This window comes from Ruegeria sp. BE10 (genome assembly GCF_056538905.1).
Map to the genome: position 1 here is coordinate 793,290 of NZ_JBQFTX010000001.1, position 55,473 is coordinate 848,762.

Consider the following 55,473-nt stretch of genomic DNA (forward strand, 5'->3'; position numbering starts at 1 on the left):
TGACAGCGCCGCCGGACGGTGATCAGCGCGAGGCGCAACACCGACGCGGTCCAGCAAAGACTTCGCCCGCGCTTGTGCCGCCGCCTCGGACACCCCGTTGGCCAATTGCGGCAAGGTGATATTCTCCAGCGCCGTGAATTCGGGCAGCAGATGGTGGAACTGATAGACGAACCCCACGTCCTGACGCCGCAATGCGGTGCGTGTCCGGTCGCCCTTACCCTTGACATTCTGACCCGCAATCTCGACCGAGCCGTCATCCGGCTGGTCCAGCAAACCGGCAATGTGCAAAAGGGTCGACTTGCCCGCACCGGATGGTGCAACCAGCGCCACCGCTTCGCCCGCGTGCAGTTCCAGATCGGCCCCACGCAGCACCTGAACCTCGCCCGGTGTGCCCTTCAGATAGGTCTTGGTCAGACCGCTCAATCGCAATGTCACATCATTCATAGCGCAGCGCCTCAACCGGATTCAGCCGCGCCGCGCGGCGGGCGGGGAAATAGGTGACGAAAAAGGACAGGCCCAGCGACAAGCCGATTGCCTTCAACACGTCCGACAGGTGCAGCTCGGCGGGCAGGGCATAGATGCCGCGAATGGAAGGGTCCCAGACACCGCCACCCATGACGTAGTTCACGAACGAAAAAATCGGGTCGATATAAATCGCGAACAAGCAACCCAGAACAACACCCATCACGGTGCCTATGATGCCGGTGAATGCACCGCAGATGAAGAACACCCTCAGTACGGATCCCTCGCTCAGACCGATGGTGCGCAGGATGCCGATATCGCGCCCCTTGTTCTTCACCAGCATGATTAACCCCGAGACGATATTCATCGCCGCAATCAACACGAGGATCGACAGGATGATAAACATCACGTTGTCCTCGACCTCTAACGCGCGCAGGAACCCGCCCGAGGCGTCCTGCCAGGTCCAGATCTGACTTCGTTCGCCGGCGGCCTCAAGAATAGGGATCAGGATCGGTGTCAGTTCTTCGGGGCGGTCAACCATCACCTCGATCTCATCCGCAACGCCCTCGCGGTTGAAAAAGCCCTGCGCCTGTTCGAACGGCATATAAACGCGGGTGCGGTCGATATCATAGCGCCCGGCCGAGAAGACATAGACCACCCGATAGGCATTCACACGAGGTGAGGTACCAAAGGCCGTCTTCACCCCGTTAGGGGACGTCAGTTTGACCGTATCCCCCACAGTTGCCCCAATACTGCGCGCCACGCCCGAACCGATGGCGATAACGTCCTCTCCATTCTGGAATTCGGAAAGATCCCCCACCGCCTGTTCGCTTTCGGCGACGCCAGGCAGGTCCAACAGGTCGTCAGGCTGAATGCCAAAGACCTCAACCCCGCTGCTGCGCTCGCGATTGGTAATCAGCACCTGCCCTTTGACCAAGGGCGCGGCGCGTTCAACGCCGGGCACCTGCGCAACGCGCTCAGCCACTCCGTCATAATCCGCGATGGTGCGGTCCAGGTTACCCTGCGCATCGAAATTACCCGCCGAGTAGACAGTGACATGCGCATTGGCCCCCAGAATGGTACCCACGAACTCGGATCGGAAGCCGGACCGAACGGCCAGCGTCGCGATCAGGGCAAACACCGCCAGTGTAATTCCGATCAGTGAAATCCAGGTCATCACGCTGACACCGCCCTCGGCACGGCGTGCGCGCAGGTATCGCCAGGCGATCTTCCATTCGAATGGGGCAAAGGGCGGGGGCGTCTTGGCCATGTCTGCTCCGGGGCTTTTTGGTTTGCGCGACCCTTTCGGCATTTGCCGGGATGGTCAAGGTGGTTATGCGCGTCCCGCCCGGCGATAGGCAATCCTGCGACTTTTATTGGCATGGCCCAATACGAATCACCCTAGGTGTCGGGAAGTTCGCTCTGGCGAAAGGAGAGAGAAAAGATCCAGATTACACCCTTGGTTGTGACCCCCTTCACAGACAACCCCCAATTGTTTCAGCTATGAAGTCAATAGGACCGTTGCGTGAGTTACTGAACTCAAAATGCAACATTGATTAAGCAATATTCTTTCGCCTTTTGCTTATTTTTTAAAACTTTGTCACCCTAGATGTAAGGGGGATATCATTTTAAGAGCGGGGGTCGCTCATGTTTGTAAAGAGTAATAAGGAATTGTTGGACCCGATTTTGGTCCGAAACGCATCTTCAGAACTGGATTGTGAAACAGCCGCATTGTTGCGCGCAGTCATTCGCCCTGTTTTCGACACAGCGGCAAGCTGGGCAAGTTTGACCGATATCCTGAAAGACAAAGGATACCGATTGGCATTCCGTCAGGGGCGGCTGTGCATTACGGATCGCACAACCGATCAACGGGTTTGTGGGATACGCTTTCTAGGGTTCGAATACAAAGATCTGGTCAGACGTCTGGGCCGTCCGATTGTCGTAGCACGCGGCAACAGTGCGGATGGTGAAATTCTGACGGAACGACCGGAACCGCAGTGAACCTAGAAAGACCGCCAGAACTGAGCCTTGCGGCGTAACGTCTTTGTCAGGCTGTAAAGCGCGGCACGCGCGATAGCGGGCTGCGATAGCGAATTCAGCAAAATGGCGCCTGAAACCCGAACCGGCAAATGGCCTTGCTTGTACCACCCAAAGCGCTGCGCGTCCGAGTACCCGGACAGATCGCAGAACTGACTGTAGTTTTTCAGCCAACATGCGGCCATTTCGGCCCCGGCAGCGTCTGTGTCTGCTGATACTCCACCGATCCGAAACAGTGATATTGGGGCCTGCAACCGCTGGCCGTAATGGCCAGACAGGATCATTCGCAAAACCATGTCATAGTCCGCGGCGATACGGAATTGCAGGTCGTGACCGCCCAATTCCTGAAACAACGCACGTTTCAGGACCATCGCATTGTGACCGAATGGTAAGCGCTGCAAGATGGATTTCGGGGTTAGCCGACGGGCATGACGGCGGTTGCCCTCATCATCGAAAAAGACGGTTTCACCATACACAAAATCGGGCTTATCGGGCTCGATAGCTTTTTGCACCCTCAACAGGCTGTCAGGGTCTGCAATCAGATCGTCCGAGTTGAGAAACAAGACATACTCGCCGCGACACCGATCAACCGCCTGGTTCATCGCGTCATACAGGCTTTTGTCTGCCTCACAGAAATACCGCACAGGAATGGGGTCGCCCGACTCCGAGAATTTCTGAATCGTGTCTTTCAGCAGGTCCTGCGTTCCGTCATCGGATTGGCCGTCCCAGATCACATGCTCGATGTCACGGAGCTTTTGCGACTGCACGCTGTCCAGGGCGGCGAGGACTTGCACCTCGCGCCCTGCTTCGATCAGGTTCCGCGTAACGGTGACGACCGAGATCAGCGGCCGATGATCCTGTTCAGGCGATTTGCTCATAGATTTCGGCAACTTTCGTGACGGCAGCTTCGGGGCTCAACTCCTCGCTTTCACCGGTACGGCGGCAGGTCAGCTCAACGACGCCGTTTTTCAGACCCCGCGGCCCGACGGTGATACGCCACGGCAAGCCGATCAGGTCCATGGTGGCAAACTTGCCCCCTGCCCGTTCGTTGCGGTCATCATACAGCGGCTCAAGACCCAGAGCGGTCAGCGCGCCATAGAGTTTGTCGCAGGCGGCGTCAGCCTCATCATCACCCTGCTTGAGGTTTACGATACCGCAATGGAACGGTGTTACGCCCTCGGGCCAGATGATGCCCTTATCGTCATGGCTGGCTTCGATGATCGCACCGATCAGACGACTGACACCGATGCCATGGCTGCCCATATGGACCGGCGTTGGTTTGCCATCGGGGCCCTGAACGGTAGCGCCCATCGCCTCGGAATACTTGGTACCGAAATAGAAAATCTGCCCCACTTCGATCCCGCGCGCCACACGGCGGCGATCTTCGGGCACCTGATTGAACAGCGCCTCGTCATGGGTTTCATCGGTACGGGCGTATTTCGAGGTGAACTCTTCCAGAATGGCCTGACACTGCTCTCGGCTGTCATAGTCGATCTGACGATCACCAAACGTCAGGTCGGTGACGGCGCTGTCATAGAACACTTCGGATTCACCCGTATCGGCCAGTACGAGGAATTCATGGGTGTTGTCGCCGCCGATCGGGCCGCTATCAGCACGCATCGGAATAGCCTGCAGGCCCATGCGCTCATAGGTGCGCAGGTAGGTAACCAGATGACGGTTATAGGCGTGCAGCGCGTCCTCTTTGGTCAGGTCGAAATTATACCCGTCCTTCATGTAGAACTCGCGCCCCCGCATCACGCCAAAGCGCGGGCGGATCTCGTCACGGAACTTCCACTGGATTTGGTACAACGTCAGCGGCAGGTCCTTGTAGCTGCTGACGTGGCCGCGGAAGATATCGGTGACCAGCTCTTCGGCCGTGGGCGTGAACAGCATATCCCGGTCATGCCGGTCCTTCATACGCAGCATTTCCTGACCGTAGTCATCATAGCGCCCGGATTCACGCCATAGGTCTGCCGATTGGATAATCGGCATCTGGATCGCGATATGACCTGCGCGCGCCTGCTCTTCATGGATGATATTTTCCAACTTACGCAGAACTTTGAAACCCAGCGGCAGCCAGGAATAAATCCCGGCCGATGCTTGCTTGATCATCCCGGCGCGCAGCATCAGCCGGTGGCTGACGATCTGGGCCTCGGACGGGTTTTCCTTGAGAACGGGCAGAAAGTAACGGCTGAGGCGCATTGTATGACCTTCACGGGTGAGAATTCGACTTCAAAGGTCCTTATTCCAAAGCCCCGCCGGGGGCAATCGGCCATTGGTTATTTTGCGACCTCGGGACGGTCGGAATTTTGATTGACCCGCCAGCCAAGGTTTTCAATGGTGGCTAAAATGCAAACCCATGAGGCGCCGATGCAAACCATTCAGGAACCCGCCCGTCAAATTCCCGTCGTTCACAAAACCGACGTTCTAGTTGTGGGCTCCGGCCCCGCGGGGCTGGCCGCTGCCTTGGCGGCAGCGCGCGCAGGGGCCGAAGTGTCTCTGGTCGACCGCTTTGGCTGCATGGGTGGCAATATCACCGCCGTGGGTGTCGAAGGATTTGCTTGGTACCGCCATGAGAAAACCGTCGAAGCAGGCGGCATTGGTCTGGAATTTGAAACCCGCGCCCGGGACATGGGGGCAGCGGTGCCAGAAAGCCAGTCGCTCAGCTATGAGTTGGACAGCGAAGGGTTCAAACTGGTTGCTGACAAGCTGGTCGAAGAGGCCGGGGTGCATCCAATGTTGCACCGTCAATTCGTTGCTCCAATCATGGATGGTGACCGGATCACCGGCGTCATCACCGAATCCAAAGCTGGGCGTGAGGCGATTTTGGCCAAGGTAGTGATCGACGCCACCGGGGACGCGGATGTAGCCCATCGCGCAGGCGCGCCCACCTACAAGACCGCGCGCGAGGATATGATGGCCGCTTCGGTCATGTTCCATCTGGCAGGCGTCGACAAGCGCGCCTTTATGGAGGGCGTCAAGGCCGACCCGCAGACCTATAAGGACTGGGGCGGCGGTGGCGAGTGGAACATTGAAACCAGTGGCAAAGAGGACGACATGTTCTCACCCTTCGTCAAGAAACCGTTCCAGCAAGCCATCGAACAGGGTCTGATCCCACCGCATCTGAACACCATCGCCGGCACTTGGGGCGCGGTCCACGATACGGGTGAGCTGACTTATATGAACCTGATCCATATGGACGGGATAGACGGCACCGATCCCGATAGCCTGACCCGTGGCGAGATCGAGGGCCGTCGACAGTCAATGCTAGCCATCGAGGCGCTGCGCCGTTTCATGCCCGGCTGCGAAAACGCGCGTCTGCGGAATTTCGGCATGACCATCGGCATTCGCGACACCCGCAAGATCGATGCGATCTACAATATGACCGAGGACGACGCCCGGCATCAGGGTCGGTTCGAGGATACGATCGGCATCTATCCTGAATTCATCGACGGCTATGGCATCCTGATCCTGCCGACCACGGGCCGGTATATGCATGTGCCCTACCGTTCGATGCTGCCGAAAGGCGTTAAGGGTCTGCTGGTTGCAGGCCGGTCGCACGGGGCGGACAAGGTGGCCCATGCCGCCACCCGCAATATGTCCTGCTGTGCGGTCATGGGTCAGGGTGCCGGGATTGCAGCCGCCCTGTCTCTGAAGAGCAATCAGGACTTGCATGGGCTGAACCTAGCCCCGGTTCATGCTGAACTTGACCGCCAAGGCGTCAGGGTTCACTGATGGGTGGCATTCCCACTATAGACATCGCCCCGCTGTTTAATGCGTCCCATGCGGATTATGAGCAGACCGTTCAGCAGGTCATCAGCGCCTGCACTGACATCGGTTTTTTGTCGATCACCGGAACCGACATACCCACTGACACGGTTCAAAACATGCGCGCCTGTGTGCAGGCCATCTTTGACGTTGAAGAAGGTGCCAAGTGGGATCAGGCCATCACCCGCGACAATTATCGCGGGTTCATCCCGCTGGGGTTCTTCACCCCAAATGACGGGTCTGGCAAGGCGGACAAATACGAAGGCTACAAGTTGCACCATGAGGTCGCCAGCGATGCGCCGATCCGCAACGATTGTGCCTTGTACGGCCCGAATGTCTGGCCGTCGCAGGTGCCAGACGCTCGCGGAATTATCCTTGACTACTGGTCCCAACTCGACCGCGTTGCAGATGCCTTGCTGAGTGCGTTGGAAACAGGATTGGGCCTGCCCGCGCGCCAATTGCGGGACGCCTTCCGCGATCCCATGACCAACATGACTCTGCTGCATTATCCGCCTCAAGCCCCCGATGAGGGCGGCTATGGCATTCATCCCCACAAGGACACCGATGCCCTGACCATCATCGCCCCTGATCCCGTCGGCGGCCTTGAAGTGCAAACCCGCAATGGCGGCTGGATCAGCCCTGACTGCCCGCCGGGCGGGTTTGTCGTCAATATCGGGGATATGCTGGAGCTGTGGTCCGGCGGGCGGCTGAAATCTACGCCGCATCGGGTGGTGAATCGCTCGGGACAGGAACGCTACTCGTTTCCTTATTTTGCCGTGCCCCGCCATGACGTGGTGGTTACACCTCTGGTCGACCCCCTGCCCGGCTTTGATCGGCCCGCGGTACATTGCGGCCATTGGTCTGCGGAAATCTGGCGTACCAACTGGCCGGACGAGGCCGCCCATGACGCCACGCCTGAACTGGGCACGCTCAGCGATTAGCGCCCGGGAAATGTACGGGCGATGAAGCGCTTGCATCATGGGGCTGCATGCGCCAAGAACACTAGCAAGAGCCGAAAACAAGGGGACAGCCATGGCTTTGCCGGTGAAGGATCAGCTCAGGTACTGGGGCATAGCCGCTGTAGTTTTTGTGCTTCTATTGTGGGCACTTGGCGACGTTCTTTTGCCCTTTGTGATTGGCGGAGCAATCGCTTACTTCCTTGATCCAATTGCAGACCGGTTGGAAAACTTGGGGTTGTCGCGAATGGCCGCGACAGGGATTATCACCATTGTCGGCGTTCTGGGATTTGTGCTGATGGTGCTGATGGTGGTGCCCGCGCTGATCACCCAGTTGATCGATCTGGTCGAAGTTATGCCCAGTCTGCTTAAAGAACTGCGCGGCTTCATCGAAAAACAATTCCCATCCCTGCTGGATACCGAATCCAGCTCTCACCAATTCCTTGTGTCGCTGGGCGAGACGTTGCAATCCAAAACTGGAGACGTTCTGCAATCCGTCGCCGCTTCGCTGGGATCAGCCATCAACGTGGTGGTTCTGCTTGTCATCGTGCCGGTGGTCGCCGTGTATCTGTTGTTAGATTGGGATCGTATGATAGCCCGCATAGGAGAACTGCTACCTCGTGACCACGCCCCAACGATCAAGCGGCTGGCGGGTGAGATTGACGATGTTCTTGCCTCATTCGTCCGCGGTATGGGAACCGTCTGTCTGATCCTGGGCACCTATTACGCCGTTGCGCTGATGATCGTTGGTCTGCAATTCGGCCTGATCGTGGGCTTCATCGCAGGGCTCGTGACATTCATCCCCTATCTGGGTGCCCTGATTGGCGGCACGTTGGCTATCGGCCTTGCGCTGTTTCAGTTCTGGGGCGATTGGCTTCATATCGGCCTGGTGGCAGGCATCTTCGCGCTGGGACAGGTGACCGAGGGCAATTTCCTGACGCCCAAGCTGGTTGGCAGCTCGGTCGGGTTGCACCCTGTCTGGCTGCTGCTGGCCCTGTCCGTCTTTGGCGCGCTGTTCGGCTTTGTGGGTATGCTGGTTGCTGTTCCGGTTGCCGCAGCGCTGGGCGTGGTCGCCCGGTTCCTGACCTCAATCTATCTGGACAGCCGCCTGTATACCGGCCTCGACGGGTTGAAGCAGGAAGACGAATAAATGGCCCAACAACTCAGCTTTGATCTACCGGCCAAAACCGCATTAGGCCGCGAGGATTTTTTTGTCTCGCCCGCCAATGCGCTGGCCGTTGCGATGATCTCGGCGACGTCGTGGCCCGGTAACAAGCTGGTCCTCAGCGGCCCTGCCGGGTCTGGCAAAACGCATCTGGCCCATGTCTGGGCTGCCGAAACCGGCGGGCGGATCATTCAGGCCCGCGATGTGCGGTACGAAGACGTGCCCGCCTTGGCCAGCACTCCGATAGCGGTCGAAGATATTCCGATGGTCGCAGGCGACCTCGATCAGCAGAAAACCCTGTTTCACCTGCACAACTTGGTGCTGGCAGAAGGCCATGCGTTGTTGATGACCGGGCGGTTAGCGCCAAAGCTGTGGGAACTGCCACTGCCCGATCTGCAAAGCCGGATCGAAGGGGCGCATCACGTGGCGCTGGACCCACCGGACGATGCCCTTTTGGGGGCCGTTCTGGCCAAGCTGTTTGTCGACCGCCAACTGAATCCCGGACCAGACGTGATTGCCTATCTCGTCAAGCACATGGATCGGCGGTTCGAGACCGCAGCCGAGGTCGTAGCCCGGTTGGATCGTCTGGCCTTGTCGGAAAAGCGGGAAATCACCCGTGCTCTTGCGATCCGGGTGCTAAACGCGGACATGACAGATGTCGCATCCGACAATTGACCCGCACACTGCGATTTCGCATTCTGCCACCCGAATATCTGGAAAAGACATGGATCAGATCGCAGAAGCCAAAATCCCGGACTGGGGATCGTTCGGCAAACCCTTGTTCGACAACCCCGAGGCCCGCGCCCTGTCGCGGGTGGGCGTGGTCGATGTTGGATCGAACTCGGTCCGGATGGTAATCTTTGACGGGGCCGCGCGATCCCCGGCTTATTTCTACAATGAAAAGATAATGTGCGAGCTGGGTGCGGGCCTGTCGGAATCCGGGTTTCTTAACCCGCGCGGACGCAAGCGTGCGCTGTCCGCTTTGCGCCGGTTTCAGCAATTGGCCAATGATCTGGACCTACCGGGCCTGCATGTTGTCGCCACTGCGGCGGTGCGCGAAGCCAAGGATGGACCGGATTTTTGCAATCAGGTTCATTCGGAAACCGGTCTGACCGTTCAGGTCATAGACGGCGGTGAAGAGGCGCGCTTGTCCGCGCAGGGTGTGTTGCTGGGCTGGCCCGGGGCTTATGGCCTGATCTGCGACATTGGCGGTTCATCCATGGAACTGGCCGAGATTGGCGACGGTCAGGTCGGGCGCCGTCTGACCTCGGCCCTGGGGCCATTGAAACTACGCGATATCAAGGGCGGGCGGCGCGCGCGCAAGGCCCATATCAAGGCCACCATGGAAGAACTGCGGGATCAGCTGGGACCGCAGCGGGATCGCCTGTTTCTGGTGGGCGGCAGCTGGCGTGCTTTTGCACGTCTGGACATGCTGCGCCGTGGCTATCCCCTGAACGTGCTGCATGAATACCGGATGACCACAAAACAAGTCCGTGAGACCATAAAGTTCATCGAAAAAGGTGATCCGGATCAGCTGCGCAGTCAGGCGGGCGTGTCTAGTTCCCGCATGGCGCTAATCCCCTATGCGATGGACGTTCTGGCGCGGCTGATCCGCACCTTCAAACCCAAGGACATCGCGATCTCAAGCTATGGCATCCGCGAGGGGCTGCTGTACGAGCAAATGCCGCAGATCCTGCGCGACCGTGACCCGTTGATCGAAGCCAGCTACTTCTCCGAAGCCAAAGATGCCCGTCTGCCCGGATTTGGCAAACACCTGTTTGATTTTGTCATGCCGTTGTTCAAATCCGCTCCAGAGGCACGCGTACGCCTGATCAAGGCTGCCTGCCTGCTGCACGACGTCAGCTGGCGCGCCCATCCCGATTACCGGGCCGAGATTTGTTTCGACAATGTTACCCGCGCCAATCTGGGCGGTTTGAAACATTCTGAACGGGTTTTTATCGGCCTCGCCCTGCAACACCGTTATCGCAACAAACGCGAGGGCAACCGGTTCGAGCCGCTTTACAAACTGCTGGACGAGAAAGATCAGAAACAGGCTGAAATTCTGGGCAAGGCCATGCGCTTTGGCGCCATGCTGTGGATGCACCACGATGTCAAAATGGGCACGCTGCGTTTCTATCCCAAAAAGCGTCAGCTTGAACTGCGGCTGCCCAAAGCCGGAGAACCATTGTTCAGTGAGGTGGCCGAAGCGCGCCTGAATTCCTTGGCGAATGCCCTAAAGTCAGAGGTTCACGTCACTATCCGAGGTTAGATTTCCGTCGCTCCGTCGGCTTCTTCTTCGATTTGCTCGGGCTCTTCTGGTTGATCCTCAGGCTTTTTGCGGATGATGATATCCCCATTGGGCAATATCTCAGGCGCTTCATAGGCGCTCCAGTCCTCGATCTCACCCGCCAGTTCGGCCAGGGCTGGGCCCATCTCTTCAAAGAATGACTGCATTGCCGGGCCAAATTGGCTGACCAGCCCCTGCAAGTCTTCCAGCGCGGGTTCCATTTCCTTGCGCAAACCTTCAAAGAACAGCTCGGCCCCCTGCTCCATCAAGGATTTGCCGGTATCTTCCTCGGCATGTGCGGGCAAGGCCAGCGCGACCGATAACGCGCAGATCGCAATGAGATGTTTCATGTCAAAGAATATAAGCAGAGCCTTCCGTCGATAAAAGGTCACAACGCGATATCCAGAGTAACGGGGAAGTGGTCGGACGCGGTCAACAAGGCCTGATGCAAGTCCTCTGACGCACGAAGGCCTGCGTCTTTGAAAGGGTGCCAGATACGCCACGCCGGACGTTTGGCGCGCAGGTTTTCACTGACCATGATGTAGTCCAGCAGCGCCTCAAGATACTGCCCACCCTCGCGGGCAAACCGGGCGGTTGACGGCTCTGCGTCCGTCCCCGCAGCATGCGGGTCAAACAATCCGGCCTGCAGCAGAATTTCGACCGAGGATCGGCCAAACAGGTGTTCAAACTCATCCAGCCCCGGCCCATCGTTCAAATCGCCCAGCAGGATGACCTGTTCCTCGGCCTCGACATGCGCTTTGACACGCCGAGACAGCCACACGGCCTGCGCCAGTTGCTTGCGGCGATTCGCGATCGAGATGCGGATCGCCTCATCCCGCGATCCCGCCCCGTGCGGGGCCTTGGATTTCAGATGCGCCCCGATCAGGCGAAGCTGCGCGCCGGATCGGATCTGCACCGCCAGTTCCATCGGGGGTTTGGAAAAACGCACAAGATCCTCGGTCGCATCGATATCGAGGTCGATATGGAACACGTCGTCGAACCTGGGGGCCGCATCGTTGCCCGCAACCGGGTCGTGCCGCGCTTGCAGCACATTCGGATCGTAAAGCAGCGCCAGCTCTTGATGGGTATCGTTGGGAAACCCCATCACCGCGTGTGAGGTGCGCAGATCAAACGCCTCGGCAAAATTCTGCAAAGCACGGATGGTGTCCTGCGATTTCCCGGAATTGGGGGCTTCGACAATCAAAACTGCATCCGCGTCAATTGCCGTCAGAACCTTGGCGATGGCCTCGACCTGCTGCGCTTTGGTGACGTTGTGACGACCGGACCAGCGATCATTGACGACCAAATTATCATTGCGGTCAAACAGGTTGGCGAACCATTCTATATTGTAGGTCGCCAACCGCATTCGCCTACGCCTGTGCGCCGTTGATCTCGTCCCAGGCGCGGTTGATGTCGATCATCTTTTTCTCGGCCAGACGGATGGCTTCCTCGGGCACGCCGCGGGCCATCATCGCGTCGGGATGGGTATCACGAACAAGTTGCCGCCAAATCTTGCGGATTTCAGGCAGCGGCATGTCGTGCGGCACTCCCAACACGGTATAAGGGTCATTGGGTGCGTCAGGCACAAAGCGGGCACGCAAGGCCAGGAACTGCGCGTCGGTCTGACCAAAAATGCGGCTGACCTGTTCCAGAAATTCGTTCTCGTTTGGGTGATAGAACCCGTCGGCCATGGCGATGTGAAACAGCCCCTCCATCAGGTCGCACAGTGTGGTGCCGTCATCGGCAAACATGCGGGCAATCTTGCGGGCATAGTCCTGATAACCGGCAACGTCCGTCCGGGCCATGTCGAAAACACGTGCGGCACCGGCCTCATCATCGCGGGCAATCTGGAAGACATCGCGAAAGGCGGTGACCTCATCCCGCGTCACCTGCCCGTCAGCCTTTGCCATCTTCGCACCCAGCGCGATCACGGCAATTGCAAACGCAACCGAGCGTTCCGGCGGCGTGCGCAGTTTTTCAAATACGTCCGTAAGGCTTTCACCCTGGGCAAGCGCACTTAGCGCATCGGATATGCGGGTCCAGATCGACATGGGCGCACCCTAGCGTCCGAAATCGCGACTGTCAGGTACGACAGGTGGGTCAGAGGAAATAATTTTCTGCATCAGCACAAGATCCAACCGTTTGCCCCATTTGAATCCAACCTCTGGCATGTGCCCGACTTGCTTAAACCCCAGCGCCGCGTGGAATGCGACCGCCCCAGGATTCGCCGAGGAGATCCCGGCCACCAGCACATGCACACCTTCCACCCGGGCGGCGGTCTCAAGCGCCGCCATCAATGCCCTCCCACCCCCCTGCCCCCGAACATCAGGTGCCAATTGGATCGTAAGCTCGCGGCACTGCGCGTAACCTGGCCCGGAGCGGTATGGGCCGTAGGTGGCAAAACCCACAACTTGCTTGCCTTTTCCCGCAACCCAATAGCCGTCCCCACGAGAAACAATATCCTTAGCGATGCTTTCGACGCTGCGCTCATCCGTGGTGAAGGTCACAAGCGTATCGCGGATGATCGTGTTGGTAATTTCCGCGATTGAGGCGGCGTCCGCGACCTTTGCGCGCCGTATTTTCATTCCAGCACGCGGGGGCCATACGGGGTTTCGAACTCGGCCCGCAAGGCGGCCGGACCGGTATCGAATACCACGGTTTCCAGATTACCCAGCAACCGCGCCAGATCCAAAGCGTCAGGATGAAAGACCACTAAACGTCTCAGGCGGCATCCACTGTCTTGCAACATACGCGCCGGGTGTAAATCGCCGTGCCATTGAATGAGCGCAGGAAACAGATTGTCGAATGGCAGCCGCCCGTTGGGCGGGACCGCCATTTGCCACCTCAGCGCGCCTCGGGTCAGGTCAATTGGTTGGCCTACGCCATCTGGGAATATGGACAGTGCGGCCTGGATATCTGAGACCCGGCATATCCAGTTTGTTAGGCGCGGCTGGCCAGAAAGTCGATCCAGATCGAACCACCGTGTGCGCTTTAGTTTTGGTGCCTGCGGGTCAATTGCGATGGCCTCGAGATAGAGCTCTTCCCGCAAACCCAGTAACCGGTTGTGCGTGCCGAAAGCATCATGTTTACCGCCCGCCTGCAGTGGCACTCCCAATGCCTGTTCGATATGGGCCGAGGCTTCTTCCAATGTCTCGCCCGCAACGGCCAAATGATCCAGTAACACGTACGCTGCCTCCAACAAAAAAAGACCAGATCCCGATGGATCTGGTCGCATGTTTTCGCCAACGGCGTTGAATCACAAGATTTTTCGGCGAAAAATCTTGGCGGGCCTCAGCTTTTTGCTTCTCGGATCAGACGCAGGATATCCTGCGCGGCCTCGGGGATATTGGTTCCCGGACCAAAGATCGCCTTCACGCCATGGTCATAAAGGAACTGATAATCCTGCTGCGGGATCACGCCGCCGCAGATCACAATGATGTCCTCTGCCCCGGCTTTCTTGAGTTCCTCAACGAGTTGCGGCGCCAGTGTCTTGTGCCCCGCGGCTTGCGAGGAAATGCCAACCACATGCACATCGTTATCAACTGCGTCTTGCGCAGCTTCTGCAGGTGTTTGGAACAACGGGCCAACGTCCACGTCAAACCCGATATCGGCAAAGGCTGTGGCGATGACTTTGGCACCCCTGTCATGCCCGTCCTGCCCCATCTTGACCACCAGCAAACGGGGGCGACGGCCTTCGGCTTCGGCGAACTCCTCAATGGATTTCTGGATCGCAGCAAAGCCCTCATCACCTTCGTAAGCCGCGCCATAGACACCGGCCAAAGTCTTCACCTCGGCGCGGTGGCGGCCGAATTCTTTCTCCATTGCCATGCTGATCTCTCCTACGGATGCGCGGGCGCGAGCGGCCTCGACCGCAGCAGCCAGCAGGTTGCCGCCCTCGCGGGCGGTCTTGGTCAGTGCGTCCAGCGCTTGTTGGCACGCAGCTTCGTCGCGAGTGGCGCGAATGCGTTCCAGACGTGCCACCTGAGCCTCACGCACGGCGACATTGTCGACGTCCAGGATGTCGATCGGGTCTTCCTGTTCCTTGCGGTATTTGTTGACCCCGACGATAACCTCGTCACCCCGGTCGATCATCGCCTGACGACGGGCGGCGCTTTCTTCGATCCGCAGTTTCGGCATGCCCGAGGCCACGGCCTTGGTCATACCGCCCATTTCCTCGACTTCTTCCATCAATGCCCAGGCCTTTTCGACCAGTTCATTGGTCAGGCTTTCGATGTAGTAGGACCCGGCAAGCGGATCGACCACATCGGTCACGCCGGTTTCTTCCTGCAGTACCAACTGAGTATTCCGCGCGATACGTGCCGAGAAATCGGTGGGCAGCGCAATCGCCTCGTCCAGCGCGTTGGTATGCAGCGATTGGGTACCGCCCAGAACCGCACTCATCGCCTCATAGGCGGTGCGGATCACGTTGTTGTAAGGGTCCTGCTCTTGAAGCGACACACCAGAAGTCTGGCAGTGGGTGCGCAGCATCTTCGACCGCTCGGATTTTGCTCCGAACTCGGTCATAACCCGGTGCCACAAGGTGCGTGCGGCACGCAGTTTGGCAATCTCCATGAAGAAGTTCATGCCTATGGCAAAGAAAAATGACAGGCGTCCTGCGAATTTGTCCACGTCCATCCCGGCCTGCGTTGCGGCGCGTACGTATTCACGCCCGTCCGCCAAAGTATAGGCCAGCTCCTGCACCAAGTTCGCTCCGGCTTCCTGCATGTGATAGCCGGAGATCGAAATCGAATTGAATTTGGGCATCTCATTCGACGTGAATTCAATAATATCCGAGATGATCTTCATCGAAGGATCGGGCGGATAAATATATGTGTTGCGCACCATGAACTCTTTCAGAATGTCGTTCTGAATGGTGCCCGACAGGACGGATTTGTCGTGCCCCTGCTCTTCGCCCGCCACGATAAAACTGGCAAGGATGGGGATCACCGCACCGTTCATCGTCATCGATACCGAGACCTTGTCCAACGGGATGCCATCGAACAGGATTTTCATATCTTCAACGCTGTCGATGGCCACACCAGCCTTGCCGACATCGCCAACCACGCGCGGGTGGTCACTGTCATAGCCCCGGTGCGTCGCCAGATCGAAAGCAACCGAGACGCCTTGTTGGCCCGCAGCCAGATTGCGGCGGTAAAAAGCGTTCGATTCCTCGGCCGTCGAGAACCCGGCGTACTGGCGAATTGTCCACGGCCGCCCCGCATACATCGTCGCCTTCACCCCGCGCGTAAACGGACCGAAACCGGGCAACGATCCCATATGCGGAAGATTGGCAGTGTCCTCCTGCGTATAGAGCGGTTTGACGTCGATGCCTTCCAACGTCTCTTTCGTCAGATCCTCCAACGGACGCCCGCGCAGCTCTTTTTCGGCTAGCGCGTGCCAGTCTTTCGTATCGGTCATAGCGATATCCTTTTTTTAATTCGGGTCGCGCTGGGGCCTGGCCTGCGCGTTGTGGTGTTCGGACGGGTTGGTTCAGACAGCGCTTTACGCAAAATTTTGAACCTTTGATGCAATTCGCCGGTCGCATTCACCGACGCAGGGGCTATATTCAATTCAACAGGAGGCCCCATGATACGAACGCTTGCCCTTGTTTTCTCGGCACTATTCCCGCTGGCCGCCTTGGCTGCCGACGGGTCCGCACCGGTGGAAGACGAATTTGTTCGCCCTACTGGTGACAGTGATCTCAGTGAGTTTCTTTGGGTCAAACGGCCCATCGTCGTTTTTGCCGACACGCCAGCCGACCCGCGGTTCCAGCAACAGATCGATATGCTGATCGAAGGCGAGGCAGCGATGCGCGACCGTGATGTGGTCGTGCTGACCGACACCGACCCTTCGGCGCGGTCTCCGATCCGGTCGCAGTTGCGGCCTCGCGGGTTCCAAATGGTATTCGTCGACAAGGACGGCGTGGTCAAACTGCGCAAACCGTCCCCATGGAGCGTGCGTGAAATCGGCCGGTCCATCGACAAAACCCCCTTGCGCGAACGCGAGATTCGCGAGCGGCGCCAGGGCGGCTGAACGCATTCGCCACGCCCAAAGCACCCGGCGCAAAACGCCGGGACCATTTGGATATATGACGAACGCGCGGACATGATCACTCGAACTCGATGATCACGTCGTCCACGGCCAGACTGTCGCCGGGGCCTGCGTTGATCTTGGCTACCACGCCTTTCTTCTCGGCGCGCAGGATGTTTTCCATCTTCATCGCCTCGACCGTACAAAGCGCCTGACCTTCCTGAACCTCCTGACCTATTTCGACGTCGATCTTCACGATCAGGCCGGGCATCGGGCACAGCAACATTTTCGAGGTATCAGGTGGCAACTTCTCGGGCATCAGCTTGGCCAGTTCTGCCTGACGCGGTGTACGGACATGAACTTTCAGGTCAGCCCCTCGATTGCGAATACGGAAGCCGCCAGAGATTTTGCCGACCTTCAGAACAAGCGGAGCGCCGTCTACATCTAGCAACGCAAGCTGTTCGCCCGGTGTCCAATCTGATGCAACACGCATCACTGCACCGTCAGTGAACGTAACCGTTGACCCGTCATGATCCGCCTCGATGGCAAGTTCGAAATCCTGACCTTGCAGGGTGACGGTCCAATCGGTTCCGACCTTACGCTCGTGATTATCCATGCGGCCCGAAACACGGGTGCGGCGAATCTCAGCAACACGATGCATCGCCGCGCATGAGGCCGCGATGCGACGCAAGTCGGCCTCGGGCAAGATTACACCTTCAAACCCGTCGGGATATTCTTCGGCGATGAAGGCCGTTGTCATATCGCCGCTGACGAATTTCGGGTGATCCATCACTGCGGACAGGAACGGCAGGTTGTGACCGATGCCTTCGACCTCGAAACTGTCCAGCGCTACACGCATCGCCTCAATCGCGGCTTCACGGGTCGGGGCCCAGGTACACAGCTTGGCGATCATGGGGTCGTAATACATGCTGATCTCGCCGCCCTCATAGACACCGGTATCATTGCGCACGGCGGCCTCACCATTGGGCGCATCACCCTGCCACTTGCCGTTGTCCAGCATCGGGCCAGCTGCGGTTTCCTGCGGCGGGCGATAGCGGGTCAAACGGCCAATCGACGGCAGGAAGTTGCGATACGGGTCTTCAGCATACAGACGGTTTTCGATGGCCCAGCCGGTCAGGGTCACGTCGTCCTGCGTGATGGACAGAGGCTCACCCGCAGCAACGCGGATCATCTGTTCGACCAGGTCGACGCCGGTGATCAACTCGGTCACTGGGTGTTCCACCTGCAGGCGTGTGTTCATTTCAAGGAAGTAGAAGTTCTTGTCGCCATCCACGATGAATTCCACCGTACCCGCGCTGGCGTAGTTCACAGCCTTGGCCAGAGCGACAGCTTGTTCGCCCATCGCCTTGCGGGTTTCGGGGTCAAGGAAGGGCGACGGGGCTTCTTCCACGACTTTCTGGTTGCGGCGCTGGATCGAGCATTCGCGTTCTCCCAGATAAATCCCGTTGCCGTGGCTGTCGCACAGTACCTGAATCTCGATATGGCGCGGCTGGGTCACGAATTTCTCGATGAAAATCCGGTCATCGCCAAACGAATTCGCGGCCTCGTTCTTGGAGGACTGGAACCCTTCGCGCGCTTCTTCGTCGCTCCACGCGATCCGCATGCCTTTACCGCCGCCACCGGCGCTGGCCTTGATCATGACCGGATAACCGATTTCGTTCGAAATCTTCACCGCCTCATCGGCGTCTTCGATCAGGCCCATATAACCGGGAACAGTCGAAACACCCGCATCCTGCGCGATTTTCTTCGAGGTGATCTTGTCACCCATGCTTTCAATCGCACCAACCGGGGGACCCACAAAAGCCACGCCTTCGGCATCCAATGCCTCGGCGAATTTGGCGTTTTCAGACAGAAAACCGTAACCCGGATGCACCGCCTGCGCCCCGCTCTGGCGGATGGCATCCATCACCTTGTCGATCACAATATAGGACTGGTTCGCGGGCGGCGGGCCGATGTGTACGGCCTCATCCGCCATCGATACATGCAACGCTTGTCTGTCCGCGTCCGAGTATATGGCAACTGTGCCGATACCCATCTTGCGTGCAGTCTTGATGACCCGGCAGGCGATCTCACCCCGGTTGGCGATCAGGATCTTGTTGAACATGGAACGTCCTTTGTCTTGATGTTCTGGAAACGCAAAACGCCGCCGCAGGGCGTAAACCCTGCGACGGCGTGATGCGCAATGGCAACCGGAGCGGCGGGCGCCCCGAATTCTTGGTTAGTAACAGTTCTTCTGTGTTTTGCAGTACAGCAAGTTGCCCGCAGCCCCGACTGCTGCGCCGACAAACGGATCCGCTCCGATGACCGCCGAACCCAGTGCCCCTGCGCCGCCGCCAAGCAACGCCTGTTCACCGAATGAGTCGCCGCAGGCAGCAAGGCCCGCGCAGGTCGCAACGGCCAGGAAGAATTTTGAGATTCGCATGTGTTCTGCCCCTTTAGATTTCTTGATGCATTGGGGCGCAGATGCCGGAACCAAGCGCTGTTATTCAATAACAAGCGCTGGAAATGGATGTTTTGCGCAGATTTATGCCGCATTACGCCTGCATTGTGCGCAAAGAAAAACGCGGGCAGGATTTTGTGGGTTTCACAAACCTGCCCGCGGAAGGAAGGGGTACGGAATAGTAGGTGCTTGTGCGGCGCAGGCAAAGTAGAGCCGCACGGCCCGATCACATTGCACGGCACAAATGAGGCCGCAAACAAAGTATTGTTTCCACCCAAATTTCCGGCCAGAATTCGCCCATAAGGCGAATTCCCGCGCAAAATCGTGCCGACACCGGGTCGTCCCGACTGGAAAACGCCATCCTCTGAATCAGTCACACTTCCGTTACAATTCGCGCTTCCGAGGCAGTTTTCTGCATGTGCAACATCACGTCTCAGTTCGCTGAACCCATTTGAAAAAGTCTTTGCGAACGTATGGTTGACAGATCTGTTCACTTTGCTGTGAAAAATATCGACTCTTTGCACAATTTTGCTTGAGGAAAACGGCGCTTTCTTTGCCGTTCTCGTGATTTCCCCCACTGACGTTTGCGTGAAACTTTGCGTGGGCACACTCGCACACAAGGAATCAACTGCATGATTACAAATAGAAAAAAGGCACTCTTGCTTGCTGCCTCTGCGCTTAGCGTCACGGGCACACTCGCGCTCGCTCAAGATGCCGGAACCCAGGCTGAACTGGATGCGCTGCGCGCCCGCGTCGAGGCGCTGGAGACCGCAAATACGGGCTCTGGGGGCGGAGACGGAGACCTGAAGATCGGAAACACCACCTTGGATCTCTATGGCTACGTCAAGGCCGACTTTTTCTACGATACGGATTTTGAACTTGGCGACTTGGCCGATACGTCGCGGATTGGTGAGCCCCAATTTGCCACGGATGGAACCTTTGGCGCCACGGTTCGCCAATCTCGGGTCGGATTGCGCACGACGACGCCAAGTGCGTTGGGCGATATCGGTGGTCAACTGGAACTGGATCTTTTCTCCGGCGGTACGGACGGTCCGGCCGAATTGCGTCTGAGACACGCCAACATCACAATCGGTGACCACTGGTTGATCGGTCAGTACTGGACCAACTTCCAGCCGCTGGATACCTATCCGACCTCTGTGGAATTCAACGGCCCCGTTGGTATCCCCTTCGCGCGTGTCCCTCAGGTGCGCTTTACGAATAAGATTGGCGGCAACGCAACCTTTGCCCTTTCGGTTGAAGAAAATGTCGGCGCTTCGAATTCCGATGATCCGGTTCTGACAGCGTCGGCGGAATATAATGACGGGAAATACATCGCCCGAGCCTCGGCCTTGTACGGCAGGGCACAATCCGGTGATGTCGAAGTTGATCAAACCGGCTTTACTCTGTCGGCTGGTATCCGTCCCTGGGAAGGTGGCCTGTTTCAGGTCAACTACGTCGACGGCGAAGCGCTTGGCCCATATCTGATCGGCTTCGGAGACGCCATCGTCGGTGGCGAGGCCAACGACGTTGACGGCTTTACCGTCGAACTCCGGCAGCAAATTAGCGAAAAGTGGAATGTCGGCATTGCCTATGGCGAAGAAGATTACGACCTGCCCACCTCGACCGGAACTCTGGCTTTTACCGAGCTTGAGACAATCCACGTCAATGCCTTCTACAAGGCAACCGACGACCTGACGTTCAGCGCCGAATATTTCTTTGGCGAACGCAACGACGCGTCTACAGGCCGGACATTTGACTCGGACCGTGTACAATTCGCGGCCCAGCTGAATTTCTAGGCACACAAATCCACCCTGCCCGATCCTGGGCAGGGTTTTTTCCGAAGTTTCCCCCGAATGGATATGCGCGACAGCGGGTTGCACGGATCAGCGTATCCCGTCGAAGATATCGGGGAACGACATGCGCGCCGCGTCCACATCAATCACCAGTAGCGCATCATAGCTGGCCGGATCGAACGGATCTTCGGCCGCGATCACCTCACGCTCGAACAACCAGCTTAGGCGACCGGCGTCCAGGTTGCCACGCTCGAACGGCTGGTCTCCGAAATTCTGCCACAGCGCTTCCATAAACGCCGCATCCGCGCGGCGATCGGCGGGTTTGCGGTCACGGAACCGCTCGCGCCGGGCAATCGGGGTTACGCCCTTGGGATTGGCGCGGCGAATGGTGAACTGAAAATCAGTTCCGGCCAGACGTCCGGGGAATCCGCGGTGCTTCAGCATGCCAGCACCTCGTTGTTCGATGTATTCCGGGAAACAAACTTGCACCCGAGTGCAGACGGGATCATTTCGCGCACCTCCAAAGTCGCTTTGGTGTCTAGGAACGCTCGGACGTGGTGAAAACGGGGTTTCATGGTCAGAGCCCCTCCCAGATACATTGGGATTGCTCCAGCCGGTAGGCTTCAAAGTACTGAGTTGCGTCGGGTGACGATCGCCCGAATTCAAGGGGTCGATCAGACAAGGAGATTACGACCCGCGCCGGATCAAGCTCGTATTTCGCGACATAGGCCACCGCAAGGGTTTGGCACAGATGTTCCATGTCCACCGAGGCCACATCATACCCGATCCGTCCAACGTCCGATCCGATCTTGGGCGCGATAAAACGGAACCTGACCCACAGCTCGCCCGGGTTGTTGTCCAGCAGCACATCACTCAGATGCACGGGCTGACCAGAGGGGACAGGCAACAGGTTTTCGGATTGAGCGATTGCAGGGGAGGTCCATGCCAGAAACGCCAGTACAAAAGCGCGATCCCAGACCCACAAGTGGGCTCCTCTCTCCGGGATCGCGCGCGCATGGCTTTCGGCCCGCGCGTGTTTGTATCTGGTAAGACGTCTCATCTAGCAGCTTTGGCCTCAAAGTCAAACGTACCGACAGTTACCCTTGCCATGACCCGCCCAAGGAGCATTCTGCAAAGGGCAGGTCATTCAGCGCAGTCCGTTACAGCGGAATGTTGTCGTGCTTTTTCCACGGGTTTTTCAGCTGCTTGTTGCGCAGGCTGGCAAATGCGCGCGACACTCGGCGGCGGGTGGATTGCGGCATGATCACCTCGTCGATGAAACCGCGCTCAGCCGCAACAAAGGGGTTGGCAAAGCGATCTTCGTAGTCCTGCGTGTGCTGCGCGATCTTCTCGGCATCGCCCAGATCGGCACGGTGGATGATCTCAGTCGCGCCCTTTGCACCCATCACCGCGATTTCAGCTGTGGGCCAAGCATAGTTGAAATCGCCGCGCAGGTGCTTGGAGGCCATAACGTCATAGGCGCCACCATAGGCTTTGCGAGTTATCACGGTGACCTTTGGAACCGTCGCCTCACCATAGGCAAACAACAGCTTGGCGCCGTGCTTGATCACCCCGCCATATTCCTGCGACGTCCCCGGCAGAAATCCGGGCACGTCCACCAGCGTCAGGATCGGGATTTCAAAACAGTCGCAGAACCGCACGAACCGCGCCGCCTTGCGCGAGCTGTCAATGTCCAGACACCCGGCCAGAACCATCGGCTGGTTCGCCACGACACCCACAGTCTGTCCTTCCAACCGGATGAAACCAGTGATGATGTTCTTGGCGTAATCTTCCTGAATTTCGTAGAAATCGCCCTCATCCGCCACCTTGGTAATCAGCTCTTTCATGTCGTAGGGCGTGTTGGGATTGTCCGGGATCAAAGTATCCAGCGAGGTTTCAATCCGTTCGGGGCTGTCAAAGAACGGACGAACGGGCGGTTTCTCTTGGTTGTTCAGCGGCAGGAAATCGACCAGACGGCGCACCTCGGCCAGTGCTTCGACGTCGTTTTCAAACGCGCCATCAGCGACCGAGGACTTCTTGGTGTGGGTCGACGCACCACCCAGTTCCTCTGCCGTGACAACTTCGTTTGTCACGGTTTTCACCACATCGGGGCCGGTCACAAACATGTACGACGTGTCTTTGACCATAAAGATAAAGTCGGTCATCGCCGGGCTGTAAACCGCACCGCCCGCACATGGCCCCATGATCACGCTGATCTGAGGAACGACGCCCGAAGCCATGATGTTGCGCTGAAACACTTCGGCATAACCGGCCAGCGAAGCCACGCCTTCTTGGATTCGCGCACCCCCCGAGTCGTTGATTCCAATTACAGGCGCGCCGTTTTGGATCGCCATATCCATGATCTTGCAAATCTTCTGCGCATGGGTTTCCGACAGCGAACCACCAAACACGGTGAAGTCCTGACTAAACACATAGACCATGCGGCCATTGACTGTGCCCCAGCCTGTGACCACACCATCACCCGCAGGCTTTTGATTTTCCATCCCAAAGTCAGTGCAACGATGGTTGACGAACATATCAAACTCTTCGAAACTGCCCTCATCCAACAACAGTTCGATCCGCTCGCGTGCTGTCAACTTACCGCGGCCGTGCTGCGCGTCGATACGCTTTTGCCCACCCCCAAGACGGGCGTCGTTGCGGCGGTCTTCAAGCTCAGTCAGGATGTCTTTCATGGCGCTAATTCCCTGTGAAATTTAGGCGGACACTATACGCACGGATGCCGTTGCCAAAGTACATTTCGGCAAATTTGCAAACCTTTGGCAACAAAGTTATGGAAAACTGTAAAATTGCTAAGTTTCATACTGAAACACCGTCTTGGATAGCATTCCCTGAAACGGTCATTATACCTGTGAACCATGCAGTTTAGTTCGCCTATGGCGCGTCGGTCGCCACCCACCATTTTCACGCTGGTTTTGCTGTCGGGGCTGTCCGCCCTTAGCCTGAACCTGTTCTTGCCCAGCCTCCCAAATATGGCGCTGCATTTTCAGACCGACTACAAGGTCATGCAACTTTCCATCGCGCTGTACCTGCTGGTCAATGCGGTGCTGCAGGTACTGATCGGCCCGATTGCGGATAAAGCGGGGCGTCGCCCGGTTTTACTGTGGGGATTGGCGCTGTTTCTGATCGCCACGCTGGGCTGTATCTATGCGCCGACGGCCGAGGTTTTTCTAGCCTTTCGAATGTGCCAGGCCATCGTGGTGGTCGGCATGGTGCTGAGCCGAGCAGCCGTCCGGGATCTTTATGATCAGGATCAGGCGGCCTCGATGATCGGCTATGTGACGATGGGCATGGCCATCGTACCGATGATCGGCCCTGCCATCGGCGGCCTGCTTGAGGAAAGCTTTGGGTGGAAAGCTAATTTCTGGCTGCCTTTCGGCCTGGGCGCTTTGACGCTGGCCTTGACCTTTGTCGACTTTGGGGAAACCTCCGCCAAAAGCGGTAAAACGCTGGTGCAGCAATTCCGAGAATATCCAGAGCTGCTGCGCTCACCTCGGTTCTGGGGCTATTCCTTGTCCTCTGCCCTGTCTTCGGGCGCGTTTTTTGCCTATCTGGGCGGCGCGCCCTTCATCGGTACGGAATTGTTCGGCCTCAGTGCCGCGCAGGTCGGCATCTATTTCGGCGCTCCTGCTGTCGGGTATTTTGTCGGCAATTTTCTCAGCGGTCGATACTCGGTCAGATTTGGCGTGAACCGGATGGTATACTGGGGATGTTGGCTGAACGCGATGGGTGTTGCCTTGTCGGCCATCCTGTTTCTGGCAGGTTTTGGCACCGCGCTCAGCTTCTTTGGCCTCATGACCTTTGTGGGCCTTGGCAACGGCATGACGATCCCCAACGCCACCTCGGGCGCCCTGTCGGTTCGTCCGCATCTGGCCGCCACCGCCTCGGGCCTCAGCGGCGCGATCATGCTGGGCGGTGGTGCGGGCCTCAGCGCCCTGGCCGGGACGTTGCTGACCCATGAAACCGGCGCCATGCCCCTGCTTTGGCTGATGCTGGCAACATCGGCGCTGGCGATCTGCGCGATTGCGTCCGTTATCCGACGCGAGAGGCAACTGGGCTTGTAACACAGCTTGCACCGCATGGTTTGCAAAGTTAGCTTGCCACAACGGAAAAGTTGCAAAGAAACGCCATGGCCACTCAAAAGCTATATGCCGGTGCGAAACTGCGCGAAATGCGCACACGCCTGACCCTGACGCAAAAGGAATTCGCCACCAAATTGGGCGTCTCATTGCCCTACTTAAACCAGATGGAGAACAATAACCGGCCGATCTCGACCACAGTTGTTCTGGCTCTGGCACAGGAATTCGGTATGGATGTGACCGAGCTGAGCACCGGCGACAGCGAGCGTCTGGTCTCGGACATGCGCGAGGCTTTGGCCGACCCGGTTTTCGATGACGCCACACCACCACTGGCCGATCTGCGCCTGACGGCCTCGAACGCCCCTGCGCTGGCGCGCGCGTTCATCGCACTGCACCGCACCTATCGCCAAACCCATGAACGGCTCGCTTCGCTGGACGAAGCCTTGGGTCGCGAGGACGCGCAGATTCAGGCCAGCCCCTGGGAAGAGGTGCGTGACTTTTTCCATTATTGCGACAACTACATCGACGCGGTCGACCGCGCGGCCGAACATTTTTCGACCCGCGCTGGTAAAGCCGATGGCATAAGGGCGGAAGCGATCAACAGTCTTAATGAGCGCGACATTCGGGTGCAATTTGTCGATATACCCGAAACACGGAAATACGACGCTGACAGCAAGACACTGCAACTCTCGTCCCGTATCGCGCCGCAAACACAAGTGTTTCAACTGCTGCTGCAGTTGGCGCTTATCAGCCAGGACAAACTGCTCGAAGCCACCCTGGACTTCGCCAAGTTCCAAAGCGAAGAAGCCCGCGCCATCGCCAAGATCGGTTTGGCCAACTATTTCGCCGGGGCGTCGTTGATGCCTTACGACGCCTTTCTGACCGCAGCGCAGGATTATCGCCACGATCTGGAACTGCTCAGCAACCGGTTCGGCGCGTCAATCGAACAAGTGGCACACCGGCTTTCCACACTGCAACGCCCCGGTGCCAAAGGCATCCCGTTCTTCTTTGTCCGCGTTGATCAGGCTGGTACGATTACCAAACGCCATTCGGCCACTCGACTGCAATTTGCACGTTTCGGCGGTGCCTGCCCCCTGTGGAATGTCCACCGTGCCTTTGAAACGCCCGGCCATTTCCTGCGGCAACTGGCGGAAACACCCGACGGCGTGCGCTATATCTCTCTGGCTCGGGATGTTTCGAAATCGGGCGGTTCCTATGGCGCGCCGGTGCGTCGCTATGCCATCGCGCTTGGTTGCGAAATCCGCCACGCCGAAGCGCTGGTCTATGCCGACAATCTCGACATCAATAACGCCAGCGCCTATGAGCCCATCGGCATCTCGTGCCGTATTTGCGAACGGCAAACCTGCCACCAACGCTCGGTCCCGCCGCTGGAACGCCGCCTGTCGATCGACGCCCACACCCGTGGAACCCTGCCATATAAGGTCACCTGATCTTCACCTGGCCTGAAAATACTTCGGGGGAGTCGCGGCCTGCGGCGACGGGGGCGTCGCCCCCGCCTTAAGGTTTAGGCTTTCGACAAGATCGCCCAGATCTCATCCTTGAGCGCCGCGCGCTTCTTACGCATTTCACTCTCGGTCAGATCTTCGACTGGTTCGATGTTGGTCTCGGCCCGATGCACGATGCGGTTGATCTCGTGATACTCATCCGCCAGCCGGGCAAAATGTGCATCCGATTGCTTGAGCTGGCTCATCAGCTCGACCTTGTCCGGAAACTCTTCGGCCAGTTCATGCGGGGTGTGGGACATTCCTGTTCGCTCCTCAAAATATGTCGTTGCGATTCAGGTCTATACGTCTTTTCCACACCCTGCTTTGACGCGGATCAAATCACCGCTGCGCTGTTGCCCATGCCGGATGAATCCACGGACGGTCATTGGCTTTCGGCAGAGCTTCTTTACCCAACAGATGATCCGACATTTTCTCACCCACCATAATCGACGGCGCGTTGAGGTTGCCGTTGGTGATCTGCGGAAAGATCGAGCTGTCGGCGACGCGCAGGCCGTCCACACCAATCACACGACCCTCAGGATCGACCACCGCATTCTTGTCATCGGCCCGACCCATGCGACAGGTGCCGCAGGGGTGATAGGCGCTTTCGGCATGTTCGGCGATGAAGCCATTCAGCTCTTCGTCTGTCTGCACGTCGGCACCCGGCTGGATTTCCTTGCCCGCATAGGGTTTGAACGCATCTTGCCCGAAAATCTCGCGGGTCAGGCGGATACATTTGCGGAAGTCCTCCCAATCCGTTTCGTGGCTCATGTAGTTGAACCGGATCACCGGCGCGTCCTCGGGCTTGTTCGAACGCAGCGTGACAGCCCCACGCGAAGGCGAACGCATCGGCCCTACATGCGCCTGAAAGCCATGCCCCTCGGCCGCCGCCTGCCCGTCATACCGGACAGCAATCGGCAGGAAGTGATACTGGATGTCCGGGTATTCGACACCGGGGTTCGACCGGATGAAGGCCGCGCTTTCGAACTGGTTCGATGCGCCAAGGCCGGTTTTGGTAAACAGCCACTGCGCCCCGATCAAGCCCTTGCTGATCAGGTTCCAGTGCTTATACAGCGTGATCGGCTGCAGCGAAGCCTGTTGGATATAAAGCTCCAGATGGTCCTGCAAATTCGCCCCCACACCGGGGCGATCAGCGACAACTTCGATCCCATGTTCGGCCAGATGTGCCGCCGGACCAATGCCCGACAACATCAACAGCTTGGGCGAGTTGATCGAGGATGCGGCCAACACCACCTCGCGCCGCGCACGGATAATTTCCTTTTTACCGTCACGCACCAGCTCAACACCCGTCGCACGGCCGTTCTCCATCACCACGCGCGCGGCCAGCCCGCGCACGATATCGCAGTTTTCACGATTGAGCGAAGGCTTCAGGTAAGCATTCGCAGCCGACCAGCGCCGCCCTTTCCAGACGGTCTGCTCCATCGGGCCAAAGCCTTCCTGTTTTTCGCCGTTATAATCTCCAGTAACTTCATAGCCAGCTTGCTGACCAGCATCGACAAAAGCCTGAAACAGCGGATTTTCACGGGGACCGCGCGAAACATGCAGCGGCCCATCAGTGCCGCGCCATTCAGGATCACCACCATGGCCACCATCATGCCAGGTCTCCATACGCTTGTAGTAGGGCAGCACATCCGAATAGGACCAGCCATCAGCCCCCATCTCGGCCCAGGTGTCAAAGTCACGCGCATGACCTCGCACATAAACCATGCCGTTGATCGAGGATGACCCACCGATCACCTTGCCACGCGGACAGGCCAGACGGCGGTTATTCAGGTGCGGCTCGGGTTCGGAATGATAGCCCCAGTCATAGCGCGACATATTCATCGGATAGCTCAGCGCCGCGGGCATCTGGATGAACGGACCGGCATCGGTACCGCCATGTTCGATCACCAGAACCGAGGCCCCAGCCTCGCTCAGGCGATAAGCCATCGCGCATCCTGCGGATCCTGCGCCAACGATGACGAAATCTGCTTCCATTATTTGGTCTCCATGCCCCGCCGAACCAAGTTGCGAATTTTCGGCGAGGTATCTTCGATTAGGTTGATAAGTCTATTCGCCACGCGGAAAACGCGCGTTTTCCTCAACGACGTTCAGATCCATGTGATTGCGCATGTAGCGTTCCGATGCCCTCTGCAGAGGCTGGTAGTCCCAAGGGTAATAGCCACCCTGCCGCAGCGCCTCGTACACCACCCAGCGGCGGGCCTGGCTGGCGCGGACATCCGCGTCGAACTGATCCAGATCCCAACGGGCGTCGGACTTGGCGCGCAGCGTTTCCAGCGTTCCAGCATGCGACGGGTCTTCGGCCAGATTGACCTGCTCTTGCGGGTCGGTCTCAAGATCGAACAACTGATCCGGGTCCAGCGCGCAGCGGTTGTATTTCCACTTGCCATAGCGCAGCGAAACCAGCGGGGCATAAGATGCCTCGGCCGCGTATTCCATTGCTACGGGCGCGGTGCGCTCAACGCCCTTGGCCAGCGGCACGAGGTCTTCCCCATCGGTCCAAGGTTCGATCTCGGCCATATCGACACCTGCCAACGCACCCAATGTCGGCGCCACGTCGATTGTCGAAACTGGCGTGTCGATCCGGCCGGCAGGCAAGTCAGGGGCCGAAATCATCAGCGGAACACGGGACGAGCCCTCGAAGAAGGTCATCTTGAACCACAATCCACGCTCACCCAGCATATCGCCGTGATCCGAGACAAAGAGGATGATCGCCTCTTGCCGTGTACTTTCCAGCACTTCAAGAATCTCGCCTATCTTGTCGTCCAGATACGAAATATTGGCAAAATAGGCGCGGCGGGATTTGCGGATATCTTCTTCGGTGATGTCGAAGCTGCGCCAGTCATTGGCGTCAAAAATCCGTTTGGAGTGCGGGTCTTGGTTGTCATAGCCAAGGTCCGCGACCTCGGGCAGCAGATGTTCGCAATCCTCGTACAGGTCCCAATACTTGCGGCGCGCCACATAGGGATCATGCGGATGGGTAAAGCTGACGGTTACGCACCAGGGGCGGTCATCCTTACCGCGCGCCAGATCATACAGCTTGGTTTTGGCGTTATAGGCGACCTCGTCGTCGTATTCCATCTGGTTGGAAATTTCGGCCACGCCTGCGCCCGTCACCGAGCCCATGTTGTGATACCACCAATCAATCCGTTCACCCGGTTTGCGGTAGTCGGGCGTCCAGCCGAAATCGGCCGGATAGATATCGGTGGTCAGGCGATCCTCGAACCCGTGCAACTGATCGGGGCCGACGAAATGCATCTTGCCGGACAGGCAAGTGTAATACCCCGCACGGCGCAGATGGTGCGCATAGGTGGGGATGTCGCTGCGGAACTCAGCGGCGTTGTCGTAGACGCCGGTCCGCGACGGCAACTGGCCGGACATAAAGCTGGCCCGCCCCGGCGCGCATAGCGGTGAGGCCGTATATGCATTGGCAAACCGTGTCGACCTTTCCGCCAATTTCTTCAGATTGGGTGCATGCAGCCAGTCTGCGGGACCATCTGGAAAGAGTGTCCCGTTGAGCTGATCCACCATCAGGATCAGAATGTTCGGTTTTGTCATTTTTCAGCCTCGAGCAGAGTGTTGAGGACACGCAATGCGTGATTAACCGCCAGTTGCGGCTTTTTCGGCGCGCTCAGCGCGGCGCGGATATACAGCCCGTCAATCAGAGCAATCATATTCTCGGCCGCTTCGACCGGGTCGCTCATCAACGGGCGCAGAGCATCAATCAGATTGGAACGGATACGCGCCTGATAGATCTGCCACAGGCGCAGTGCGTCATCGTTGGTTTGGGCCAGAACGTAAAACGTCATCCATGCGGCAATGACATCGGGCGTAAAGCACGAGGGCGCAAAACAGGCCCGGATGATGGCCTGCGCCCGCTCCTGCGGTGCGGCTGCCTTAAGCTCGCTGCGAGCCTCGGCACCGAAATCGGACAGGATGCGTTGCATCGCCGCCAGAAAAATCTGGTCTTTGCCACCGAAATAGTGATGCGCAAGGGCGCTAGACATGCCGGCCCGCTTGGCGATTTGGCTGACGGTCACATCTAGGGATTTCTTCGACCCAAGCTCGGCAATCGTCGCCCGGACGATTGCGTCACGGCGGATCGGCTCCATTCCGAGTTTCGGCATAGCTGTCCCCTCCCTATGACTGGTAGGAAAACGCTACGGTGTTTTTATTGACTCGTCAATCAATAACCATTTCCGCACGCTGAAACCTGCTAGAGTTTTGGAGCTATACTGGGCGTGGTCAGGTTGCTGCGGTTCAGAACCGCTTCGCGCCAGGCGATGAAGCTGACGGCAGACAGGATCAGCGTACCCCCGGCAACAACCCAGATGTCAACACTTTCGTGAAAAACCAAAGCGCCCAGCAGTGTGGCCCAGATCAATTGCAGGAAGGTCACCGGCTGCGTGACCGCCACCGGAGCCGCCTGCAAGGCCAGCGTCATGAAATAGTGCCCCGCGGTGGCAAAGCAGGCGACCAGAAACAAAACCCAGATGTCACGCAAGCTGGGCGACTGCCAAACGGCGATGGCAAAGGGGATCAACGCCAGTGTCACCCAAATCGACAAATGCGCCACGACCACCGATGGTGGAATATCGCGCACCAGCAGTTTGGCCAGCAGGTAGGACCCTCCAAGCAGCAGAGCAGTTCCTAACATGGCCAGGTGACCGGTCGAAACCTCTCTGAACCCCGGGCGCAGGATGATCACCACACCGACCAACGCCACCATTATCGCCGCAATCCGGCGAAAGGCCAGCGGCTCACCCAAGAACAGCGCCGCACCCAACGTGACATAGACCGGCGTCATATAGTTCATCGCCGTGACCTCGGCCAAGGGGATCTGGGTCATTGCATAGAACCACAGCATCACAGCAAAGGCGTGAATGATCCCACGCAGCCCGAACAGGGTCAGATGACGCTTTGTGAGATGAGTCGACAGGATCAAACGCAGGGCCGGCAACAGAAATACCAACCCCAGAGCATAGCGTATGAATGCCGCCTGGATCGGACTCATTGTTGTGCCCAGCGATTTGACCAAGGCCGTCATCACCACAAAGGACAGCCCGGCGGCAAACATCCAGAACATGCCCGCAAGGGGCCGGTATGAGGTTGCAGACGTTTTCATGCCGAAACCTGAACACTGAAAACTGCGCAGGTACAACCCTTCACATGGCAACAAGTTTCAGTGCGATCCCCAGCATGACAATACCGATGACCACATCCAGAATCTGCCAGGCACGCGGTCTTACAAAGACCGGGGACAGCACCCTGGCCCCATAACCGAGGGAAAAGAAGAACACGAAGCTGGACAGCATCGCACCGCTCGCAAAGGCCAGACGGTCATCATACTGGGCCGAGATCGATCCGATCAACACTACCGTATCCAGATAGACATGCGGGTTGAGCCAGGTAAAAGCTAGCACCGTCAGCAGCACTGACCGCAGGCTGGCGCGTTGGCCTTTGGTCACGTCCATCGCCGCCCCGCCCTGCCACGCAGATTGCAGGCTGCGCAGCCCGTACCACGTCAGAAAGATCGCCCCTCCGTATCGCATGACTGTCTCAAACCAAGGTGCCGCTTCGGCCAGCGCACCAAACCCCGCGACACCTGCGGCTATCAGGATGGCATCCGACACTGCGCAGGTCAGACACAGGGGAAAAACGTGTTCGCGCCGCAATCCCTGACGCAACACAAAGGCGTTTTGTGCTCCGATGGCTAGGATGAGACTGAAGCCCAGTAAAAAACCGGCGAAAAGGGATGCGGACATGATGCCTCCTGTGCGTTCAGGGGCATTGACTATGTGCATTTTTGCATCCTATCAAATTAAAGATGTTGATCCTAATTAAGTTTAGCTAATGATGCTCGACCCCAACCACTTGTCGGCTTTGTCGTCGATTTTGCGGCACGGCAGTTTTGAGGCCGCTGCGACGGAACTTACGGTGACGCCTTCAGCCATATCCCAGCGGATCAAGGCACTGGAAGATCGCGTGGGGGCAGCATTGATCAATCGCGGACCGCCTTGCACCGGAACACCGGCGGGGCTGCGTATTGCCCAGCATGCTGAGGATATCGGTTTGCTCGAAGCGAAGTTGGCCCGCGAACTGACATTGGATCAAGGCACCGGCCCGGCCCGTGTCCGCGTGGCAGTGCCTGCCGACGTTCTGGCCACGTGGTTCATTGATGCCATGGCACAGGTAGATGGGTTGTTGTTTGATCTGGTGGTGGATGATCAGGATCACTCGGCCGAGTGGTTGCGGCGCGGCGAGGTCAGCGCCGCCATCACAGTAGGCGGTCAGCCGGTTTCGGGGTGCGACTCCTATGCCTTGGGCGCGCTGCGCTACATCGCGACCGCCAGCCCGGCCTATATGCAACAATGGTTTGCCGAGGGTGTAAACGAACGCTCGCTGGCCCTTGCCCCTTGCTTGACCTTCAACCGCAAGGACAACCTTCAACGAACGTGGATCATCGAACAGATGGGGTGCCGGATTTCCCCACCCTCGCATTTTCTACCGTCACCGCAAGGGTTTGTGGATGCGGCCATCGCTGGGTTGGGTTGGGGCATGAACCCTGTCGGGCTGGCGAAGAGCGCGCTAAATGATGGGCGACTACGTCCGCTGCTGCCTGAGGCCCCTCTTGACGTGGGTCTGACTTGGCAGGTGGGGCGCGTTCTGTCCTCTGCGCTGGTTCCGCTGACCCGCGCGGTCAGACAAACCGCGGCAAAGGAGCTTCTTCCGTCGCAATCATGACTGTCCCGGTTGCGCGCCCTTGGCCTGTTCCGTGTTGGGAAGAACCACGCGGTAACAGGTGAGGGCAGCAAACAGACTGACCATAGTGATGAACACAATGGCCCACGCAACCTCATGCATATGGGCGACCCCGGCCAAGGCCGCCGACAGGATCACCGCCGTGATCCGGCAAATACTTTTGATCGCCGCCGCGCCTTTGACACGTTGATCCTTTGGGGCCACGTCCAAATAATACAACTGCCGCGCACCGCTTATGCCAGTTACGGCCACGGTCACAACGAACAGCGCGATAGCATGCAGATGAACTGCGTGATCAATACCCAGAAAGTGGACAGTGACCAACGTGGCACCTGTCGCAGCAACCATCAGGTTTCCGGCCACCATGACGGCGCGGTGGGATTTCATGTTCACCAGCTGCCACAGCGGTGCCGAGACCAAATATCCGGACGCGGATGAGATGATCATGGCCGTCAGTCCCTTGGCTGAGGCATGATGTGCCTCGGCCGCGATCAGGGCAAAAAATGGCACCGACAGGGAGACCACGACCAAGGGCAGCCGCATGACCAGATACCGACGGAACCAAGCCTGGTCGAACATGGCGGCAATATCGGTAAAGTTCTCTGAAAATTTCCGTTTCCGCACCCTTTGCGGTGTGTCCTTGACCTCATCCCCTCGTGCGATTTCCGAGATCGCAAGAATGGACAGGCCAGACAGAACGAAAAAGGCCACCGAAACCGCAATCACGGTGGAATGGCGGGAAAACGGTGGGCTTTCCTTGGTGATCTCATGCACCAGCAGCGCCAATCCGATGGCTCCCAACCCGCCTATACCTAATTGAAGATAGTGCATGATCATCCGCGATTTGGATTGCACTTGATCCCCTATCAGATCCGTTAACATCAACGATTGAATTTCTTCGATCAGGCCGATCACGAAGAACGCTGCGACAAAGGCCAGTGCAATTGCAGGAACAAACCCGGTCGCGGCCACCAAAACAGCCATGACAAGACAGGCGCCTATACAAACCTCGGTAAGGGCAATCCCGCGTTTCTTCTGCTGTCGCGCCGAAATCGGCTGTGCCAGAAAGATATCCGAAATCATGCTGCCGACCATCCGAATGGACACCAATGCGCCTGCGATGAACATGGGCAATTCAAAAGAAACGGCCAAAAACGGCAGCACGATAGAAGGGCTGCCAAGCGTCCACGCGACCTGAGACAGGATGCTCTGACCGGTCAGAACAGGAATGTTGCGTTTGGGTTGGCTGGCTGGGCTGTCCGTCATTCGCTCAATCAGATTATGTGCCGTTTGGGCACAGATATTCTGGTCAAGCCTATCGGGTTCTGTCCAACCGGCCAAGAACCCGCAATGCAAAAAACCCGACCAGAGGCCGGGTTTTCCAACAGAAATTCAAAACGCTTAAAGCTGCGCCATGACCTCGTCCGTTGCCTCGAAGTTCGTGGTCACGCGCTGTACGTCATCGTCATCTTCCAGCGCATCGACCAGCTTCATCAGCTTTTGCATGTCTTCCAGCCCCAGCTCGGTTGTGGTGGTGGGTTTCCAGATCAGCTTGGTAGATTCGGATTCGCCCAGCGCGCCCTCCAGTGCGTTCGACACATCATTCAGGTCGGTGTCAGCACACCAGATGATGTGACCGTCTTCCGAGCTTTCGACGTCTTCGGCGCCGGCATCGATGGCGGCCTCAAAAACGGTGTCCGCATCGCCTGCAGTGGCCGGATACACCACCTCGCCCTTGCGGTCGAACATGAACCCTACCGAGCCGGTTTCACCCAGATTGCCGCCATTCTTGGAAAAGGTTGAACGCACGGTCGAGGCGGTGCGATTGCGGTTGTCAGTCATCGTCTCGACGATCACAGCCACACCGTTCGGGCCGTAACCCTCATACCGGATTTCTTCGTAATCGTCGCCTTCACCCGCAACCGACTTTTTGATCGCCCGGTCGATCACGTCCTTGGGGACTGAGTTCGACTTGGCCTCTTTAACTGCCAAACGCAGGCGTGGGTTCTTTTCGGGATCGGGGTCGCCCATCTTGGCGGCGACGGTGATTTCTTTCGACAGTTTGGAAAACAGCTTGGACCGCGCGGCGTCCTGACGTCCCTTGCGGTGCTGGATGTTGGCCCATTTGGAGTGGCCTGCCATGGTGCGTCCTCGTGATAGTGATTGCGTATTCGGCGCTCATATAGACGTTTGCAGGGCATGGGATCAAGAGAGCGGCTTGCGAGACGCCCCCTTGCGGGTATGGTGACGGGATGACGACAGATCAGATTATTCTTTTCACCCTTTTTGCCACTGTATTCGGAATGCTTCTGTGGGGGCGGTTTCGCTATGATCTTGTGGCGTTTTCTGCGCTGTTAATCGGGGTCGTTCTTGGCGTCGTGCCGGCGGACAACGCCTTCGCCGGGTTTGGACATCCGGCAACCATTATTGTGGCGTTAGTTCTGGTTGTCTCAGCAGGGCTGGTTCGGTCGGGGGCGGTGTTTCTGATCACGCGCACGCTGGTTGATGCCTCGCGCGGGCTTGGCGCGCATATCGCACTGATGGGCGGGATCGGAGCTGTTCTGTCGGCTTTCATGAACAACGTGGCCGCACTGGCCTTGTTGATGCCGGTCGACATTCAAACCGCGCGCAAGGCGGGGCGGTCGGTAGGCCTGACCCTGATGCCGCTGAGCTTTGCCACCATTCTGGGCGGAATGGCCACCCTGATCGGGACGCCGCCAAATATCATAATCGCCTCGATCCGTGCCGAAACATTGGGCGAGCCGTTCCGGATGTTCGATTTCGCCCCTGTCGGCGGGTTAGCGGCCATTGCCGGGCTGGCCTTTGTGTCTTTGATCGGATGGCGCCTAATCCCGAACCGCGGCCCGCAAGAGGAAACGTCCGAGGCGCTGGCGGAATACATCGCCGAACTGACCATCCCTCCGGAATCAGCGCATATCGGCAAGCGGGTCAGCGAATTGTATGAGGCTGCCGAGAAATCCGACGTCGCCATCATCGGTTTGATCCGCGATGGCAAGCGGCGCTATGGACGATCGGCCCATGCTACCTTGAAACCGGGCGACGCGCTGGTGCTTGAGGCGCGGCCCGAGGCACTGGATGAATTTCGTGCAGCGCTGAACCTCGATTTTTCGGACACGCGGAGGCAGGAGTTGCTGACGGCCGAGGGCGACGGGCTGGAAGTGATCGAGGTTGTTGCCACCGAAAGCGCCCGCATTACCGGACGCACCGCGCAAGGGTTAGGGCTTGCCTGGCGGCAAAGCACTGTGCTGATGGGCATCTCGCGCCAGGGTCGCCGTATCACTGAACAGGTCCGCAAGACCGAAGTCGAGGCAGGCGATATTCTGCTGCTGCTCTGCCCTCGTGACCGCAGTGCCGACGTGACCGAATGGCTGGGCTGCCTGCCGCTGGCCACGCGTGGCCTGAACGTCACCGCCAATGACAAGGCCTGGCTGGCCATCGGGCTGTTTGTCGCTGCGGTATTGGCCGCAAGTGTCGGGCTGATCTACCTACCGATTGCTCTGGGGTTTGTCGTAGTCGCCTATGTGCTGACCAAAATCTTGCCGATTGCCGATCTCTATAACCATATCGAATGGCCGGTCGTTGTGCTGCTGGGATCGATGATCCCGCTGGGCAGTGCTCTGGAGACATCAGGCGGCACCGAATTGATCGCCAATGCGCTAGTGCAACTGACGGATGGCCTGCCCGCATGGGCGATCCTGACAGTATTGATGGTTGTTACAATGACCCTGTCGGATGTGCTGAACAACACCGCCACGGCCATCGTTGCGGCCCCCGTTGGCATCCAAATGGCGCGCACGCTTGAAGTCTCTCCCGATCCGTTTCTGATGACGGTTGCCGTGGCAGCCTCGGCCGCGTTCCTTACCCCGATCGGGCACAAGAACAACACGCTGGTGCTGGGGCCTGGCGGATATCGGTTCGGGGACTACTGGCGCATGGGGCTGCCGCTGGAAATCCTCATCGTTGCAGTTTCCGTTCCTGCCATCCTTGTCTTCTGGCCGCTTTGACGGGTAAGGGCACTGCATGAAACAATTTCTGATCCTGCAACTGCGTCCCGAGACCGAAGCTTCGGACGCCGAATTCGCCTCGATACTGGACAAGACTGGCCTGTCGCCGGACCAGACCCATCGTATCCGTCTGGATTGTCAGGGCCTGCCCGCGGGTCTGGATGTGACAGATTATGCCGGCGTTATCGTAGGTGGAGGCCCCGGCTGCGTCAGTGATGATCCGGCGACGAAATCCGAGATGGATGCAAGTATCGAAGCGGCCATCATGGGTTTGATGCCGCAGATCACCGCGAATGATCACCCTTTCATGGGCTGCTGTTACGGATTGGGCATTCTCGCGGCGCATCTGGGCGGCGATGTCAGCAAGAAACAGTTCGGAGAACCCGTCGGCCCCTCGACCTGCCAACTGACAGATGAAGGCGCGCTTGACCCGCTGACCGCCGGGCTGGGCGACAGTTTTGAGGCTTTCGTCGGCCACAAAGAGGCTGTGCAATCCCTGCCCGACGGATGTGTCCACTTGCTGGCCTCGGACCCCTGTCCGTTTCAGATGATCCGCTGGGGTCAAAATGTGTATGCCACGCAGTTCCACCCCGAGGCCAACGCGCAAGATTTCGAACAGCGCATCAATATCTATAAGGATTTCGGCTATTTCCCGCCCGAAGACGCCCAGCGCCTGATCGATATCTGTCACGCCGCCGAGGTCACCAAGCCCGGCGAAATCCTGCGTCGCTTCGCCCAACGCTACATGTGACCCAACGGCGCGGTTGCTTGCGCGTTGAACCCTCGCTTAGGCTGATCCGAACGACTGAGGGAGGAGTTGTTCTTGGATTTGCTAATAAATGTCGGGCTGCCGTTGTCGCTGGCCATTATCATGCTGTCCCTTGGTGTTGGGCTTCAGGTATCTGACTTCCAACGGGTGCTGCGCCGGGGTTATCCTTTTGCCATAGGCGCGCTAAGCCAAGTTGTTTTGCTGCCCGTCGCAGCCTTCATCATAGTCAAACTCTTCGCTTTGCCGCCCGAGATCGCGGTGGGGTTCATGCTGCTTAGCTTTTGCCCCGGAGGGGTCACCAGCAACATCCTGTCCAAACTGGCCAAGGCCGATGTCGCGCTGTCGGTTAGCCTGACTGCCGTGATCAGCCTGTTGTCCATGATTACCGTTCCCGTTTTGGCGGCTTGGACCATCGCTCACTTCATGGGCGAAGACGCGCCCGAAGTGTCGATCACCGGGCTGGCCATTGCAATGTTCCTGATAACCACACTGCCCGTCGCCATCGGCGTCAGCCTGCGCCATTTCGCAGCCGGATTTGCCGAACAGATCGACGCGCCGCTGTCCAAGACGGCTACCGTTCTTTTCGTTCTGATCGTGATCGCCGCGCTTGCCGGGAACTGGCAGTTGTTCGTCGACAACCTTGGGATCATGGGCGCGAGTCTGATCACGCTGAACGTTGCGCTGTTGGCGATTGGATTGGGAATTGCCCGTGCCGCGAAGCTGTCGTGGACGGAAAGCAAAACGGTCTCAATCGAAACCGGCATTCAGAATTCGACGCTGGGGATCACGTTGGCGGCGCTGATCACCGGGACAGACAGCGGGTTCAGCCCGCTGGCTCTGCCCTCGGCCGTCTACGGGATCATGATGTATGTCGTGGCCCTGCCCTACATCGCCTGGCTCCGCGGCCGCTGAAAGGACAAGACATGACCAACACTACTGCTGACGCCATTGTCGTGGGCGCCGGACTGGCCGGGCTGGCCGCTGCGGCTGAGTTGGGGGATCGTGGCAAGAAGGTGATCGTGCTGGATCAGGAACCTGAGCATTTTCTGGGCGGGCAAGCGCATTGGAGTTTGGGCGGTCTTTTCATGGTCGACACGCCAGAACAGCGCCGGATGGGCATCAAAGACAGTCAGGACCTTGCGCTGCGCGACTGGATGGGCAGCGCGCAGTTTGACCGCGAAGAAGACGCATGGCCCCGCAAATGGGCCGAGGCCTATGTGGAATTCGCCGCAGGTGAAATGCGTCCGTGGCTGTATGAGATGGGCCTGCGCTGGTTTCCTATCGTTGGCTGGGCTGAACGCGGTGGGTCCTATGCGGATGGTCATGGAAATTCAGTGCCGCGGTTTCACATCACATGGGGCACCGGACCGGGCGTTCTGAAAAACTTTGTCCGACGCGTGCGCGAACATGTCAGCGCCGGTCTGATCGAATTGAAATTCCGCCATCAGGTCAGCCACATCATTATGCAGAACGGTTGCGCCAAAGGGGTCTCGGGCGAGGTTCTAGCCGATGACACGGTACCCCACGGTGCCAAAACCAACCGCGATGAAGTGGGTGAGTTCGAGGTCTATGCGCCCTCGGTCATCGTTACCTCTGGTGGGATCGGCGGCAATTTTGAGATGGTGCGCAAAAGCTGGCCCCGCGATCGGCTGGGTGAGCCGCCCAAAGATATGGTGGCGGGCGTGCCGTTTCACGTCGATGGTCGTATGATTCCCATAAGCGAAAAGGCCGGCGGGCATGTCATCAACGGCGATCGGATGTGGCACTATACTGAGGGTGTGCGGAACTGGAATCCGATCTGGCCCGCGCATGGCATCCGTATCCTGCCCGGCCCCAGCTCAATGTGGTTTGACGCGCGTGGCAATCGGTTGAAACCGCCTTTCATGCCGGGGTTCGATACGCTGGGCACGCTGCAGGAAATCCTGAAAACCGGGTATGAATACAGCTGGTTTGTGCTGACTCAAAAGGTGATCAAAAAGGAATTCGCCCTGTCGGGTTCGGAACAGAACCCAGACATGACCGACGGCGGCTGGCGCGAGGTGCTGTTCCAGCGCGTCCTGACCGGCTCAAAGGCCACTGCGCCTGTCGAGGCCTTTAAGGAACATGGTGAGGATTTCATTGTCGCCAACACCCTGACCGAGCTTGTCAGCGGTATGAACCAGATGGGTGGTGGTCTGATCGACGAGACCCATTTGCGGGCGCAGATCGAGGCGCGGGATTCACAGGTCGACAACCCCTTTACCAAAGACGCGCAGATGGCCGCCATTCTGGCTGCTCGCAACTATCGTGGCGACAAGCTGATCCGCACCGCCAAGCCGCACAAGTTTCTTGATCCCGCGAACGGCCCGCTGATCGCCGTGAAACTGCACGTACTGACACGCAAAACGCTGGGTGGATTGCAGACCAATCTCGACAGCCAGATGATCGGCGCGGATGGTCAGGTTGTGCCCGGCCTGTTTGCCGCAGGCGAAGTCGCCGGGTTTGGCGGCGGCGGTTATCACGGCTACAACGCGCTGGAAGGCTCGTTTCTGGGCGGCTGCATATTTTCGGGCCGCAATGCCGGGCGATCAAGGGCCGTCGCCTGACGGCCCCGCCTACCGGGTGCGCACGAATTTGATAACCGGTTCGCCTGCGGCATCCAGAAAGGCCAGCGCATCGCCTTCAACCGCGTAAGTGGTGACGCTTTGCAAGGCTTGAAAGAATTGCCGCTCAACCTCTTCCAAGGCCGGAGGACACGCCATCAGCGTGGCAGCCATATTGTCAGGGAATGTGATAGTCGCACCGGAAATGTCGGCCTGCCCGTTGAATCGGTTGCAGCCACCGCTGCCTGAAAAGGCACCATCTTGGGCAAAGTTAATCTCTGGGCGGCGCTCTGCTTCAATCGGTGCACCGTTCAGGGCGGCGGCCGTCCACTGCGTGTTGTCCAGCATGTTTCCCCCCTGCACTTGCACCAGCATAAGGTCTGCGGAATTTCCTGCCCCATCGGTCAGAACCGGATAGGCCGTATCGGTGGTGAACAGCAGGTCTTGCCCCTGGCTGATCGAGGCCCGCACCACATAGCGGTGCCCGTCCTTGATCAGTGCGTCATCGAATGTCAGCTCGAACTGCGCGGGAACGCTGTCCATTGCATAGCGTTTTGCAGCAAGGGACACTGCCGGTGCATCGGCCAGAGAGACATCCTGAAGCTCGACATATAGCGTCGCATCGGGCGGCACGGCAATCCGCTCTCGATAGGCAGCGGTTCCCGTTACGGTTCCAGCATGGCTTTGGCTGCCCAAAATAGTCAGGACAAGAGCGCAGACAACGATGGCCTGGCCGAGCTTTGGAAATGGCATGACACAATCCTTTCACTTCCACTTTGGTGAAAAGATCGTGGCCAGATCAGTATTTACAAGACCTAGTGATCCAAATCGGCGATTCCACGCCTGATTTACAGGGGCCAGATCAGCGGGATCAACAACGACGCCAGCAGCCCAACAGTCAGGTTCAGCGGAATGCCGACCTTCATGAAATCGACAAACCTGTACCCGCCCGGACCATAAACCATCATGTTGGTCTGATACCCGATCGGCGTCGCGAACGAGGCTGAGGCCGCCACCATCACCGCCACCACCAGCGGGCGCGGGTCAATCCCGACCGCCTGAGCCAACCCGATGGCAATCGGTGTCACCACCACGGCCACCGCGTTGTTTGATACCAGTTCAGTCAGCACCGAGGTCAGCAGGTATACGGCCCAGATGATCAGGAAGGGCGGCAATGAGCTGAGGCCCGGAGCAATCGCCTCGACAATCAGCGATACAGCACCGGATTTATCCAGCGCGGCCCCTATGGCCAGCATCGAGAAGATCAACGCCAGCAAGCGGCCCTCGACAAAAGAAAATGCTTCATCCGCGTCGATGCAGCGCGTGATCAGGACCACCGCAACTGCCAGAACCGACAGCAACAGGATCGGTGCGACACCCAACGCGGCCAAGGCGACGATACCGACCAGCGCGCCAATCGCAATGGGGGCATGGCTTCGCCGGAACGCACGTGCCGACGGTTGCGAAACGTCGACCATGTCCATGTCGGCGGCCAGTTTCTGAATGTCAGCGGGCGATCCTTCCAGCAGCAGCGTGTCGCCGACCCGCACCACAAGATCATCCAGTTGACGCCCGATATTCTGGTTCCGTCGGTGTACAGCCAGCACATAGACACCATACCGACGCCGCAAACGCAGCGTACCCAGCGTCCGACCCACCATGCGGCAACCTGGGGTGATCAGAACCTCGACCGTCTTGGTCTCAACGGCCGAGACCTGATCGACGCGCTTTAGTTCCTTGTTGCTTTGCAAGCTCAGCAATTCGGTCATTTCAGTTCGCAGAACGACACGGTCGCCAAGTTTCAGCTCAACACCTTTCAGATTACGCCGCAGCGACTCATCCCCGCGGATTACGTCGATCAGCCGCACACCGGGGCGCTTGAACAGCTGAACCCCTGTGACCTCTCGACCGATAAGGTTGCTTTCAGGCGGAATGACGGCTTCGGTAAAGAACTTCATCTTGGACCGGTCGGACAGCAAGGTTGCCATGCTGTCCCGATCCGGCAGCAGGCGCGGCGCGATAAAGCGCAGGTAGACCATACCGTAGATCACCAGAGCGATGCCCAACGGGGTCACCTCGAAAATGGTGAAGGCGGGCATCCCCTGCGCACGGGCCACACCATCCACCAACAGGTTGGTCGAGGTTCCGATCAACGTCAGCGTGCCGCCTAAAATCGCTGCATAACTCAACGGGATCAGCAATTTCGAGGCCGGAACATTCAGCGTGCGCGCGATCTGCACAAATACCGGGATCATCACGACAACCACCGGCGTATTCGACACCACGGCCGACGCCAGCACAACAAACGCCATCAGCAACCCGATGGCGAAACGCGGGTTTACCTGTGCCTGCTTTTGCGCGGTCGAGGTAAATGCGTCCAGCGCGCCAGTGCGCACCAGAGCCCCCATGATGATGAACATCGCCGCAATCGTCCACGGCGCCGGGTTGGATAGAACCGCCAGCGCGCTTTGATACGGCAAGATACCCGTCACCAGCATGATGGCGACACCGCCGATGGCAACGACCTCGGTCGGGTAGACCTCACGCAGGAACATGACGAACATGCCCGCGACGACCAAAAGCGCCAGTATTGCGCTGCCTGTTTCTGTCAGTTGAAGGAATTGCATTCTTGGTATTCTGTCCGAACCCTAGCCTGGCTTGCGCGCCCGGCAGCCAGTTTCACGCATTGCGCGCGGCAGGGCAAGCCTGACATCGCCTTATTGCGGCCCGGCCTGCTGCAAACGCCCACCGACGCGCACCATTTGCACAGATTTTGCCCGTCCGTCGCGGTCATCGGTTTCAACGAACACACCGCTTAGCGTTGCTTCGCCATTGGCCGGGGTGAACCGCGCCTTGGGCATGCCGGTGATAAAGCGGCGCATCGGCTCGACCTTGTCCATCCCGATCACTGAGTCATAGTCGCCACACATCCCCGCATCGGTCAGATACGCCGTGCCACCCGGCAGGATCTGTGCATCCGCAGTTGGAACATGCGTATGAGTGCCGACCACAAGGCCTGCACGTTTGTCACAATAATGGCCCATCGCCATCTTCTCAGACGTGGCCTCGCAATGCATATCGACGATGATCGCCTGGGCCTGCCCGCCACGCGGGTGGGACTTCAGAATGGGCTCAACCGCCGAGAACGGATCGTCAAAGGGTCGTTTCATAAAGACCTGCCCCAGAACCTGCACCACCAGAACCTTGCGCCCGCCCGGCGCGGTGTACAGCCGATGCCCCCGCCCCGGCGCACCCTTCGCAAAATTCACCGGGCGCACGATACGCGGTTCGCTCTCGATGAATTGCAGCATATCTTTCTGATCGAACGCGTGATCGCCCAGCGTTAGACAGTCCGCGCCCGCGTCCAGTAGCAGCTTGGCATGATCGCCGGTCAGACCCATCCCGTTCGAGGCATTCTCGCCATTGACCACAACGAAATCCAGCCGCCATTCGTCGCGCAAACGCGGCAAATGTTGCTGAATGGCCGTGCGTCCCGCACGGCCCATGACGTCACCCAGAAAAAGTATCCTCATCCAACCTGTCCTAAGTGTGGTAATGACCAAGCACAAGTGATTAAGCTGCCTGCATAATCTGCCAAAGCCTTTAAAGCAGGAGAATCTTGATGACTCGCATCCTTTCGGCCGTTGCTGGCCTATTCGCACTTGCCGCCTGCGACGAAACCCCAGCAACCGATTCCACCACGCAACTGGCGAACCCCGCGGCGACCTATTGCATCGACAGCGGCGCACAGTACGAGATACGCGACGATGACAACGGCCAAACCGGCGTTTGCATTCTGCCGGATGGGCGCGAGGTGGATGCTTGGGAGTTCTTCCGTGAGAACCACCCGAGCTAAGGCGATCAGCCCTAGAACGTCAGAACCCGGCTCTCGGTAATCACCATATCCAGCGGCTGATCCGTGGGCTCCAACGGCAGCTCTTTGGCCTCTTGCGCGTCAAAGGCAAAGCCAATGGCCAGTGTCGGGCGCTTGGCGCGCAAACCCTGCAACGTGCGGTCGTAAAAACCGCCGCCATAGCCCAGCCGCCCGCCCAGCGCATCGAAAGCAACCAATGGGACGATCAGAATTTCGGGGTCGAAGTAATCGTCGACCTCGGGCACCTTGGCCCCAAATGGGCCCTCCTTCAGCGTGCCTTCAGGCGTCCAGCGCGAAAACTTTAGTGGCTGACCGGCAGCCTGAATGACCGGCACACCAACCGGACCATAGGCCGATGCTTCTGCCATCGCCGCCACTGGATCAATCTCGGTACGGATCGGCATATAACCGGACAGAGGTACGCCACGATGTCCGGCCAGAACCTCGGACAAGCGTCCCGCAGCACCGGGCAGGCGGGTGTCAAAAGCAACCTTGCGGCGTACAAAAGCCGCCTTGCGCGCAACGGCTTTGATTTCGGTCAGATCGGTCACAGTAGCACCACGCTGGCAAGCCCCAGGAACAGGAAGAACCCCATGACATCCGTTGTGGTCGTCACGAAGGTGCCGGAGGCAAGCGCCGGGTCAGCGCCCAATCGGTCCAGCACCACAGGTACTACCGTACCGACGAACCCAGCGATGATCATGTTCACGACCAAGGCAGCGCCGATCACGACACCCAGCATTGCAGAATCGAACCACATCATCCCCACGGTTCCCAAAACGATGGCGAAACACAGGCCGTTCAGCATCCCCACCAGCAGTTCCCGCCGGATCACGCGCAATACGTTCGAACCCGTAAGGTCGCGCGTCGCCAAAGCCCGCACTGCAACTGTCAGCGATTGAGTGCCCGCATTGCCGCCCATCGACGCCACGATCGGCATCAGAATGGCCAGCGCCACCAACTGATCAATCGCCGCCTCGAACTGGGAAATCACCAGCGAGGCGCAAATCGCCGTACACAGGTTCACCGCCAGCCAAGGCAGACGCCGCTTACTGGTCGCTGCAACGCTGTCGGACAGCGAACTTTCGTTGCTGACACCCGCAAGGTGCAGCATGTCCTCTTCGTATTCCTCATCCAGAACAACCATCGCGTCGTCGATGGTGATCACACCGACCAGCCGCCCGTCTGCATCGACCACGGGCGACGAGATCAGGTGATACTGGTTGAACGCATATGCCACGTCCTCTTCGTCCTGATCGACAGGAATAGTGTGGAACTCTTCTTCGGCGATGTCGTGCAGCGGCACCTCACGCCGAGCGGCCATCAGCTTGCCCAGCATGACCTGCGCTACCGGCTTCAACCGGGGATCGACCAAAACAACGTGATAGAACTGTTCCGGCAGGTCGTCATTGGCCCGCATGAAGTCGATGGCCTGCCCAACGGTCCAATGTTCGGGGGCCATGACAACCTCGCGCTGCATAAGGCGGCCGGCCGAGTTTTCGGGGTAGGACAGCGCCTGCTCGGCCGCGATCCGTTCGGAATCCTCCAGCGCGTCAAGGATGGCCTCTTGCTGCGGTTCTTCGAGGTCTTCCAGAAGGTCGACAACATCGTCGCTTTCCATGTCCCGTACAGCGTCGGCCAGAACGTCCGGGCGCAGAACCTCGATAACCTCTTCACGAACGGCCTCATCCAGTTCCGACAGGATATCCCCGTCGAATTCTTTGTCGTACAGACGGATCAGTTGGGCGCGTTCCTGAGGGCTGATCTGTTCCAGAAGGTCGGCGATGTCCGCAGCGTGCAGCGGATCCATCAGCTCGATCAGTTTGTCGCGATCATCCACTTCTACCGCGTACAGGATATCCGCCACAGTCTTGCGATCCAGCGCATAGACGTCTTCGTCACTTGTGGACTCGGTTACGGGTTCATCAAAGCCTGTTGTCATGTCTGCCCCCGTTTCGCGCGCTCATTGCCCCCTAATTAGAAGAAGCAGCTACCGGAAAACAATGACAATGCGCCGATTTACCGGCAAGTTTCGCCCGCCTATGCTGTTTCACAGTCCTATTCAGGCGGAGATGGATGAAAATGGCGCAAAAAACGCTGCTGAAAGGTCGTGTTCTGAGCTTTACGGGTTCCCCTTTTGAAGGAGAACCGACCGAGGCCGTGATAATCAGCGGGGCCGTTCTGGTTGAAGACGACCGAATATCCGCTGTTGGGGATGCCGAAAACCTGCGCACCAACAACCCCGAGGCCAACGTGGTGGATCACGGCCAGAACGTGATCATGGCAGGTTTCGTCGATGCGCATGTCCACTATCCCCAAACAGCGATGATCGCCAGTTGGGGCAAACGTCTGATCGACTGGTTGAACACCTATACCTTCCCCGAAGAGATGAAGTTCGGTGATCCGGCCTATGCCGGTGAAATAGCCAATCGCTATCTTGACCTGACAGCTGCGCACGGCACCACGACCATGTGCAGTTTCTGCACCATTCACCCCGAAAGCGTTGATGCATTTTTTACCGCCGCGCAAAAGCGCAACCAACGGGTTGTGGCAGGCAAAACCTGCATGGATCGCAATGCGCCCGAAGGTCTGAGGGATACAGCACAAACGGGTTATGATCAGTCTCAGGCGCTGCTTGAGAATTGGCACGGGGTCGACCGCCTGTCTTATGCCATCACCCCGCGTTTTTCGCCCACGTCCACGCCGGAACAACTGGAAGCCATGGGCGCGCTCTGGGCCGATTACCCGCATTGCCTGATGCAAACCCACCTGAGCGAACAAACCGATGAGATCGCCTGGGTCCGCGAGCTATTCCCCGAGGCACGCGATTATTTGGATACCTATGAAAAATTTGGCCTATTAGGGTCGAACGGCCTGTATGGCCACGTTATCCATCTTGAGGCACGCGAACGCGATCGCCTGCGCGACGTCGACGCGGCGCTAATCCACTGCCCGACCTCGAACACATTCATCGGCTCTGGCTTGTTCGATATGGCGGGGTTGATGCGTGACGGCCATCGCGTCGGTTTGGCGACGGATACCGGCGGCGGGTCCAGTTTTTCGATGCTGCGAACGATGGCAGCAGCTTATGAAATCGGACAACTGCGCGGGGCGCCGCTGCACGCCGCGCAACTTTTGTGGCTAAGCACGGTTGGCTCAGCACGTACGCTAAGGATGGACGATTGCATCGGCAACGTTGCACCGGGGATGGAAGCTGATCTGATCGTGCTCGACCTCGCCTCGACCCCCGCCATTGCCCAGCGCGAAGCCTGCGCCGAGAACCTGTGGGAGGCCATCTTTCCCACCATCATGATGGGCGACGACCGGGCGATCACAGAGGTCTGGATCGCCGGTCAACGCGTTTCCAACTAGACTTGCAGGGCGCGGGCCAGCTGGTTCTGCCGCTCGATCACGCGGGGCATGTCCAAACTGGTGACATGCCCGTCACGCACGATCTGGCGGCCCTCAACGAACAGGTGCTTGACCTTCACTGGCCCGGCCAACAGCAGAGCCGCCGGGTCCCAACTGCCGGCGCTTTCGATACAGCTTGTGTCCCAAATCGCGATGTCAGCGCGTTTTCCGGGCTCCAGACGTCCGCAATCAGGACGGTTCAGCACATCTGCACCACCGCGTGTCGCAATCTCTAGCACTTCGCGCGACGACATGGCATCCGCGCCGTTGGCTACCCGTTGCAACAGCATGGCCTGACGCGCCTCGAGGATCAGGTTGCCGCTGTCATTGCTGGCTGAACCATCCACACCCAGACCAACAGGCACGCCGTGATCCCGCATCTCGCGCACCGGCGCGATTCCCGAACCCAGCCGGCAATTGGAACAGGGGCAATGCGCGACGCCGGTTTGTGTTTTGGCGAACAGGTCTATTTCCACCCCATCCAGTTTGACGCAATGGGCGTGCCAGACGTCCGTGCCGGTCCAGCCCAAATCCTCGGCATATTGGCCCGGACGGCAGCCAAATTGGGCCTGCGAATAGGCGATGTCCTCGTCATTTTCCGCCAGATGAGTATGCAGCATAACGCCCTTGTCCCGCGCCAGAATCGCCGCATTGCGCATCAGGTCGCGGCTGACAGAAAATGGCGAACACGGCGCAAGCCCGACCCGGCACATTGCGCCTTCGGACGGGTCATGAAACGCGTCGACCACACGGATCATGTCGCCCAGAATCGCTTGCTCTTTTTCGACCAAGGCGTCGGGCGGCAGACCTCCGTCGCTTTCCCCGATACTCATTGCACCGCGCGTCGGATGGAATCGCATTCCGATCTCGGCGGCGGCAGCAATCGTGTCATCCAGCCGGGCACCGTTGGGGTACAGGTAAAGGTGGTCGGAACTGAGTGTACACCCTGACAGCGCCAGCTCGGCCAACCCGATCTGGGCCGAGATAAACATTTCTTCGGGCCCAAAGCGGGACCAGATGGGATACAGCGTCTTAAGCCAACCAAACAACAGCGCATCCTGCCCACCGGGCACCGCACGGGTAAGGCTTTGGTAGAGGTGGTGATGGGTATTCACCAGACCCGGCGTGACGACACATCCTGTGGCGTCATGCACCTCTCCGGTTGTTTGCAGTCCGTGGCCGATCTGGTCGATTTGTCCACCGCGGATCAGGATATCCGCGCCGGAAAGCTCGCGGCGTGTGTCATCCATCGTCAGGATGGTGTCTGCGTTCTTGATCAGGATTTCGGTCATGTCGCCCTCCTTGCATCCGCCCGTTTCGTGCAAGAAGGTAAGGGCTGGCGGAAAACGGGCATAAGAACCAGCCGGGCAGAGATTACCTGACCAGCCTTAAACCGACAACCTGTTTCAGTAGTTGCGCAGAAGCTTTAGCGCCGCCGCATGTAATTCCGCATTTGCCGCAGCCAATACCCGTCCGCCCTCATGGGCTGGACCACCTTGCCAATCTGTCACGATACCACCTGCGGCCTCGATCACCGCAATGGGGGCTTGAACATCATAAGCATTCAGGCCCGCTTCGATCACCAGATCGACCTGCCCCGCCGCCAGCAAAGCGTAAGCGTAGCAATCCATGCCATACCGGGTCAGTTGCACCTGTTGGGCCACAGCCTTGAACCCGGCGCGTTCTTCAGGGGTGCCGACCTCGGGGAAGGTCGTGAACAGAATGGCCTGATCCAGGCTGGAGGTTTTGCGAGTTTTCAGCGGCATAGTTCCGGTCGGCCCAGTCGCCTGTGCAACATCCGCTGATCCAAGGAAACGTTCGCCGATATAGGGCTGATCAATGACGCCCAAGAACGGACCGTTCTGGTTGCTCAGCGCGATCAGCACGCCCCATGTCGGTGTGCCGCTGATAAAACCGCGGGTGCCATCGATCGGGTCCAACACCCACGTCCGGCCGGAACTGCCCTGCGTCTGGCCGAACTCCTCGCCGAAAATGCTGTCATCGGGGCGGTGCTTGGCCAGAACCTCGCGCATGGCCTTTTCCGCGTTCCGATCCGCGACCGTGACCGGATCAAAACCGTCGACCAGCTTGTTCGAAGTCTCAATATTTGATTGCCTAAAAAACGGAAGAATGGCCGAACGCGCCGCGTCGGCCATTTCTTCAGCTACATCCAGATCACTTAAAGTTGTCTCTTGCATGCGCTACCCGTGCGGATCACACGTGCCAGAGTCAACCCCGGTTCTCTCAGGCGACGTCGCTCAGGACGCGGGCAAGTTCGAACAAGCGGCGGCGCTGGTTTTCCGGAATCGCATAGTAAGAGCGCACCAGATCCAGAGCTTCCTTGTCCCCCATCAGATCGGCCGGAACCGATTTTTTGCCGGCTGTTTCCTTTTCAGATTCTTCCAAACCTTCAAAGAAAAAGCTGACGGGAACATCCAATGCCTCGGCAATGTCCCAAAGGCGCGACGCGCTGATCCGGTTGGCCCCGGTCTCGTATTTCTGAATCTGTTGAAACTTAATACCAACCTGCTGCGCCAACTGCTGTTGGGTCATGCCAATCAGCCAGCGGCGATGCCTGACGCGTTTGCCCACATGGACATCGACGTGATGGGTCATTGGTATTCTCCTCTTAACTACACACACAACTAATTCGGGTGTGCGACATGCATGTACTACCGCAACACTAGCGAGCCGCCCTTAACCACTCCCTAATCAGGAACATGCCCCCCAAATCAGCACCTGGGTCAATATTGCTCTTTTTGGGCTTTTTTTCAAGAAGGTTGAATCTGTTTCGCCATGCACAGGACTAAGGTTGTGCCCTTTCGATCCCGCACACGCAGTTACCGTAGGCAAGCCTGAGACGTCATCCACACAGTCCTTTCCGCCCCGCCGGGTAAGCGATTGACATTCCCCGGTCAGCACGAACCTATGCGCCAAACCACAGGAGCCCGACCATGCTGGCCTACAGAATTTCATCCACGGACGCCGCCGCCCAGCTTTGCGACATTGACGTGCCGCCCCCACAAGAAGGCCAGGTCCGTGTCGCGATCAAGGCATGCGGTCTGAACTTTGCCGATCTGCTGATGCAGAAGGGAACGTACCAGGACACGCCGCCCGCGCCGTTCACTCAAGGAATGGAAATCGCCGGCGTGGTCGAAACAACAGGTCCCGGCGTTTCGCATCTGAGCGCCGGTGATCGCATTGCGATCTATTCAGGTCAGGGCGGTCTGGCGGAATTCGGGGTGTTTGACGCTGAACGCGCAATTCCCCTGCCCGATTCGGTCAGCTTTGAGGACGCCGCCGCGATTCAGATCGCTTATGGCACCAGTCACATCGCCCTGGATCACCGCGCCCAATTACAACCCGGAGAAACCCTGCTGGTCACTGGCGCGGCTGGCGGCGTTGGGCTGACCGCCGTCGAGATCGGCAAGCTGATGGGGGCAACCGTAATTGCGCAGGCGCGCGGCGCAGACAAACTGGCGGTCGCTCAGGCAGCGGGGGCGGATCACCTGATTGATGCGTCCGAGGATTTACGCGCGCGTGTCAAGGAACTGGGCGGAGCGGACGTGGTGTATGACGCCGTTGGCGGCGACGTGTTCAAAGCCGCCTTTCGCGCCACCAACCCCGAAGGCCGCCTGCTGCCTATCGGTTTTGCAGGCGGAGATGTGCCGCAGATTCCCGCCAATCATCTGCTGGTCAAGAACCTGACGGTGATCGGCTTTTACATCGGTGGTTATCTTACCTTTCGGCCGCAGATCGTTCAGGACAGTTTTGACACGTTGTTTCGGTGGTGTGCCGAAGGGCGGATCAAGCCGCATATCAGCCACGTGCTACCCCTGTCGGACACCGAGAAAGGCCTGCAATTGTTGCGCGACCGCGCGGCAACCGGCAAGGTCGTGATTACGCCCTAACCGACCACAGCCTTCAGGGGCGCACTGCCGAGCATGCGGAAATTCTGTCGAACCAAAGCTGCAAGTGCCTCAACCAACGGCCCGCGTCCGGTATCGCCTCCGTACAGGTTGATCATATGTTCGGGCAGCTCAGGCAATACACCGCCATCATCGATTTGAACCAAATGCGCAGCCTCGGTTCCGTCGAGCATGGCGTGGACGGCCAAGTCAGCGGCGACGGTCGCCTCGATGGTGCGATCATTTTCGGTTTCAACCGATAGCTCCCACGGGATGCCAGCCTCATCCAATGCCGCGATGACCTGTGGCCGGAACATGCAGCGACGGCCAAGCGCTATTGGGATCGGCCGCTTGCGCCACGCCGACCCACCCGGCGCCCCGATCCAGCGCAACGGCAATTCGGCGATGATTTCGCCCCCCTCGCCCGCACTTGCCTCAGTTGTGAGGATCAAATCGCATTCGCCGCGTTTGAACATTTCCTTCAACTGCATCGTGTACGAAGAAATCAACTGCACCCGCACCCGCGGGAAATCCACGTTGAACCGCTGCAGGACACGCGGAATAGCCGGGTAAACGATGTCATGCGGCACACCCAGAACGACCTCACCCTCAAAGGCTTGGTCAGTGAGTTTCGAGATCACCTCATCGTTCAACGCAATCATCCGGCGGGCATAAGCCAACAGTTGTTCTCCGGACGCTGTCAGCGCGATGGTTCGGCCACTGCGATCCAGTAGTTCCAGTCCCAGCAGCTCTTCCAGACGCTTCAACTGCATTGAAACGGCTGATTGCGTCAGGTGCAGGAACCCGGCGGCACGTGTCACTCCACCCTGATCCGCCACCGCCACAAACGATCGCAATGTCGTAATGTCCAAATTCCGCATGTTCACGAATCCTTATGCATCACTTCAAAAACATTCATTTTTAAAATGTCTCATAATGCGCCATATAAATCAAGGAACTTGATGAGAAACCAAAAACTCATCGAGGATCAATGAAAGGACATATATTATGACCCAAATTGCAATTCACAGACCTTGCCCGCCCCGTCGTCGTTTTGGCCTGACCATGTTGTTGGATGCGTTCTCGCTGCGTCGCCAGCGTTGCACGCTTGCCAGATTGGATGCACGAGCACTAGAAGATATCGGAATCACCCGCGAACAGGCCGATGCCGAAGCCGCTCGCCCCTTCTGGGATGCACCGGAATTCTGGCAAAAATGACCCTGACACTCATGTTTTCCTACTGAATGGCGGCCCGCTGACGCAGGTCGCCATTTTGTTGCATGTTTTAACCGGTTTCCCACTCTAAACTCTTGAAACACGGCCCGCAGTTGCCGATATTTGCTGGGAACGGGGTCCGGGTTTCGGACCGCGAAAAGAATTATGTGAAGGGAGACCCTTTAATGGCACAATTTGACACGATCCGGACGGCTGCCGGTACGCGCGCTGCCCAGATTGACGAAGGCCTGCGCGCCCATATGAACAAAGTCTATGGCACGATGTCCGTGGGCATGCTGATCACGGCGCTCGCCGCATGGGCGATTGCCGGTCTTGCTGTGACGTCTGATCCGACCAACGCAGTGGCCCAGATCGGCGCTGACCGTTACCTGACCAGCCTGGGTGGGGCACTATTCATGTCACCGCTGAAATGGGTTGTAATCTTTTCACCGCTGGCCTTCCTGATCTTTGGCTGGGGTGCGCTTATGCGGCGCGGGTCGGCTGCAGCCGTACAGCTGGGCTTCTTCGTCTTCGCCGCCGTAATGGGCGTGTCGATGAGCTCGGTGTTCATGATCTACACCCCCTACTCGATCGCACAGACGTTCATCGTGACCTCGATTGCCTTTGCTGGCCTGAGCCTCTTTGGCTACACCACCAAGCGCAACTTGAGCGGCATGGGCACGTTCTTGATGATGGGCTTGATCGGCCTGCTGGTGGCGATGGTCATCAACATCTTCCTGCAATCGCCTGCAATGATGTTCGCAATCTCGGCCATTGGTGTATTGATCTTTGCTGGTCTGACCGCGTTCTACACCCAAGACATCAAGAACACCTACATTGCGCACGCAACCCATGGTGATCAGGAGTGGCTGAACAAAGCCGCGATTGACGGCGCGCTGAGCCTGTACATCTCGTTCCTGAACATGTTCCAGTTCCTGCTGATGTTCATGGGGCAGCAAGAATAACGCGCTTCAACACTGCACCAATTAAACAGGGCGGGTCCAAAACGACCCGCCCTTTTCTTTTGCCTATTTAGCCGTTTCACAGCCCGGTTGACACCTCGACCGGTGCCCCAAAAAGACAAAGGCCCCGCTCAAATGGCGAGGCCTAGGAAGATAGAATGAACGGGGTCTTAGCTGCAGTTCAGCGGCACCGCAAAACCCGAGCTGCTGTCGGAAGAGCCCTTGCGGTAAACGTCACCCGCAGGCAGACAGCCGGTAAACTGTTCCGCGTTGCGACCAAAGTTGGCACCGATCTGATTATCGACGCGCGTGCTGTTGTTCGGGGTGCGCAGAACACCATAGAGGGTGCCGTTCACATTGACGGTGCTGAGGAACAGATTGGTGTCCTGCCCGGTCAGAACCACCGAGTCCGTATCGCTGCGCCCACCATTTTCAATTGCAACTCGGGCAACTTTCTCTGCCTCAGTCTCATCCGTCGTGACGGCCACGGCAGGCAGAACAGCCAGTTCAGCCGGCACATTCGTTGCAGGCGGAAGGATGCCCACTGCACCGGGTACATCCGAAAGCGAGCGCGGTTCACCATCGATACCCGTGAATCCGATGCCTTCGCGGTTATAGGGATCTTCACAGGCCGCTAGGGCCAGAATGATCGTAGAGGAAAACAAGATTTTTTTCATGACGGCCAACATTTTGGAACGAGTTGTTGAAGCGTATGAGTAAGACGTCAAAAAAAGCAACCCGTCGACGATCCGATTGCCCCAATCGCTGATGCTTCGTTGCAACGGCGCGAAGTGCCACAAGCCCGACCCCAGTGGGTCATGCGCAAAGAAAAAGGGTCCTGCCGCGGCAGAACCCTTTAAAAACTGTCCAAGCTGGACGGCAGATTACTTAATCTTGCCTTCCTTATACTCGACATGCTTCCGAACGACCGGATCGTATTTACGAATGGTCATTTTCTCGGTCATGGTGCGCGCGTTTTTCTTGGTCACGTAGAAGTGGCCCGTGCCCGCGGTCGAGTTCAGACGGATCTTGATTGTCGTCGGCTTCGCCATGGTTATCTCCTGCGTCCGGAAAGGCAGGGGCCTTTCGGTTGAATTCCTATGAGCGTGCGCTTTTACTCGGTCGCGCAGCCGAGTCAACCAGATTCCGCGCACAACGCGCACAATTCCTGCTGTCGCACCCTGCCCCGGTTTGGCGCGATCACGGTTCTGTGATAAGGTCCCGCCGTTCTATCCCACAAAGAAGCCGACGACAGGCTCGTATTTCGAAACGGCAGCAACAGGCGAAACCCTCTGCGAGCAGAGGTTTTAAGCATGTTTTTTGGGGGGCTATCATGACGGAATGGAAACTTCAGGGTGAAGAATTGGCCAATTGCAACTGCAA

At 58.3% G+C, this 55,473-nt stretch carries 55 protein-coding genes (2 of these 55 running past the window's edge); 21 read left to right on the top strand and 34 right to left on the bottom strand.

Annotated elements, in window-relative coordinates:
• Together ACR0M2_RS03950 and ACR0M2_RS03955 are read right to left on the bottom strand one after the other, a co-directional pair.
• Positions 1-444 carry the 5' portion of an ABC transporter ATP-binding protein gene (locus ACR0M2_RS03950; RefSeq protein WP_480704084.1) on the bottom strand. 243 nt of this gene lie to the left of the window's left edge, so the window shows 444 of its 687 coding nt (coding positions 1-444); its start codon is at positions 442-444; its stop codon lies beyond the left edge, outside the window.
• Positions 437-1,732: a lipoprotein-releasing ABC transporter permease subunit gene (locus ACR0M2_RS03955; protein ID WP_170395608.1), complete on the bottom strand. Its 1,296-nt coding sequence runs from the start codon at positions 1,730-1,732 to the stop codon at positions 437-439. The genes ACR0M2_RS03950 and ACR0M2_RS03955 overlap by 8 nt, the downstream gene beginning before the upstream one ends.
• A gap of 377 nt (positions 1,733-2,109) precedes the next feature.
• On the opposite strand from ACR0M2_RS03955, the gene ACR0M2_RS03960 reads away from it, so the two are divergent.
• Positions 2,110-2,463 (top strand): hypothetical protein, encoded by a 354-nt coding sequence (locus ACR0M2_RS03960; RefSeq protein ID WP_170347997.1) that lies wholly within the window; start codon positions 2,110-2,112, stop codon positions 2,461-2,463.
• 2 nt (positions 2,464-2,465) lie between these two features.
• Here ACR0M2_RS03960 and ACR0M2_RS03965 read toward each other — a convergent pair whose 3' ends face one another.
• Entirely contained in the window at positions 2,466-3,377 is a 912-nt protein-coding gene (locus tag ACR0M2_RS03965; protein WP_480704085.1) for a glycosyltransferase family 2 protein, read from the bottom strand.
• Positions 3,361-4,701 carry a proline--tRNA ligase gene (proS, locus tag ACR0M2_RS03970; RefSeq protein ID WP_170360340.1) on the bottom strand — a complete coding sequence of 447 codons (1,341 nt, stop codon included), beginning with the start codon at positions 4,699-4,701 and terminating at the stop codon, positions 3,361-3,363. The genes ACR0M2_RS03965 and proS overlap by 17 nt, the downstream gene beginning before the upstream one ends.
• Positions 4,702-4,869: 168 nt before the next feature.
• Between proS and ACR0M2_RS03975 the strand changes: the two genes are divergently transcribed.
• The 5 genes from ACR0M2_RS03975 (at position 4,870) to ACR0M2_RS03995 (ending at position 10,657) form a co-directional block, all read left to right on the top strand.
• Positions 4,870-6,234 carry an FAD-dependent oxidoreductase gene (locus ACR0M2_RS03975; protein WP_170349345.1) on the top strand — a complete coding sequence of 455 codons (1,365 nt, stop codon included), beginning with the start codon at positions 4,870-4,872 and terminating at the stop codon, positions 6,232-6,234.
• Positions 6,234-7,208, top strand: a complete 975-nt coding sequence (locus ACR0M2_RS03980; RefSeq protein WP_480704086.1) for an isopenicillin N synthase family dioxygenase — start codon at positions 6,234-6,236, stop codon at positions 7,206-7,208. The genes ACR0M2_RS03975 and ACR0M2_RS03980 overlap by 1 nt, the downstream gene beginning before the upstream one ends.
• A 91-nt stretch (positions 7,209-7,299) precedes the next feature.
• Positions 7,300-8,373, top strand: coding sequence for an AI-2E family transporter (locus tag ACR0M2_RS03985; RefSeq protein WP_170360345.1), 1,074 nt, complete (start codon positions 7,300-7,302; stop codon positions 8,371-8,373).
• A complete protein-coding gene (locus ACR0M2_RS03990) occupies positions 8,374-9,063 on the top strand; it encodes a P-loop NTPase family protein (RefSeq protein WP_480704087.1) in 690 nt (229 codons plus the stop codon).
• Between the two features lie 49 nt (positions 9,064-9,112).
• Positions 9,113-10,657, top strand: a complete 1,545-nt coding sequence (locus ACR0M2_RS03995) for a Ppx/GppA family phosphatase (protein WP_170548026.1) — start codon at positions 9,113-9,115, stop codon at positions 10,655-10,657.
• Here the strand turns inward: ACR0M2_RS03995 and ACR0M2_RS04000 are convergent.
• From ACR0M2_RS04000 to scpA, 6 genes are all read right to left on the bottom strand, one after another.
• A complete protein-coding gene (locus ACR0M2_RS04000) occupies positions 10,654-11,025 on the bottom strand; it encodes a hypothetical protein (RefSeq protein WP_170374435.1) in 372 nt (123 codons plus the stop codon). The two genes, ACR0M2_RS03995 and ACR0M2_RS04000, sit on opposite strands and share 4 nt — an antisense overlap.
• A 38-nt stretch (positions 11,026-11,063) precedes the next feature.
• Positions 11,064-12,041, bottom strand: a complete 978-nt coding sequence (locus ACR0M2_RS04005) for an endonuclease/exonuclease/phosphatase family protein (RefSeq protein ID WP_480704088.1) — start codon at positions 12,039-12,041, stop codon at positions 11,064-11,066.
• A gap of 4 nt (positions 12,042-12,045) precedes the next feature.
• Positions 12,046-12,726, bottom strand: coding sequence for a TerB family tellurite resistance protein (locus ACR0M2_RS04010; protein WP_480704089.1), 681 nt, complete (start codon positions 12,724-12,726; stop codon positions 12,046-12,048).
• A 9-nt stretch (positions 12,727-12,735) separates the two neighbouring features.
• Complete coding sequence (locus ACR0M2_RS04015) at positions 12,736-13,260, bottom strand: N-acetyltransferase family protein (RefSeq protein WP_480704090.1); 525 nt, start codon at positions 13,258-13,260, stop codon at positions 12,736-12,738.
• A complete protein-coding gene (locus ACR0M2_RS04020) occupies positions 13,257-13,859 on the bottom strand; it encodes a VOC family protein (protein ID WP_480704091.1) in 603 nt (200 codons plus the stop codon). Before ACR0M2_RS04020 ends, ACR0M2_RS04015 begins: the two co-directional genes overlap by 4 nt.
• A gap of 107 nt (positions 13,860-13,966) precedes the next feature.
• Entirely contained in the window at positions 13,967-16,093 is a 2,127-nt protein-coding gene (gene scpA, locus ACR0M2_RS04025; RefSeq protein ID WP_480704092.1) for a methylmalonyl-CoA mutase, read from the bottom strand.
• A 168-nt stretch (positions 16,094-16,261) separates the two neighbouring features.
• On the opposite strand from scpA, the gene ACR0M2_RS04030 reads away from it, so the two are divergent.
• A complete protein-coding gene (locus ACR0M2_RS04030; protein WP_170360357.1) occupies positions 16,262-16,708 on the top strand; it encodes a DUF4174 domain-containing protein in 447 nt (148 codons plus the stop codon).
• A gap of 76 nt (positions 16,709-16,784) precedes the next feature.
• On the opposite strand, the gene ACR0M2_RS04035 is transcribed toward ACR0M2_RS04030, so the two are convergent.
• Positions 16,785-18,830: an acetyl-CoA carboxylase biotin carboxylase subunit gene (locus ACR0M2_RS04035; protein WP_480704093.1), complete on the bottom strand. Its 2,046-nt coding sequence runs from the start codon at positions 18,828-18,830 to the stop codon at positions 16,785-16,787.
• Between the two features lie 114 nt (positions 18,831-18,944).
• Positions 18,945-19,148: a hypothetical protein gene (locus tag ACR0M2_RS04040; RefSeq protein ID WP_480704094.1), complete on the bottom strand. Its 204-nt coding sequence runs from the start codon at positions 19,146-19,148 to the stop codon at positions 18,945-18,947.
• 650 nt (positions 19,149-19,798) lie between these two features.
• Here ACR0M2_RS04040 and ACR0M2_RS04045 point away from each other — a divergent pair.
• Positions 19,799-20,962: a DcaP family trimeric outer membrane transporter gene (locus ACR0M2_RS04045; protein ID WP_480704095.1), complete on the top strand. Its 1,164-nt coding sequence runs from the start codon at positions 19,799-19,801 to the stop codon at positions 20,960-20,962.
• Between the two features lie 87 nt (positions 20,963-21,049).
• Here ACR0M2_RS04045 and ACR0M2_RS04050 read toward each other — a convergent pair whose 3' ends face one another.
• The 3 genes from ACR0M2_RS04050 to ACR0M2_RS04060 form a co-directional block, all read right to left on the bottom strand.
• Positions 21,050-21,403 (bottom strand): alpha-amylase family protein, encoded by a 354-nt coding sequence (locus tag ACR0M2_RS04050; RefSeq protein WP_170347980.1) that lies wholly within the window; start codon positions 21,401-21,403, stop codon positions 21,050-21,052.
• Between the two features lie 133 nt (positions 21,404-21,536).
• Entirely contained in the window at positions 21,537-22,019 is a 483-nt protein-coding gene (locus tag ACR0M2_RS04055; protein WP_254440472.1) for a DUF6497 family protein, read from the bottom strand.
• A gap of 100 nt (positions 22,020-22,119) precedes the next feature.
• A complete protein-coding gene (locus ACR0M2_RS04060; RefSeq protein ID WP_480704096.1) occupies positions 22,120-23,652 on the bottom strand; it encodes an acyl-CoA carboxylase subunit beta in 1,533 nt (510 codons plus the stop codon).
• 183 nt (positions 23,653-23,835) lie between these two features.
• On the opposite strand from ACR0M2_RS04060, the gene ACR0M2_RS04065 reads away from it, so the two are divergent.
• Complete coding sequence (locus tag ACR0M2_RS04065; protein WP_170347978.1) at positions 23,836-25,041, top strand: multidrug effflux MFS transporter; 1,206 nt, start codon at positions 23,836-23,838, stop codon at positions 25,039-25,041.
• Between the two features lie 65 nt (positions 25,042-25,106).
• Positions 25,107-26,507, top strand: coding sequence for a helix-turn-helix domain-containing protein (locus ACR0M2_RS04070; RefSeq protein WP_170360364.1), 1,401 nt, complete (start codon positions 25,107-25,109; stop codon positions 26,505-26,507).
• Positions 26,508-26,581: 74 nt separating this feature from the next.
• On the opposite strand, the gene ACR0M2_RS04075 is transcribed toward ACR0M2_RS04070, so the two are convergent.
• The 6 genes from ACR0M2_RS04075 to ACR0M2_RS04100 form a co-directional block, all read right to left on the bottom strand.
• On the bottom strand, positions 26,582-26,821 hold the full coding sequence (locus ACR0M2_RS04075; protein ID WP_480704097.1) for an HP1242/YdcH family protein: 240 nt from the start codon (positions 26,819-26,821) through the stop codon (positions 26,582-26,584).
• Positions 26,822-26,900: 79 nt separating this feature from the next.
• The gene (betA, locus tag ACR0M2_RS04080) at positions 26,901-28,559 is read right to left on the bottom strand and encodes a choline dehydrogenase (protein ID WP_170360366.1); all 1,659 of its coding nucleotides are present in this window, start codon (positions 28,557-28,559) and stop codon (positions 26,901-26,903) included.
• A 72-nt stretch (positions 28,560-28,631) separates the two neighbouring features.
• Positions 28,632-30,140 (bottom strand): choline-sulfatase, encoded by a 1,509-nt coding sequence (gene betC, locus ACR0M2_RS04085; RefSeq protein ID WP_480704098.1) that lies wholly within the window; start codon positions 30,138-30,140, stop codon positions 28,632-28,634.
• Positions 30,137-30,709 (bottom strand): choline-binding transcriptional repressor BetI, encoded by a 573-nt coding sequence (betI, locus tag ACR0M2_RS04090; protein ID WP_170347973.1) that lies wholly within the window; start codon positions 30,707-30,709, stop codon positions 30,137-30,139. The genes betC and betI overlap by 4 nt, the downstream gene beginning before the upstream one ends.
• Positions 30,710-30,798: 89 nt before the next feature.
• Positions 30,799-31,707, bottom strand: coding sequence for a DMT family transporter (locus ACR0M2_RS04095; protein WP_480704099.1), 909 nt, complete (start codon positions 31,705-31,707; stop codon positions 30,799-30,801).
• A 40-nt stretch (positions 31,708-31,747) separates the two neighbouring features.
• A complete protein-coding gene (locus ACR0M2_RS04100; protein ID WP_170347971.1) occupies positions 31,748-32,347 on the bottom strand; it encodes a LysE/ArgO family amino acid transporter in 600 nt (199 codons plus the stop codon).
• An 88-nt stretch (positions 32,348-32,435) separates the two neighbouring features.
• Here ACR0M2_RS04100 and ACR0M2_RS04105 point away from each other — a divergent pair, with 88 nt between their 5' ends.
• Entirely contained in the window at positions 32,436-33,326 is an 891-nt protein-coding gene (locus tag ACR0M2_RS04105) for a LysR family transcriptional regulator ArgP (RefSeq protein ID WP_480704100.1), read from the top strand.
• On the opposite strand, the gene ACR0M2_RS04110 is transcribed toward ACR0M2_RS04105, so the two are convergent.
• Both ACR0M2_RS04110 and ACR0M2_RS04115 read right to left on the bottom strand, forming a co-directional pair.
• Positions 33,321-34,610, bottom strand: a complete 1,290-nt coding sequence (locus tag ACR0M2_RS04110; RefSeq protein WP_480704101.1) for a permease — start codon at positions 34,608-34,610, stop codon at positions 33,321-33,323. The genes ACR0M2_RS04105 and ACR0M2_RS04110 overlap by 6 nt on opposite strands.
• A 135-nt stretch (positions 34,611-34,745) precedes the next feature.
• Positions 34,746-35,486 (bottom strand): YebC/PmpR family DNA-binding transcriptional regulator, encoded by a 741-nt coding sequence (locus ACR0M2_RS04115; RefSeq protein ID WP_170347968.1) that lies wholly within the window; start codon positions 35,484-35,486, stop codon positions 34,746-34,748.
• Between the two features lie 110 nt (positions 35,487-35,596).
• Between ACR0M2_RS04115 and ACR0M2_RS04120 the strand changes: the two genes are divergently transcribed.
• The 4 genes from ACR0M2_RS04120 (at position 35,597) to ACR0M2_RS04135 (ending at position 40,723) form a co-directional block, all read left to right on the top strand.
• Positions 35,597-37,369 carry an SLC13 family permease gene (locus tag ACR0M2_RS04120; RefSeq protein ID WP_480704102.1) on the top strand — a complete coding sequence of 591 codons (1,773 nt, stop codon included), beginning with the start codon at positions 35,597-35,599 and terminating at the stop codon, positions 37,367-37,369.
• A gap of 16 nt (positions 37,370-37,385) precedes the next feature.
• Entirely contained in the window at positions 37,386-38,120 is a 735-nt protein-coding gene (locus ACR0M2_RS04125) for a glutamine amidotransferase (RefSeq protein ID WP_480704103.1), read from the top strand.
• A gap of 72 nt (positions 38,121-38,192) precedes the next feature.
• Positions 38,193-39,050 (top strand): bile acid:sodium symporter family protein, encoded by an 858-nt coding sequence (locus ACR0M2_RS04130; protein ID WP_480704104.1) that lies wholly within the window; start codon positions 38,193-38,195, stop codon positions 39,048-39,050.
• Positions 39,051-39,061: 11 nt separating this feature from the next.
• Positions 39,062-40,723 (top strand): FAD-binding dehydrogenase, encoded by a 1,662-nt coding sequence (locus tag ACR0M2_RS04135; RefSeq protein WP_425081047.1) that lies wholly within the window; start codon positions 39,062-39,064, stop codon positions 40,721-40,723.
• Positions 40,724-40,732: 9 nt separating this feature from the next.
• Here ACR0M2_RS04135 and ACR0M2_RS04140 read toward each other — a convergent pair whose 3' ends face one another.
• From ACR0M2_RS04140 to ACR0M2_RS04150, 3 genes are all read right to left on the bottom strand, one after another.
• A complete protein-coding gene (locus ACR0M2_RS04140; protein ID WP_170347963.1) occupies positions 40,733-41,473 on the bottom strand; it encodes a YbaY family lipoprotein in 741 nt (246 codons plus the stop codon).
• Between the two features lie 95 nt (positions 41,474-41,568).
• Positions 41,569-43,347 (bottom strand): SLC13 family permease, encoded by a 1,779-nt coding sequence (locus ACR0M2_RS04145; protein ID WP_480687197.1) that lies wholly within the window; start codon positions 43,345-43,347, stop codon positions 41,569-41,571.
• A 90-nt stretch (positions 43,348-43,437) separates the two neighbouring features.
• Positions 43,438-44,253: a TIGR00282 family metallophosphoesterase gene (locus ACR0M2_RS04150; protein WP_480704105.1), complete on the bottom strand. Its 816-nt coding sequence runs from the start codon at positions 44,251-44,253 to the stop codon at positions 43,438-43,440.
• Positions 44,254-44,342: 89 nt separating this feature from the next.
• Here ACR0M2_RS04150 and ACR0M2_RS04155 point away from each other — a divergent pair, with 89 nt between their 5' ends.
• Positions 44,343-44,576 carry a putative hemolysin gene (locus ACR0M2_RS04155; RefSeq protein ID WP_480704106.1) on the top strand — a complete coding sequence of 78 codons (234 nt, stop codon included), beginning with the start codon at positions 44,343-44,345 and terminating at the stop codon, positions 44,574-44,576.
• An 11-nt stretch (positions 44,577-44,587) separates the two neighbouring features.
• Here the strand turns inward: ACR0M2_RS04155 and ACR0M2_RS04160 are convergent, their stop codons facing one another.
• Positions 44,588-45,145 carry a 5-formyltetrahydrofolate cyclo-ligase gene (locus ACR0M2_RS04160; protein WP_480704107.1) on the bottom strand — a complete coding sequence of 186 codons (558 nt, stop codon included), beginning with the start codon at positions 45,143-45,145 and terminating at the stop codon, positions 44,588-44,590.
• The gene (mgtE, locus tag ACR0M2_RS04165; RefSeq protein ID WP_170360390.1) at positions 45,142-46,536 is read right to left on the bottom strand and encodes a magnesium transporter; all 1,395 of its coding nucleotides are present in this window, start codon (positions 46,534-46,536) and stop codon (positions 45,142-45,144) included. The genes ACR0M2_RS04160 and mgtE overlap by 4 nt, the downstream gene beginning before the upstream one ends.
• Before the next feature lie 140 nt (positions 46,537-46,676).
• On the opposite strand from mgtE, the gene guaD reads away from it, so the two are divergent.
• A complete protein-coding gene (gene guaD / locus ACR0M2_RS04170; RefSeq protein ID WP_480704108.1) occupies positions 46,677-47,966 on the top strand; it encodes a guanine deaminase in 1,290 nt (429 codons plus the stop codon).
• On the opposite strand, the gene ACR0M2_RS04175 is transcribed toward guaD, so the two are convergent.
• The 3 genes from ACR0M2_RS04175 to ACR0M2_RS04185 form a co-directional block, all read right to left on the bottom strand.
• Complete coding sequence (locus tag ACR0M2_RS04175; protein WP_170577345.1) at positions 47,963-49,297, bottom strand: 8-oxoguanine deaminase; 1,335 nt, start codon at positions 49,295-49,297, stop codon at positions 47,963-47,965. The two genes, guaD and ACR0M2_RS04175, sit on opposite strands and share 4 nt — an antisense overlap.
• Positions 49,298-49,411: 114 nt before the next feature.
• Positions 49,412-50,203: a histidinol-phosphatase gene (gene hisN, locus ACR0M2_RS04180; RefSeq protein WP_480704109.1), complete on the bottom strand. Its 792-nt coding sequence runs from the start codon at positions 50,201-50,203 to the stop codon at positions 49,412-49,414.
• Between the two features lie 46 nt (positions 50,204-50,249).
• Positions 50,250-50,621, bottom strand: a complete 372-nt coding sequence (locus ACR0M2_RS04185; RefSeq protein ID WP_170347955.1) for a helix-turn-helix domain-containing protein — start codon at positions 50,619-50,621, stop codon at positions 50,250-50,252.
• Positions 50,622-50,959: 338 nt separating this feature from the next.
• Between ACR0M2_RS04185 and ACR0M2_RS04190 the strand changes: the two genes are divergently transcribed.
• Entirely contained in the window at positions 50,960-51,916 is a 957-nt protein-coding gene (locus tag ACR0M2_RS04190; protein ID WP_170395561.1) for an NADPH:quinone oxidoreductase family protein, read from the top strand.
• On the opposite strand, the gene ACR0M2_RS04195 is transcribed toward ACR0M2_RS04190, so the two are convergent.
• Complete coding sequence (locus ACR0M2_RS04195) at positions 51,913-52,794, bottom strand: LysR family transcriptional regulator (RefSeq protein WP_170347953.1); 882 nt, start codon at positions 52,792-52,794, stop codon at positions 51,913-51,915. The two genes, ACR0M2_RS04190 and ACR0M2_RS04195, sit on opposite strands and share 4 nt — an antisense overlap.
• A gap of 127 nt (positions 52,795-52,921) precedes the next feature.
• Here ACR0M2_RS04195 and ACR0M2_RS04200 point away from each other — a divergent pair, with 127 nt between their 5' ends.
• Positions 52,922-53,131 (top strand): DUF1127 domain-containing protein, encoded by a 210-nt coding sequence (locus ACR0M2_RS04200; RefSeq protein WP_170347952.1) that lies wholly within the window; start codon positions 52,922-52,924, stop codon positions 53,129-53,131.
• Positions 53,132-53,313: 182 nt separating this feature from the next.
• A complete protein-coding gene (locus ACR0M2_RS04205; RefSeq protein ID WP_170347951.1) occupies positions 53,314-54,093 on the top strand; it encodes a Bax inhibitor-1/YccA family protein in 780 nt (259 codons plus the stop codon).
• 167 nt (positions 54,094-54,260) lie between these two features.
• Here ACR0M2_RS04205 and ACR0M2_RS04210 read toward each other — a convergent pair whose 3' ends face one another.
• Together ACR0M2_RS04210 and rpmG are read right to left on the bottom strand one after the other, a co-directional pair.
• Entirely contained in the window at positions 54,261-54,767 is a 507-nt protein-coding gene (locus ACR0M2_RS04210) for a hypothetical protein (protein ID WP_170347950.1), read from the bottom strand.
• 207 nt (positions 54,768-54,974) lie between these two features.
• A complete protein-coding gene (rpmG, locus tag ACR0M2_RS04215; RefSeq protein ID WP_037309480.1) occupies positions 54,975-55,142 on the bottom strand; it encodes a 50S ribosomal protein L33 in 168 nt (55 codons plus the stop codon).
• 281 nt (positions 55,143-55,423) lie between these two features.
• On the opposite strand from rpmG, the gene ACR0M2_RS04220 reads away from it, so the two are divergent.
• On the top strand, positions 55,424-55,473 hold the beginning of the coding sequence (locus tag ACR0M2_RS04220) for a DUF1326 domain-containing protein (RefSeq protein WP_170516522.1). The gene runs 586 nt beyond the window's last position; the window shows 50 of its 636 coding nt (coding positions 1-50); the start codon lies at positions 55,424-55,426; the stop codon falls past the right edge of the window.

What these genes read in the sequence shown, in the direction of transcription:
- ACR0M2_RS04190 (WP_170395561.1), top strand. Translation starts at nt 50,960, where the DNA reads ATGCTGGCCTACAGAATTTCATCCACGGACGCCGCCGCCCAGCTTTGC.
- ACR0M2_RS04075 (WP_480704097.1), bottom strand. Translation starts at nt 26,821, where the DNA reads ATGTCCCACACCCCGCATGAACTGGCCGAAGAGTTTCCGGACAAGGTC.
- ACR0M2_RS04000 (WP_170374435.1), bottom strand. Translation starts at nt 11,025, where the DNA reads ATGAAACATCTCATTGCGATCTGCGCGTTATCGGTCGCGCTGGCCTTG.
- ACR0M2_RS04040 (WP_480704094.1), bottom strand. Translation starts at nt 19,148, where the DNA reads ATGCGAATCTCAAAATTCTTCCTGGCCGTTGCGACCTGCGCGGGCCTT.
- ACR0M2_RS04005 (WP_480704088.1), bottom strand. Translation starts at nt 12,041, where the DNA reads ATGCGGTTGGCGACCTACAATATAGAATGGTTCGCCAACCTGTTTGAC.
- ACR0M2_RS03960 (WP_170347997.1), top strand. Translation starts at nt 2,110, where the DNA reads ATGTTTGTAAAGAGTAATAAGGAATTGTTGGACCCGATTTTGGTCCGA.
- ACR0M2_RS04155 (WP_480704106.1), top strand. Translation starts at nt 44,343, where the DNA reads ATGACTCGCATCCTTTCGGCCGTTGCTGGCCTATTCGCACTTGCCGCC.
- rpmG (WP_037309480.1), bottom strand. Translation starts at nt 55,142, where the DNA reads ATGGCGAAGCCGACGACAATCAAGATCCGTCTGAACTCGACCGCGGGC.
- ACR0M2_RS03955 (WP_170395608.1), bottom strand. Translation starts at nt 1,732, where the DNA reads ATGGCCAAGACGCCCCCGCCCTTTGCCCCATTCGAATGGAAGATCGCC.
- ACR0M2_RS04045 (WP_480704095.1), top strand. Translation starts at nt 19,799, where the DNA reads ATGATTACAAATAGAAAAAAGGCACTCTTGCTTGCTGCCTCTGCGCTT.
- ACR0M2_RS04015 (WP_480704090.1), bottom strand. Translation starts at nt 13,260, where the DNA reads ATGAAAATACGGCGCGCAAAGGTCGCGGACGCCGCCTCAATCGCGGAA.
- ACR0M2_RS04010 (WP_480704089.1), bottom strand. Translation starts at nt 12,726, where the DNA reads ATGTCGATCTGGACCCGCATATCCGATGCGCTAAGTGCGCTTGCCCAG.
- ACR0M2_RS04070 (WP_170360364.1), top strand. Translation starts at nt 25,107, where the DNA reads ATGGCCACTCAAAAGCTATATGCCGGTGCGAAACTGCGCGAAATGCGC.
- ACR0M2_RS04055 (WP_254440472.1), bottom strand. Translation starts at nt 22,019, where the DNA reads ATGAGACGTCTTACCAGATACAAACACGCGCGGGCCGAAAGCCATGCG.
- ACR0M2_RS04145 (WP_480687197.1), bottom strand. Translation starts at nt 43,347, where the DNA reads ATGCAATTCCTTCAACTGACAGAAACAGGCAGCGCAATACTGGCGCTT.
- betI (WP_170347973.1), bottom strand. Translation starts at nt 30,709, where the DNA reads ATGCCGAAACTCGGAATGGAGCCGATCCGCCGTGACGCAATCGTCCGG.
- ACR0M2_RS04065 (WP_170347978.1), top strand. Translation starts at nt 23,836, where the DNA reads ATGCAGTTTAGTTCGCCTATGGCGCGTCGGTCGCCACCCACCATTTTC.
- proS (WP_170360340.1), bottom strand. Translation starts at nt 4,701, where the DNA reads ATGCGCCTCAGCCGTTACTTTCTGCCCGTTCTCAAGGAAAACCCGTCC.
- ACR0M2_RS04100 (WP_170347971.1), bottom strand. Translation starts at nt 32,347, where the DNA reads ATGTCCGCATCCCTTTTCGCCGGTTTTTTACTGGGCTTCAGTCTCATC.
- ACR0M2_RS04095 (WP_480704099.1), bottom strand. Translation starts at nt 31,707, where the DNA reads ATGAAAACGTCTGCAACCTCATACCGGCCCCTTGCGGGCATGTTCTGG.
- ACR0M2_RS04140 (WP_170347963.1), bottom strand. Translation starts at nt 41,473, where the DNA reads ATGCCATTTCCAAAGCTCGGCCAGGCCATCGTTGTCTGCGCTCTTGTC.
- ACR0M2_RS03995 (WP_170548026.1), top strand. Translation starts at nt 9,113, where the DNA reads ATGGATCAGATCGCAGAAGCCAAAATCCCGGACTGGGGATCGTTCGGC.
- ACR0M2_RS04060 (WP_480704096.1), bottom strand. Translation starts at nt 23,652, where the DNA reads ATGAAAGACATCCTGACTGAGCTTGAAGACCGCCGCAACGACGCCCGT.
- ACR0M2_RS03985 (WP_170360345.1), top strand. Translation starts at nt 7,300, where the DNA reads ATGGCTTTGCCGGTGAAGGATCAGCTCAGGTACTGGGGCATAGCCGCT.
- hisN (WP_480704109.1), bottom strand. Translation starts at nt 50,203, where the DNA reads ATGCAAGAGACAACTTTAAGTGATCTGGATGTAGCTGAAGAAATGGCC.
- ACR0M2_RS04135 (WP_425081047.1), top strand. Translation starts at nt 39,062, where the DNA reads ATGACCAACACTACTGCTGACGCCATTGTCGTGGGCGCCGGACTGGCC.
- ACR0M2_RS04195 (WP_170347953.1), bottom strand. Translation starts at nt 52,794, where the DNA reads ATGCGGAATTTGGACATTACGACATTGCGATCGTTTGTGGCGGTGGCG.
- ACR0M2_RS04210 (WP_170347950.1), bottom strand. Translation starts at nt 54,767, where the DNA reads ATGAAAAAAATCTTGTTTTCCTCTACGATCATTCTGGCCCTAGCGGCC.
- ACR0M2_RS04175 (WP_170577345.1), bottom strand. Translation starts at nt 49,297, where the DNA reads ATGACCGAAATCCTGATCAAGAACGCAGACACCATCCTGACGATGGAT.
- betC (WP_480704098.1), bottom strand. Translation starts at nt 30,140, where the DNA reads ATGACAAAACCGAACATTCTGATCCTGATGGTGGATCAGCTCAACGGG.
- ACR0M2_RS04105 (WP_480704100.1), top strand. Translation starts at nt 32,436, where the DNA reads ATGATGCTCGACCCCAACCACTTGTCGGCTTTGTCGTCGATTTTGCGG.
- ACR0M2_RS04205 (WP_170347951.1), top strand. Translation starts at nt 53,314, where the DNA reads ATGGCACAATTTGACACGATCCGGACGGCTGCCGGTACGCGCGCTGCC.
- ACR0M2_RS04120 (WP_480704102.1), top strand. Translation starts at nt 35,597, where the DNA reads ATGACGACAGATCAGATTATTCTTTTCACCCTTTTTGCCACTGTATTC.
- guaD (WP_480704108.1), top strand. Translation starts at nt 46,677, where the DNA reads ATGGCGCAAAAAACGCTGCTGAAAGGTCGTGTTCTGAGCTTTACGGGT.
- ACR0M2_RS04035 (WP_480704093.1), bottom strand. Translation starts at nt 18,830, where the DNA reads ATGTTCAACAAGATCCTGATCGCCAACCGGGGTGAGATCGCCTGCCGG.
- ACR0M2_RS04050 (WP_170347980.1), bottom strand. Translation starts at nt 21,403, where the DNA reads ATGCTGAAGCACCGCGGATTCCCCGGACGTCTGGCCGGAACTGATTTT.
- ACR0M2_RS04185 (WP_170347955.1), bottom strand. Translation starts at nt 50,621, where the DNA reads ATGACCCATCACGTCGATGTCCATGTGGGCAAACGCGTCAGGCATCGC.
- mgtE (WP_170360390.1), bottom strand. Translation starts at nt 46,536, where the DNA reads ATGACAACAGGCTTTGATGAACCCGTAACCGAGTCCACAAGTGACGAA.
- betA (WP_170360366.1), bottom strand. Translation starts at nt 28,559, where the DNA reads ATGGAAGCAGATTTCGTCATCGTTGGCGCAGGATCCGCAGGATGCGCG.
- ACR0M2_RS04200 (WP_170347952.1), top strand. Translation starts at nt 52,922, where the DNA reads ATGACCCAAATTGCAATTCACAGACCTTGCCCGCCCCGTCGTCGTTTT.
- ACR0M2_RS03990 (WP_480704087.1), top strand. Translation starts at nt 8,374, where the DNA reads ATGGCCCAACAACTCAGCTTTGATCTACCGGCCAAAACCGCATTAGGC.
- ACR0M2_RS04150 (WP_480704105.1), bottom strand. Translation starts at nt 44,253, where the DNA reads ATGAGGATACTTTTTCTGGGTGACGTCATGGGCCGTGCGGGACGCACG.
- ACR0M2_RS03980 (WP_480704086.1), top strand. Translation starts at nt 6,234, where the DNA reads ATGGGTGGCATTCCCACTATAGACATCGCCCCGCTGTTTAATGCGTCC.
- ACR0M2_RS04115 (WP_170347968.1), bottom strand. Translation starts at nt 35,486, where the DNA reads ATGGCAGGCCACTCCAAATGGGCCAACATCCAGCACCGCAAGGGACGT.
- ACR0M2_RS04030 (WP_170360357.1), top strand. Translation starts at nt 16,262, where the DNA reads ATGATACGAACGCTTGCCCTTGTTTTCTCGGCACTATTCCCGCTGGCC.
- ACR0M2_RS03975 (WP_170349345.1), top strand. Translation starts at nt 4,870, where the DNA reads ATGCAAACCATTCAGGAACCCGCCCGTCAAATTCCCGTCGTTCACAAA.
- ACR0M2_RS04110 (WP_480704101.1), bottom strand. Translation starts at nt 34,610, where the DNA reads ATGACGGACAGCCCAGCCAGCCAACCCAAACGCAACATTCCTGTTCTG.
- ACR0M2_RS04125 (WP_480704103.1), top strand. Translation starts at nt 37,386, where the DNA reads ATGAAACAATTTCTGATCCTGCAACTGCGTCCCGAGACCGAAGCTTCG.
- scpA (WP_480704092.1), bottom strand. Translation starts at nt 16,093, where the DNA reads ATGACCGATACGAAAGACTGGCACGCGCTAGCCGAAAAAGAGCTGCGC.
- ACR0M2_RS03965 (WP_480704085.1), bottom strand. Translation starts at nt 3,377, where the DNA reads ATGAGCAAATCGCCTGAACAGGATCATCGGCCGCTGATCTCGGTCGTC.